We start from the raw sequence: 46,857 nt of genomic DNA, 5'->3' as shown, positions 1-46,857 counted from the left end.
GCGCCGTGATGGCCGGGGCGGCCACGGCGGCCGGTTCGCTCGTGGCAGGGCCTTCCGGCACGTCGCTGGCGGGCGCCGTCAACTGGGGCGTTTCGCTCGACGCCAGCTCCGTCGGGGGCGGCGGGGGCGGCGGCCGGGGCTTGGGCACGGGCCGCAGTTCAGGCGGCGGTGGCGGCACCACCGGCAGCGGTTTGGGCGGCTCGGCGATCAAGGCCATGCTGACCACCTGCGCATGATTCTGTCCCAGCGGCACCATGCTGGCACGCGAGGTGAGCCATTCCAACGCCACGTAATGCAGTACGCCGATGACCGCAACAAAGATGACGGTACGGCGGCGCGGTGACGAAAAGAAGGAAGCAGGCATCATGAGGCGTAGTGTAACGCTTCCGCCCCGCTTCCCGCTTCTTGCCCGTGCTCAACTCTTAATGTTTTATGTAAGAAAATGTTGGCGGCATTGCGTCAGTTGCAAGCCGATATCTGCTACGCTAAGCCTATCCATCTACCAGGAGATTTCGCATGGCAAACCCGCAAATGCCCCAAATTCCGGGCGCAGCAGTTGTGACCGATACGCTCGACTTCGTCAAAAACCTGTGGGGCAGCATGAGCGTGCCCGGCATGGGCGTGCCTGGCATCACGGCGCCCACCATGTCGGTGGAAGAGCTGGACAAGAAAATCAACGACCTGAAAGCCGTCGAAGCGTGGCTGAACCTCAACACCAGCATGCTGCGCGGCAGTATCCAGGCGCTGGAAGTGCAGCGCGGCACCATCGCCACATTGAAATCGATGGGTGCGTCACTGGCGGCGGCCATCACGCAACCGGGTGCCAGCGAGAAAACCGTGTTTGAATCCGTGCCCTACGCTTCCGCGTTTTTCCAGCAAGCCGCACCTGCGGCGCCTGAACCGAAACCGGCTCCTGCGCCAGCACCTGCGCCCGTACCGGAACCGGCTGCGGCTGCGCCCGGCGATGCCGGCAGCCAGGCGGCAGCCCAGCTCGCCAATCCAAGTGCTTGGTGGAATTTGTTACAAGATCAGTTCAAGCAAGCCGTCTCGACGGCGATGTCGCCTGACGCCGCCAGCGCGGCAGCGGCCAGCTTTGGCAGCGTGAGCAAAGCCAAGCCAGCGGCCAGCAAGCCGGCCAAACCTGCCGAGGCAGGCACGGCAGCCAAGGCCAAGGCCCCGCTGCGCAAGGCGCCGGCAAAGCGCGCGGCACCCAAGGCGAAAGCGCCAGGCAAAGCCTGATGCTGCAAGCCGGCAATATGATCAGGCGATACGATGAATGCGGATCGCCTCGATCATGTTGTCGGCCTGGCGTTTTACGTCACCGATCGTGATCAGGCCTTCGTCGGCCAGCGCCTTGGCGTGCTCGTACGAAGACTGGAATGTTTCCAGCGTGTCTCCCTTGGCGGCGACCGGGCGTACCCAGGCAATACTGCCGACTTTCATTTTTTTGTACACTTCATTGACCACATCACGCATAGTTTCTTCCTTATTGTTGTAAAGCAACTCAAGCACGGGCGAACCCACGCTGGCCCCTAGTTTATCATCCGGCACGCTCACGCACGGCTTTTCCGCCTTTTTCCGGCGCCGGCGGCGTTTTTTCCGGCGCTGCGACGGCTTCTTCCGGCCCGGGCGGCGGTGTCAGCTGCACCAGTTGCTCCATCAATTGCGCGAAGCGCTGCTGCCCTGGTGCAATTTTGTCTACATATAACAACACTTCCATGGCCTCGGCCGCCAGGTCGGCCTGAAACCCACGCTGCTCCAGGCACGACACGATGATTTGCGCGGAATTGAACAGGATACGCAGGTTGTTCGGCAGCTTTTCGCGCGCCGTGCGCATCCAGGCGACCGCCTCGTTGAGCTTGTCCGTCTTCCACAGCAGCACGCCCTTGTTCATCAAGTCCGACGCTTCCTTGCGCGCAGCGATGATCAGGCTCGTGCCCTCGTCGCCCATCTTCGCCTTGTCGAAAATCTTTTGCACCTCGTCCTGCACCACCTGGTTGTCGTGGTTGTTCTTCACCACGTAGCACAGCAGGCCGGCCGGCGCATCCTTGACGCCGACGGCGAACAGCAAGGTGGCCAGCTCCATGCAAATGCTTTTCTCGGGCCGCGCCGGGTCTTCCAGCAGCATGGCTTCGAGCTCGTCGCCGCACTTGCGCGCGCGCCGGTAATCGCCCGTTTCGTGATGCACCATGCCTTCCGTGATCTTCGCGCGCAGCCCGATCTGCTCGGGCGAGAATTCGCGCTGCGCCAGCAGCAGCCATTGCAGCGCCTCCTTGGCATCCTTCTTCAAGCCGCACACGCGCGCCAGTCCCAGGTAGGCGTCCGGCGTTTTCATGACGGAAAACTCGCCGATGGAAATACACTTGCGAAAAGCCTTTTCCGCCATGCTGACATTGCCCACTTTCAGGGCCGCCAGTCCCAGGTTGCGCTGGCGCGGCACGGAATTGGGCGACAGGCGCGCCGCCTTTTCCAGCACGCCGCACGCTTCCTCGTGCTGGCCCATCAACTGGTAGGCGACGGCCATCTGGTCGTAGGCGTCGATGTAATACTTGTTTTCGACGATCACGCCCTGGAAGATCTGCCGCGCCGCCTCGTGCTCGCCGTTGTTCATGCGGATCTTGCCCAGGCCCGCCTTGGCCCAGCTGTAATCGCGCTCGGCCAGCACTTTTTCGTACACGGCGCGGGCCTTTTCCGGTTCACCGCTTTTCAGCAGCAAACTGGCCTTCATGCGCAGCAATTCCAGCTCGTGCAGCTTGTTGACTTCGATCTGCGCGTCGCACAGCTTGGCCGCGCGCAGATAATCCTTTTCCATGCAGGCCTGGTCGATTTCGCGGAATACCTGCTTCTTGTGCCACACGCGGTTCAGGCGCGTCAGCAGCACGCCTTCCGTGATCGGCTTGATCAGGTAGGCGTCGGGCTGGTGCTCGGCCGCGCCCATCACGGATTCCACGCTTTTCTCGGCCGACACCATCAGCCACACACTCGACGGCGCCGTCAGGTTGCGCACGCGCGTCTCTTCCAGCACTTGCTGGCCGTTCTTGCCTTCGCCCAGGTTGTAATCGCACAGCACCACGTCGTAGCGCGTCTTGGCCAGCAGCTTCATGGCTTCGCCGCCGCTGGCCGCCTGGTCGATATGGCGCGCGCCCAGGTTGCGCAAGGATTCGCGCAGCAGGATGCGGATGCCGATGAAGTCGTCGACCAGCAGATAATGTTTGTCGGCCCAGTCGGTGCTGCCCGCTTCGGCGGCGGTGGCGTGGCTGTCTGTCGTCATGGCATCCTCGTTCAGGGCAGGCGCAGGATGAAGCAACCGCCGCCCAGGGCGCCGCCATTTTCCAGGGCGATGCTGCCGCTGCTGCCCCGGTGCTTGTGCATCTTTGCCACTTCGCTGGAAAAATACAGGCCCAGTCCCGTGCTGTTGGTGGAAAAATTCACGCCCGCCGTCATGCCATCCATGGCCGCGCTGCCCGCGTCGAGCAAGGCCTGCGTATAGCCGTCGCCATTGTCTTCCACGCGCAGCTCGAGCATGCCGTCGTGCTCCCGCACGGACAGGCGGATCGTGTCTTTCGTGTAGCGAATGGCGTTGTTGATCGCATGCGCGAGCACGCCGATGACCAGGTCTTCATCGAGGGTCCAGATCAGCTCCGGCGCACAAGCCGTCTCCAGATGGATGCCTTTCGAGGCCAGCAGGATCTTTTCCTGGTCCACCACCTGGTCGACCACCTGGCTCACCAGTTGCGGCTGCACGTCGAACGGGTAGCCGGGCTTGCCCACTTCCTTGTACAGGGCCAGCAGCTGGATCAGGTTATCGTTGAGGCGCTTGGTCTGGTACAGCATCTGCGCCATCTGCAGGTAGGCTGGGTCGGCCTGCGGCGCGGCTTTCGCCTGCTCGGCCGCCAGCAAGGATTCCAGCGTGCCGCTGACCACGCTGATCGAGTTTTTCATGTCGTGCACGGTCGACGCCAGGAACAGGAAAAGCTCGGGCGAGCTGTGTTGATCTTCCACCGGACATCTCCTTGGGGCCGCAGCTTGATTATTGCCAAGGATAAATTATACCGCCAGCCTGCGGGCGCCTGCCAGCCGCGCGCAAAGTCCCTGACGTGATGCAACAATGCCGCCCCCGCTTGCGCAGGGGCGGCATCAGCTTAACAAGCAGGCAAGATCAGCGGCGCGCACCCGCCAGGCGTTTCACCACGACGATCATGCGGTCGATTTCCTCATACGTGTTGTAGAAGGCGAACGATGGCCGCACGGTCGCTTCCACGCCGAAGCGGCGCAAAATCGGCTGGGCGCAATGGTGGCCCGAGCGCACGGCGATGCCCTCGTCGTTCAGGGCGCGCCCCACTTCCGCCGGCTCGTAACCGGCCAGCACGAATGAGGCCACGCTCGCCTTTTCAATCGCCGTGCCGATCAGGCGCACGCCGGGAATCGCCTGCAAGTGGTGCGTCGCGTATTCCAGCAGCGCGTGCTCGTAGGCGGCGATGTTTTCCAGGCCGATGCGCTGCACGTAATCGATGGCCGCGCCCAGGCCCACGGCATCGGCGATATTGCCCGTGCCCGCCTCGAAACGGTTCGGCACGCCCTGGTAGACGGTGCGCTCGAACGTCACGTCGGCGATCATGTTGCCGCCGCCCTGCCATGGCGGCAATTGCTCGAGCAAGTCCGCCTTGCCATACACGGCGCCGATGCCCGTCGGGCCGAACACTTTATGGCCCGAGAAGACATAAAAATCGGCGCCCAGCGCCTGCACGTCCACGCGCAGGTGCGACACGGCTTGCGCCCCATCGACCAGCACGCGCACCCCGGCCGCATGCGCCAGCGCGATGATCTGCGCCACGGGCGTCACGGTGCCCAGCGCATTCGACACCTGCGTCACGGACACCAGTTTCGTACGACCGTTGAGCAGCTTGCGGAATTCGTCGAGGTTGATCTGCCCGCTGTCATCGACGGGAATCACGCGCAAGGTCGCGCCCTTTTCCGCCGCCAGCTGCTGCCATGGCACGATGTTGGCGTGGTGTTCCAACTGCGAGACGATGATCTCGTCGCCGCTGCCGATGTACTTGCGGCCAAACGTATTGGCGACCAGGTTGATGCCTTCCGTGGCGCCACGCACGAAAATGATTTCATTGGCCGAGGCGGCGCCAAGGAACTGCGCCACCTTGGCGCGTGCCGCTTCATACGCGTCGCTGGCGCGCGCCGCCAATGCGTGTGCGGCGCGGTGAATGTTCGAGTTCTCGTGCGCATAAAAATACGACACGCGGTCGATCACCGACTGCGGCTTGTGCGTGGTGGCCGCATTGTCGAACCAGGCCAGCGGCTTGCCGTTGACCCTTTCCGCCAGCACGGGAAAATCGCGCCGCACGGCATGCACGTCGAATGGCGCCGGCGTTTGTCCTTGCTGACGCGCAGGCAGCTCGGTCTGGAAATAGAACGCGGGCTGGCCACTGGATGGCGATACGGGCAGCTGGCGCGCGGGCGAGCGCTGCGGCGTGGCAAACAGCCCCCGCAGATCGTCGGGCGCCGCCTGCCCCAGCCCCTGCTGCGCCAGGCCATCGAGTTTGTGGCTTGATGCGGGATAGCCATGCGCGCCGCCGACAAAATAGTAGGGCGACGGCGCATCGAGGCTTGACGCCCGCGGCGTGGGAATCGATGCCGGCGACGGCGCAATCGGTGCTTCCAGCGGCGCCGTCACGGGCGGCACCTGCGCCGTCGCCACGCCGGGAGCGATGGCGGCGAACGAAGGGCCGGGCTGCGGCGGCGGGCGGTTCGCATAGCGGGGCGCCGCATCGAGCACGCTGCCGGAACCACCGAGGCTGGGCGACTTGTCCAACGCAGGGGCCAACCCAGGCAGGCGCGCGAAAAACTCGCCCGCCAGGCGGTTCAGGGTCGCTTCGTCAGGCAGAAACGGGACAGCAGGCAAGCCCGCCGCGCCATCACTTGTAGGTGTCTGGGTAGTCATGGTATTTACCGATCTCCACGTCTTCCAGTACGGCCAGCGCATCGTCGGTCAGCACGGCCAGCGAGCAATACAGCGAAATCAGATAGGACGAAATCGCGTGGCGGTTGATGCCCATGAAACGCACGGACAGGCCCGGGCTTTGCTCGCCCGCCAGGCCAGGCTGGAACAGGCCGATCACGCCCTGGCGCTGTTCGCCCGCGCGCAGCAAGATGATCTTCGTCTTGCCGTCTTCGATCGGCAGTTTGTCCGATGGCACCAGCGGCACGCCGCGCCACGTGAGGAACTGGGAACCGAACAGGCTGACGGTCGGCGGCGGCACGCCGCGGCGCGTGCATTCGCGGCCAAAAGCGGCAATGGCCAGCGGGTGCGCGAGGAAGAAGCCCGGTTCCTTCCACACTTTCGTCAGCAGTTCGTCAAGGTCGTCCGGCGTGGGCGCGCCCGTCAGGGTGAAGATGCGCTGGTCGTCATGCACGCTGGCCAGCAGGCCGTAGTCGGGATTGTTGATCAATTCACTTTCCTGGCGCTCCTTGATCGTCTCGATGGTCAGGCGCAGCTGCTCCTTGATCTGGTCGTGCGGGCTGCTGTACAGGTCCGACACGCGCGTGTGCACGTCGAGCACCGTGCTGACGGCATTGAGAAAATATTCGCGCGGCTGGTCGTCGTAGTCGACGAAGGTTTGCGGCAGTTCCGACTCGTCGCGCTGCGAGCAGGCGACGCGCACGTCCTTCGGATTTTTTACGCGATTGAGGCGGTAGATACCCGCTTCCACGGGCAGCCATTGCAGCAGGTGCACGAGCCAGCGCGGCGTGATCGTGGATAACTGGGGGACGCTCTTGCTTGCATTGGCCAGCTGGCGCGCGGCGTTATCGCCCAGCGCAAACTGGTTCTCTGTTGCTTCTGCCATGACTACTCCTGATGAGAAAAGTGAATATGCTTATCTGAAAAACAAATAAAGTATCAAGCGTCTCCCCTGATCTCTCAACATGCTATCGCCATCAACGCGGCGTTATCATCGACCTAATCCACCAGCTCCGGTTCGCAGCGGGCCATCAATCCCGCCAGGCCGACGCCCAGCGCGATGGCCAGCTTTTCCACCGTCAGCAGCGACGGCGTGGCGGCGCCCCTTTCGATTTCGCCGATGAACGAGCGGTTCAAGTCGGCCGCTTCGGCCAGGCGCTCCTGCGACCAGCCACGCCCTTCGCGCAACTGGCGCACGGCCAGTCCAAACTGTTTGATCAACATGCTGTCCTCATGGGTGATGGGCAAAAGCGGGTTGGGATGACGCTGGCGACTCCGGTGCTTCCTGCTGGTTATGCGCTTGCGTGACATGGCTGCCGGGCGCCACGCTGCGGGTCAGCCAGACATTGCCGCCGATGACGGAGCCCTGGCCGATGGTCACCCGTCCCAGGATCGTCGCGCCCGCGTAAATGACCACGTCGTCCTGCACGATGGGGTGGCGCGCCAGTCCCTTTTTCAGCACGCCATCAAAGCCGGCGGGAAAGCGCTTGGCGCCCAGCGTGACGGCTTGATAGATGCGCACGCGTTCGCCGATGATGGCCGTCTCGCCGATCACCACGCCCGTGCCATGGTCGATGAAAAAGCTGCTGCCGATGATGGCGCCCGGGTGGATGTCGATGCCCGTCTGCGAATGGGCCACTTCGGCGATGATGCGCGCCACCAGCGGCGCACCGAGTGCATACAAGGTGTGCGCCAGGCGGTAATGGATGATGGCCAGGATGCCCGGATAGCACAACAGCACCTCATCGACGCTGTGCGCGGCCGGGTCGCCATGGAAGGCGGCCGCCACGTCCGTGTCGAGCTGGCCGCGGATGCGCGGCAGCGCGCGGGCGAAGCGCTGCACGATGGCCAGCGCCTGCTGTTCGATGGAGACCGTCTGCTGCAAGCCGTGCTGGCGCGCGTGGTAACTGAGTTCGCGCCGCACCTGCTCGTGCAAGCCCGTGAGGGTCGTGTCGAGCGTGTGGCCGACAAAGAAATCCTCGCTCTCCTGCTGCAGGTCGAGGGGACCCAAGCGCATGGGAAACAGGGCCGCGCACAGGGCTTTGATGATGTCGTGCAAATGCTGGCGCGACGGGAATTCGCGCGCGCCGCACTCCTGGTTGCTGGCCAAACCTTCGCGCCACTGCTCGCGCACGGCGCGCAATTCATCGACGATCTGGTGCAGTTCCCATTGCGGCTGCGCGGCAAGGGAGGCCGGGGGAAGGGCTCGCTGGTTCATGGTGGTTCCGGAAAGAGGTTTAATCTTGCAGCCAGGGCAGCGCATGCCAGCGCCAGCCACCGCTGTGGCCACGCTGCTGCTGTTCGTCGAGGTCGCCCTCGAAACCTTGCGCGATATTGAAGACGTGCGTGAAACCGGCCTTGGCGGCCGCTTCGGCAGCCGCGGCCGAGCGCTTGCCGCTGCGGCACAGCAGCACCACGACGGCCTCCTTGCCGCCCGCCTTTGCTTCCAGTTCGCGCGTAAAGCGGGGATTGCGGTTCATGGACGTGCCGGTCGCCCACGCCACGTGCAGCGAGGCCGGCACGTAGCCGACAAAGGTGCGTTCCTCGTTGGTGCGCACGTCGACCAGCACGGCCTTGCCGGCCTGCACCAGCTGCCACGCATCCTGCGCGCTGACGATGCCCGCATACGGCAAGCCCTGCGCCTGCGCCTGGGTACGCGCGAGATTGAGCACTTCGTCAAAAGCCGCCTCGCCGTGGGCGGCGCGGGGATCGAAAATCAGTTCTGCAGCAGCCATCTTTCCACCTCTTTATTCCGTCGTCAAAAACCAGCACGAGTCCACTGTAGCGAACTTATGTTGTTCGGAAAACAAATTAAAAAGAGTTTGGAAAGCTGAAAAACATATATAGGGACTACGCGCGGAGCGTCCGCATATGGGGTCAGACCCTCATGTGCGTTGGCGCCAAGCTTTGCGTCAGCTGTGTTGGGGGTCTGACCCCAGCCCTCGCCTGCTCTGCGCCAACGCTCAACCAGCGCGGCGGCGTTCGCGCAGCAGGAAGCGCGCAGGATCAAGCGCAGCGGCCAATTGACTCTCCAGTGGCAGCGGTTCCCCCTCCAGCTGGCACGCCAGCAGCTCGGCCGCCAGCGGCGCCCAGATCAGGCCGCGCGAGGCGTAACCGAGCAAGCCAAACAGGCCGGGCCAGCGCGGCACGTCGCGCAGGCGCTCGCAGCGGCCCGGTATGCCCGGGTCGGGCAAGGCGCCCGCCAGCGGCAGGCGGTCCGGCGCCATGCAGCGAAAGCCCGTGCGACCGGCCAGTGGCGCGGCGAACGGAGCGACACCCAGGATGTCGGCGATCTTCGCGATATTGTCTTCCTGGCTCGATGGGCGCAATTTGGTGTCCGTATCCGCATCGTAGCTGGCGCCCACGCAGACGACGCCCTGGTGCGCCGGCGTCATGTAGGCTTCGCGGCAGACGACGAACGGCAACGACGGCAAGCTGCCTTCGGCCAGGTGCGTGACCTGGCCGCGCACGGCGTCGAGCGGCAGGCCGGCCGCCTGTTCAAAATCGATGGCCCCCGTGCCAGCCGCCAGGATGACGTTGGGCGCGGCCGCGATCAGGGCGCCGTCCGCATCGCGCACCAGCCATTCCTGGTCGCCGCGCTCCAGGCGCAAGGCGCTGCTGGAAAAGCGCCGCGTGAGCAAGGCGCCGCAGGCGTCCAGCATGGCCGCGCAGACGGAAGACGGGCGCGCCCAGCCGCCCTGCTCGAACCACCAGGCGCCATCGGGCGCCGGCGCGCCCAGCATGGCGGTCGCCTCGGGCGCTTCCAGCCAGCGGGCGAATTCACGCGGATACAAGCCACTGGCGGCGATCTGCCGCTGCACCTGCGCATGCGCGCCGTCGCGCGCCAGGTGCAGCACGCCGCTTTGCGCACCCTCGATGGCCGCGCCGATGCCGCCCAGGTCTTTCCAGCGGCGCAACGAGTACAGATAGGCGGCGCGCGTCAGGCGCGTGGCGATGTTGTCGTCCTTCGACAGCAACGGCATGAAGATGCCCGCCAGGTTGCCCGACGCTTCGCTGGCCGGCTGCGCGTGGCGCTCGATCAGGGTCACCTTCCAGCCGCGCGCGGCCAGCCGTTCGCAGGCGGCCGCACCGGCCACGCCAGCGCCGATGACGATGGCGCGCCGCTCGGGTACGACGGCAGCCACGGATTCTCCGGAGCGCGCATAAAACACGGCGCGCAAACGGCTCTCGTCAAAAACAAAACCGTTCTTTTGCAGCGCCGTGCGCTGCGCCTCGTCCAGGTGCACGGCCTGCAGGCGCGCGCCATCGACCATCAGGCGCGCCAGCACTGGCGTGGCTGCCGGCACCCAGGCCAGATGCACTTCATCGACGCGCGCCGACAATTGCGCCAGGCAGGCATCGGGTTCGCCGATCAGCACGTCGAGCGTGACGAGGCCATCGTGCGAGACGATGCGGTGCAGGCCCGGCACGCAAGGCGGCCACTGTGCGCGCCACTGCTCGGGCAAGTGGCGCGCGTCGACGGGACGCGGCGCCAGCGCGATGTAGTGCAGACGGCGGCCGCCATGCGCCGCGCAAGCGGCGCGCAAGCGGGCACCGTCAAAATCCGTATCGAGCAGGACCAGCGCGCGGCGCATCAATGCCCCGCGCGACAAAAACAGGCGGGCGCGTGGTCGTTGACCATGCCGATGCCCTGCATGTAGGCGTAGATGATGGTCGAGCCGACGAACTTGAAACCCAGCTTGAGCAAGTCTTTCGACAGTTGGTCCGACAGGGCCGTCTTGGCGGGAAATGCGCCCGGCTGCCAGCTGTTGACGATGGGCTGGCCATCGACATACGCCCACAGGAAGCTGTCCAGGGTCTGCCCTTGCGCGCGCAGGCGCAAATAGGCTTGCGCGTTCGTGATGGCGGCCGCCACCTTCAGGCGGTTGCGCACGATGCCGGGGTCGGCCAGCAGCTGCGCCACCTTGTCCGGGCCATACGCGGCGATCTTTTCCGCGTCCCAGTTGTCGAAGGCGGCGAGGTAGGTGTCGCGCTTGTTGAGGATGGTTTCCCAGCTCAGGCCAGCCTGCGCGCCTTCCAGGTTCAGCATCTCGAACAGCCGGCGCTCGTCGTGGCAGGGCACGCCCCATTCCGTGTCGTGATAGTCGAGGTAGCGGGGATTGGCCGGGTTGGCCCAGGAGCAGCGGGTAATATTCATGGTCGTGTTCTTCATGTGCAGGCAAGTGCCAGTATAGTTTATCGGCCGCGCAGGATGCGTCCCAGTTCCTGCAAGCCGTGCGCCATCTCGTCCGGGGGAATCGCCGCAAAGCCCAGCAGAAGCCCGGACGGCGTGGCGCACTCGGGCCCCGCCGCCGGGTCGGCATAGTGGCCCAGCGGACGCAATTCGATACCGCGTGCCAAGGCCGCGCGCGATACCGTTTCTTCATCATGGCCGGCGCGAAAATACGCGCATAGTTCCAGGCCGCTGTCGGCCGGGCCGCACGCGAGCTGATCGTCGAGTTCGCGCGCAAGGCCACGCACCAGCAAGTCGCGCCGCTCGGCATTGCTGTCGCGCGTGCGGCGGATATGCCGGCCAAAGTGGCCCTCCGCGATGAAGTCCGCCAGCGCCATCTGCGGCACGATGGCCGTGTGCCGGTCCATCACGGCCTTGGCTTGCACCAGCGCGTCGGCCAGCGCGGGCGGCGCCACCATGTAGCCCAGGCGCAGGCCGGGAAACAGCACCTTCGACAGGGTGCCCACATACACCACGCAGCCGGCCCGGTCCAGGCTTTGCAGCGAGGCCAGCGGCGCGCCCGTGTAGCGGTATTCGCTGTCGTAATCGTCTTCCACCAGCCACGCTTTATTGTGTGCGGCCCAGGCCAGCAGGGCCAGACGGCGCGGTAAACTCATGCTCACTCCCAACGGCATCTGGTGCGACGGCGTCACGTAGGCCAGCTTCGCCTGCGGACAATGTGCCACGCCATACGCCACGTCCAGCCCCTGCGCATCAACGGGCACGGGAAAGACGCGCGCGCCGGCCGCGCGCAGCGGGCCGCTGGCGCCCCGGTAGCCGGGCGACTCCATCCAGGCAGAGTCGCCCGGCGCCAGCAGAATGGTCGACAGCAAAAACAGCGCCTGCTGCGAACCGGAAGTGATGACGATCTGCTGCGGCGTGCACTGGACGCCGCGCGACGCTTTCAGATACACGCACAGCAGCTCGCGCAGCGGCAGGTAGCCGGCCGGGTCGCTGTAGCCGAAATGGTGGTCGGGCCGGCGCCAGCGCCGCGCTTCCAGGCGATTCCACACGTCGAACGGAAAATGGTCGATGCGCGGCATGCCGACGCGGAAGGCGCGCAACGGACCACGGTGGAACGCCACCTGGCGCATGGCCGCCACCACGCCCTGCCCGCGCGCCGACAGGGGCCGCAGCAGGCCGGACGCCGTTGCAGGGGCAGAGGCAGACACCGGCAGCGGGACGTCGCGACTGACAAAAGTGCCGCGCCCCACGGCGCCATCGAGATAGCCTTCGGCCGTCAGCAGCGCATACGCATTGAGCACCGTCTGGCGCGACACGGCCAGCAGGCGGCAAAAGTCGCGCGTGGGCGGCAGCTGCATGCCGGGACTCATGCGGCCATCGAGAATGGCGGCCTTGATGGCCGCATACAACTGGCGAAACAGCGGCTCGCCGGCGCCGCGCTGCAGCGGCAAGGCGGCGATGAGCTGGTGCAGATGGGACGCTGACATGGTGGCCTTCTTGAATTGGTAGCTTCAAGATAGCACTTATTGGCTGTTTTAAATAGCCAAGACTGGCGCTAAGATGGCGCATCCCCCCTACTCTTGCGGAGCACCCATGCATCAATTTTTCGCCACCGTGGCCTGGCAGCGCGACGGCCAGGATTTCGCCGGCCAGCGCTACAGCCGCGGCCATGCATGGCAGTTCGACGGCGGCCTAACGGTAGCCGCCTCGTCGTCGCCCCTGTCCGTGCCGCTGCCCATGTCGGTGGCGGCAAATATCGATCCGGAAGAAGCGCTGGTGGCCGCCACGTCGAGCTGCCACATGCTGTTCTTCCTGTCGCTGGCAGCGCAGCGCGGCTATGTCATCGACGACTACCGCGACGAAGCCACCGGCGACCTGGGGAAAAATGCGGCAGGCCGCCTGGCCATGACGCGCATCGTGCTGCGCCCGCGCATCGCGTTTGCGGGAACGCCGCCCTCGCCCGAGGCGCTGGCGGCCCTGCACCACGACGCGCATGAACGCTGCTACATCGCCAATTCGCTGACGGCCGACGTGGTCGTGGAAGGAGCCAATTAAATGTACACGCCAGCCAGCTTTCGCGAAGAGCGCCTCGACGTGCTGCATGGCTTGATCGACGCGCATCCGCTGGGCGCGCTGGTGCGCCAGAGCGTCGATGGCCTGTGCGCCGACCATCTGCCGTTCGAGATCGCCGCACCCACGCCTGACGCCCCATTCGGCATCCTGCGCGCCCATGTGGCGCGCGCCAACCCGCTGTGGCGTACAGCCGGCGGGAACGATGAATGCATGGTGATTTTCCAGGGGCCGCACGCCTACATCACGCCCGCCTGGTATGCGGAAAAGCAGCGCAGCGGCAAGGAAGTCCCCACCTTCAACTACGCGGTCGTACATGCCCACGGCCCCCTGCGCGCCATCGACGATGCGGCATGGCTGCTGGGATTGGTGGAGCGGCTGACGGCGCGCCATGAAGCGGGGCTGGCCACGCCATGGCGGGTGAGCGATGCACCGGCCGGCTATATCGAAAAACTCTTGAAAGCCATCGTCGGCATCGAAATCCCCCTCACGCGCCTCACGGGCAAATGGAAGCTGGGGCAGAACCGCACGCAGGAAGATCAGGCCACGATGGCGCGCGAACTGGCGCACGACAGCCAGCCCGGCGCGGCGCAGGCCCTGGGCGCGCTGATCGCCGCCAACGTCACGCCAGCCAGCTGACGGCCACCGAAAACGTCAAAAACGACAGCGCCGTCGAGACTAAAATAATGCGGGCGATGCGCGCCGTGTTCGCCCCGAAGCGTTCCGACAGCAGCGAGACGTTGCTGGCGCTGGGCAGGCACGCCACCAGCACCATGCAAGTCAGCGCGAACGGATCGAGCGGCGCGCCCAGCGCGATGGCCGCGTGGCCGATGCCCCACACCAGCAGCGGATGCAGCAGCAGTTTTTTCAGCGCCACGGGCACATACTCTCCCAGCGGCGCCGGATCGCTCGTGCTCATTTGCGAGCGGGCCAGCACGGCGCCGATGGTAAACAGGGCAACCGGCGAGGCGGCGTCGGCCAGCAGGCCCACCGTCTGCATCAATGGCTTGGGCAAGGCCAGTGCCAGCCACGATGACATGGCCCCCAGCACGATCGCCCACGGCATCGGGTTGCCGGCCATGCCCTTCAGGGCGTTGACGACGGCGGCACGGCTGCCGTGCGCGCCGCCGCTGCCGATGCGCGACAGGGCGATGCACAGCGAACTGGTAATGAGCATATCGACGACGATGGTGACGATGACGGGGCCCGAGGAGCGGGGACCGAGCAAGGTCAATAGCAGGGGCACGCCCATGAAGCCCGTGTTCGGGAAGGCCGCCACCAGCGCGCCGAAGGCGGCGTTGTTCCAGTCGATGCGGTGGCTCAGTGTCATGGCCATGGTGACGCCCACCATGATCAGCGCGCACAGCAGGTAGACGCCGAACACGCTGGCGTCGAGCAGCTGCGCGATGGGCGTGGCGGCGCCGAAGCGGTACAGCATGCACGGCAGCGCGAAGTACAGGACAAAACTGTTCAAGCCGCCGATGGCGGCCAGCGGCAGCAGCTTGCACCGCACGGACAGGTAGCCGCACAGCACCAGGGCGAAGAAGGGAAAGGTGATGGCGAGGATGGTCAGCATGGAGCGCCATTGTAGCGCGCTGCACCGGCTGGCCGCCTGGCGCAAAAAAAGGCCGCTCGCGCGGCCCAAGGAGGTTTCGGGGATAACGCCGCTGGCCGGCTAGGGCTTGAGCTGGGCGCGGATCTCGCCGGCCGGGTAGGCGGCGCTGTGCACGTTCACGTACAGGTTGCCGGCCTGGTAGCTCGCATACTGGGGCGGCGTGAGCATGGCGCCGGCCGGCACGGCAAACATGCCTTCGGCCGTTTTCACGAGCGGCACGATGACGGGGCCATTGGCGCCGGCCGGCGCTTCATGGATGTGCGCGACGGTCGCCACCATGCCCGTGTAGCGCACGCCGCCGCTGACGCTGCGGTCGTGGGCGACGCGAAGATTGCTGCTGCCGCTGGCCGTGCTGGTATTGGCCGGCACTTCCTGCGCGCCCGTCAAGGTGACGTCATGGCCGCCCGGCTGATGCGGTCCATGGGAACAGGCGCCCAGCAGGGCCGCCAGCGCCAGCACGCTGGCGGCCCTGCGTACGTGTTGTTGCAGTGTGCTCATCGCAATACTCCTTCAACGGACATCGGATCACGGATGGCGCCCTGCCCCGCCAGCAGTGCTGAACCGGGGTTTGCGCCGCACTTGCGTTGCATAGTGCGACAGTAAGGCCATGCCGCCGTGTCCGCATTGCTTTTCGCCAAACTTGCTGCGCGCCTGCCAGCGCGTCCTCAGGCCAAATGCCCTTCCGCCACCCAGCCACGGTTGGCGGCCGGCGCCTTCGGCTTGGGCGCGATGCCGCTGCTTTTTTCCGCGTCGAGGATGATGCTGCGCATGCTGTCGCTGGCGGCCGGCCCTGGCGCGAACGCGTAGTACTCGTCATTGATGGGCAAGCCCGTCGTGGCGTCGACCAGCACCGGGTCGGCGGCCAGGCCCGTGTCGCGGCTGGCGATGACGAGGCTGGCGCCTTCCGGGGCGAAGTTTTCATTACCCCAGGCAATAAACGCCAGCAAGACGGGCTTGAAGGCGCGCCCGGACTTGGTCAGCACATAGTCGTAGCGGGGCGGCTTGGCGCAATACAGCCGGCGCGTCATCAAGCCCCCTTCCACCAGGTCGGCCAGGCGGCGCGTCAGGATGGTGGGGGCGATTTTGAGGCTTTTTTCAAATTCGTCGAAGCGCGTCTTGCCATAAAACGCTTCGCGCAGGATGAGGATGCTCCACCATTCGCCCACCTTGCCCAGGCTGCGCGCAATCGGGCAAGGCAAATTATTAAAGTTGGTATGTTTCATGGCCATCTCCTCACATTGATTCAACACAACAATCGAAAAAAAATTTCAGTTGCAACACGGAAACTTAGTTACTATCATTTTGAAAGTGAGGTGCGTGCCCCTGTGGCGGGCTGAAAATACGCGAAAACTCACACTTTCCTTGTTCAAGTACAATCGTGGCTAGTTCTGTTCCCCCAATCCCGGTGCGAAAAACGGTGCCAGCCACGCCTTGCGGCGCTGCTGCCCACGCCCGTTTTTCACTCGATGCGTTCACGATGACCCCTTTGAAGCTTGCCGTACTGCCTGCCCTGCTCGCCCTGTCCCTTTGCCAGACCACCACCGCCGGTACCGTGTCTTCCGCGTCGTTCCAGGCCACCTTTGTCGTTCACGAAACGTGCACCATCGTCTCGCAGCGCAACAGCGCCCAGGTGCGCTGCCAGCACAACACGCCCTATCTGCTGCTCCAGCAGACAACGCCATCGGGCGCTGGCCTCGTCACCGTCACGTTCTAAAAATAAATCGTTGCCGTCACCGTGTCCTTGTAGTCGCCGGGGCGCGGCGACACCTGCGCCGGCACGCGGCCGTAAATGGTCAGCGGCACGCTGGCGCCCGTCCCCGTGCCCGTCACCATGCTGGTCCCAGCCGTGCCATCGCCCCAGGGCGCACCATCGAGCGTGGCCGACAGCAGGTAGCTGACCTTGTCCGTGGTGACGGTGTTCTTCATTTGCCGGTTGGCCACATTGAGCGCCACGCTGCCGCCGTTCAGGGCGATCTGGTAGGCGTTGTTGTTCACGCAGCGCACCGACAAGGTGCTGGTGCTGCGCAGGTTGCCCGTCAGGATGGAGGCGTTCGCGAACGCCATCGGCGTGGCCGTGATGGTGCAATCGTTGACGGCCGTGGCATTCACCGTGAAACCGAAGCTGCCGCTGGTGGCCGAGCAACCCTGCAGGTTGATCAGGCCATACGTGGTGTACGTGTAGGTGCCCACGCCGGCAAAGCTCGACGTATACACGGTATTGGCGTTGGCGACCGTGGGCACGGCGGCCAGGGCCGTGCCGGCAGGGATCTTCGCGTACACGGTAAACGTGGTGGAATACGTGCCGGGCGGCGCCAGCAAGCCGGCCGACAGGATCATGCCGAAGGTCGACGGCGCGCCCGCCACGCCGGCGCCGCCCCAGATCTTCGCCGTCGCATACGAGTTGTCCACATAGATGTTGTACTCCATGCGGTTGCTGCCGTTGCCCAGCTTGCGCGGCAGGGCCGAGGTGGAATTCGTGCCCAGCCCCAGCGAGATGCACACTTGCGCATTCGGCGTGAGCAACTGTCCCAGGTTCAGCGACGAAAACAGGCAGCTGAAGGTCCCCGTTGCCTGCGCCACATAATCGGTACCGGAAATCGGGCTGACGGAGCCGAAATCGATATTCGTCATGCTGACCGTGCAGGTATCGACCGCCTGCGCCGCGCTGCCCCAGGCGCAGCCCAGCAGCAGGGTCAGCCATAGCAACAGGCGGCGCATCAGTGGCCCGCCCCGGCGCTGGCGGCAACGCCAGCGCAGCGCAGCGGCCCGATCACGGGCAAGCCGCCAGCCGCCGGACGCACATAGGCAAAACGCACGGTGCACGCGCTGTCACCCTCGCCAACTTGCAACTGATTCTGTTCGAGCAGGTCGTCGACGAAAACGATGCCGTCAAATCCCACGACCGTCTGCTTGCCGCTTTGCAGGTGCAACACGGGCAAGCCCGTGGCCAGCGGCTTGCCCTGCGCATCCTGCACGATGACGGTGGCCGCGCTGTAGCGCTCGATGGGAAAATCCGCCAGCACGCCCGCCAGGTGCTGCGGCACGACATTGACATTGCTCACGGGTACCCGCGCATCAACGTCGAGCTCGTCGGTAGCGATGCTGATCTGGTTATTGCCATAGGGGTTCAAATTCGGCACCAGCAAATAGCCTCCCCTGCCCGTCACGCCGATCTGGCGGTTTTCATGCAGCACAGGAATATTGCCCACGCCGCCAGTCGACACCAGCGCAAAACCATTGCCCACCTGGCGCGCCGCCTCGACATGGCCATCCATCAGCACCAGCGCGCCAGCCGCGCCCAGCGACGAGGCATTGCCCATGCTGCTGCTTTGCGTGCGCGCGCTCACGCGGCCATCATTGCCCAGATATTCCACCTGCGCCTGGCGGTAGGCATTGCCGCCCGCCGTGCCAGCCTGCAAGTTCCAGCCGAAGCCGCCGCCAAAGTCCGCCGCGCGCTGGGCACTGACGCTGCGGCCGCTCTCGCCGTTTTGCCGGCTGCTGTTCACGCTGAGGGACAGATTGTTGTCAAAGGCCATGCTCAGGCCAAAGTAAAAGCCCCGCTTCTCGCGTTGCCGCAAGTCCTGGAACAGGCTGGCGTTGAAGAACAGGCCGTGCAACAGGGTGGCGGAATAGCCCACGGTGGCCAGCTTCGATGGCGGCGCGCCAGGCGTGCGATAGCTGATATAGCTGCTGCTGATGCTGCTTCCTGCAGGTAATGGCAGGCTGACGGTAAAGCGGTCCGCCGCGCGCACCACGGGACTGCCGTCGCGCGAAGCCAGGTCGCCAAAGCCGGCGCTGGCGCGCACGCTTTGCGCATCGACGCTGAAGCGCGGCCCCATGTACTGGTAGCCGGCGCCGAACTGGACGCCACGGCTGCGGCCGGCGCTGGCCGACAGCGAACCGCTGAGCACGCCCGCCTGGCCCAGCCGCAGCAGCGCGCCCGCCCCCACCTGATACAGGCCGGCGGCCAGCTCCGCATGGCCTTCGAGGGTGAAGCTGTCGCTGACGCCATGGCGGACGGAAGCGCTGGCAACGAGCTGCCGTTCATAGCCGAACAGGCGGCGGCCATAGTCGCGCCGCAAGGCGCCCGCCTCGACCGAGTAATCGCTCAAGCCGCCGGCCAGCATGCGCGTATCGACGTACAGGGGCAGCACGGTCGTCACGCTGCGCCCCAGCGCATCGCGCGTGATCAGGGTGGCTTGCCCGGCGCCATTGATGCCGGCCACCTGGTTCAGCACAAACGGACCGCTGGGCACGCTGGCAGCATATTGCTGCACCCCATTGACATACAGGCTCAGCGACGAAGGCACGAGCGCCGTGCCATCGACGGAGGCGACGGGAAAGGTCAGCAGGTCGGGGCGCAGCTGGAAATTCTTGCGCCACTGCACGCCACCGACGCGCACGGCGCGGCTCCAGCTGAGCGACGAGGAAATCAGGTCGCCCACCTGCCACGTTTGCAAGGTCTCGGGGTCGGCGTGGCTCCAGAAGGTGTCAAAGCGCATGTATTTGCGCTGATCCGCCCCCAGGTTCACCGTGCCGGTATTGCTGAAGACGCCGCTGTCATTGAAATAGCGCACGTCGTTGAAGATGGCGGCGCGGCGCGTCCGGCCCAGTTCCGCATACGCTTCGTAATTGAGGACGGCGCCGGGCGTGACCCGCGATGGCGGCGTCTGCGCCGCCGTGCGCGCGCTGATGCGGTACGGCGCGCGCAAGTCGTCCGCCACCTGCAGCGACACGCTCTGGCGCGCCGCGTCATATTCATAGCTGAGTCCGGGAATCGCATCGAGCGCCACCTCGGCCTGACCGGGTGCGACCAGGCGCGCCGGGTCCAGCCCCAGCTGCTGCAGGTTCGCCACACTGCTGCGCAAGCCTTTGCCCACCTGGGTAAAGCGCAAGATCAGCCCGGTTGATTCAGCATTCACAGTGACCTCCAGATACAGTTCATTCGGCGCCGCCGGATCGCTGGGCAAGCTGGCGGGGCCCGGATCGGCGCCCGTCACGGCCACCGCGGCATCGGCCCTGGCCAGCGGCGCCATGCCCAGCAACAGCAACGCTGCCAGTACGCGCTTCATGGTGTGGCCGCTTGCGCCCGAGGCGCGCGGCAAGCCGGCCCGTCATGGCAGCCATGTTCAAGGTGTCGAATTCTTGGCAATGAGTGCCTTGGCATTCACATTGACCGCAATACTCAACGGTCCATCCAGTTCGGCCTCCCTGGCTACGGGCAGGCGCCAGACGCGCATGCGGGCTGCCAGGACATAACCAAACAGCCCCTTGCTGATGACAAACTCCTTGCCCGCCTGGTTCGTGAACGTCATCGCCCCGAGCTGCGCATGGAAATTGCCGCTGTTTTTGACGCGCAACATCCACTCGCCCTGTTCCCGGAACACCTGCCAGTCGAGCACTTCCTTGCCCGGCGCCCCGGCCGGCAGCACGAACACGGGCACCGAATAGCGCAGGCGGATATCGACGCCGCTGCGGCCCGCCTCATCCTCGCGGCTGACTTCATCGATGAGCACGCGATACGTCTTTTCCTGCGCGACGGGGCCAGCCTGGGCACGCACGAGACGGATGGTCTGCCGGCTGTTGGCGGCGATCTCGACGATCGGCGGACTGGCCACCAGTTCCTGCGTTGGCGCCAGCGTTTCCTCGCCATCGCGCTGGTCCCAGACGAACACCCGCACCTGGCCGTAGATGGGCTGGTCGCCGAGGTTTTGCAGGCTGATGCCGGCCGCATTCTGCGCCGCGCGCAAGTTGAGCGTCACCGGCGAAATCTGCAGACTGGCGCCGTGCGCACCCGTGGCGCAGCAAGCCAGCAGCGCCAGCACGCCTTGCATCAGGGAAGCAGCACCGGCCTTCACGCAGCGCCCGGCTTAAAAGTAAACGGTGGCCGTGATGGTCGACTTGTAGGTATCGGGCGCCGGTGTCGCCTGCGGCGGAATATTGCCGTACACGGTGATTGGCTGCGATGAGCCGTTGCCGGTGCCGCCGACGGTATTCGTGCCCTGGGTATCGCCCCACAAGGTGCTGCCGGCCGTCTGGTACAGATTGAACTGCACCGTCCCTAGGTTGCCGCCGGTACCGCTCAGGTAGCGCGTGGTGCCCGATGAGCCGGTGCCCGAGCCAGCCGTCAGGCCCACGTTATACAGCGTGGTATTGGTGCAGGTGACGTTCACGGTCGTATTGACGTTAACGGCAGTAGCCAGTACACCCTGACTTTGGCCAAAGTCGAGATTGGCCGCCGCGATGGTGCAATTGGCGATGATTTTCAGGGTGACGTCGAAGGTGGTGTTGGCGCTGCCATTCAGATACACGGCGGCGTCGGCGCCACGCGGCAGGAGCGCCGTGGCGGCAATAGCCACGCTGGCGGCAACGATAAGGCGGGGGAAAATAACTCGCAACATGATACCTCCTGATGATGGAACATCATTAATGAGCCCGCCAATATGGAGGGCATCGAGGATAGTCACGGTATTGCCGGCGTTTTCTTGGGCACGCAAACCAGGACGACAAATTACGTGTGCCGAGAGTCAGGAACCCGGGGACTCCGGCACTTTTTGCAGCATTGGCAAAACAGATTTTTTGGCAAGCGACATTGCTTAAAATCAATGCATGAGTGAATTATTGGCGATCTGGGAAATCCGCGCTTCTTCTCGCGGAGAAACATCTTTTGAAATACGAGAAAAGCAGAAAAAAAAGAAAAAGCGAGGCATAATAAGCCACAACTTGCTATTTGGTTAAGTCATCCATGCCATGCCATTGACCAGCGAAACCATCAAAAAGAACATCTTGATCGTGGACGACTCCGCGTTCGAGCAGCGCATGCTGATGGAGCTGCTCAGCGAGCAGCCCTATCGTTTCAGCATTGCCTTCAATGGCTACCAGGGTTATCAGCTGGCACTGGCCACGCATCCGGACCTGATCCTGCTCGACGTGCGCATGCCCGAGATGGATGGCTACACGGCCTGCCGTTTGCTCAAGGCCAATCCCGAAACGGAAGAGATTCCCGTGATCTTTCTCAGCGGCGCCGATGCCGCCAAGGAGCGCATCATGGGCTTGCAGGTAGGCGGCGTCGATTACATTTCCAAACCCTTCCTGCCGGAAGAACTGGCCGCGCGCATCCATATCCACCTGGGTTTGATGCGTAAAAGCAACAGTACCTTGCCGGCAACGACGCCCGTCAGCGACAAGCTGCAGCATCCCGACCAGGTGTTCGTCAATGCGGTCAAACAGTTGATTCTCGACAACCTGGGCAGCCTGCCGAACCTGTCCGAAATCGCCCGCAGCGTGGGTACCTACCGCGAAAAGCTGACCCTGATGTTCCGCGAGCAGACGGGCATGACGGTGTTTGCCTTCATCCGCGAAGCGCGCATTGCCCGCGGCGTGGAATTGCTGCAGCAGACGGATATCGACGTGCAGGATATCGCCCTGCTGATCGGCTTTCACAACGCGGGCAACTTCGCCACCGCCTTTCGCGAACGCATGGGCGTTCCCCCCAGCGCCTACCGCCAGCGCCTGCAGGAGCAGACGGGCCAGCGGCAGGCGGCGGGCGGCTAGAACTTGTAGTTCAGCTTGAGCGCCGCGACGCGTCCGCGCGGATCGGCCTGGGTAAAGTCAAAGCCGGTGGAGGCATAGTCCCAGGGCGCGCGCTTGTTGGCCAGGTTTTGCACGATGAAGGTGACGTTCGCCTGTGGCGTCAACTGCCAGCTGCTGGTCACGTCAAACGTGCTGAAGGCGGCCACCGATTCATCGAGGTGCTGCTGCTGCGCGTAGCTGCCCACGTAGTTCCATGTGAGCGTGGACGACCATTTCCCCTGTTCCCAGGTGGCCGAGCTGACGCCGCGCCATTTCGGGATGGAGCCAAAATAATTGGTGCCGGCGCCATCGGTGAGCGGCGCGCCATCGGACAGCGGTTCGGCAAAGCGCAGCACGCGGCTCAACTGGCCAGCCAGGGTCAGCTTGCCCCAGTCCTTGTCGACGAAGCGCTGGCGCAGGTCGATATCGATGCCCGACACTTCGCGCTGGCCCTGGTTGCGGAACTGGCGGTACAGGGTCGTGATGCGCCCATCGGCACCGCGCGTGATCTGTTGCGGCGCCGTGCCTTCATTCTCGAGAATGGTGGTGGCGCTGGCCGTGCCGATCACGCCATCCTGCTTGATACGGTAGTAATCAAGGCCGATGCTCGAACTGCTGGTGGGCGACACCACCACGCCCAGGTTCAGGTTTTTCGAACGCTCGGGGCGCAGGGCCGGATTGGCGATGGTCATCACCGTCACGCCGCGCGACTGCGTCGGCGTCAGCGGATCGCGGGCATCGATCACGCCGGTATAGCTGACGGCCGTGCTGTCGGTGATTTCCGGCAGCGACGGCGCGCGGAAGGCGCGCGACACGGTGCCGCGCAGCAGCAGCCATGGCGCCGCCTGGTAGCGCGCGCTGGCTTTCGGTGAAAACGCATTGCCAAAGTCGCTGTAATGGTCGGCGCGGCCCGCCACGTTGACGGACAGGTCTTTCACGACGGGCACATTGAATTCGGCGAACAGGGCCGATACATTGCGCGAGCCGTTGATGATATTGAGTGCGGGGCGCAGTTCCGTGCCCGACAGCACGGCCGTCGAGGTTTGCGAATCCATCTTTTCGCGGCGCCACTGGGCACCGGCGGCAAAGCCCAGCGGGCCAGCCGGCAAGTCCCAGATATCCTTGGCCGCCGAGAAATCGAGCGTGTCGAGCGTCGATTCGGCCGGGCGCAGGGTCGACAGGCGCAGGCGGTTGCGCACCGCTTCGCTGTTTTGCGACTGGTCAAAGAAATTGTAGCTGCCCTCGGCCAGCACTTTCTGGAATTCGTAGCGGTTGACGAAGTTCTGCACCGTTTCCTCCAGCTTGCTGCTGGAATGGGCCACGGCCGTATCCCAGTCCCAGCCCGCCCAGGTGCCCTTGGCGCCGGCCAGTGCGCGGTAGAAGGTGACGCGGTCCTGCTTCAGGCGCGGTCCCAGGTCGAACAGGGTGGCCGTGAATGGCAAGGGCGTCGTGCCCGGATTGTTCGGATGGCCCACGGGCAGCACCACGGGAATGGTATCGAGCAGCTTGGTGCTGTTGTTCCACACGCGCGTGGCGTTGTTCACGCTCAAAGGCGCGCTGAAGGTCTGGTCGGCGCGCGAATAACTGTGCAGCAGGTCGACATAGGCTTCCGTGTCCGCGTTCAGTTTCACGGTGCCGCGCAGCGACGAGTGGATGCGCTGGATGCCCGGGATCAGCGTCTTATACGGCGCCGGATTGTAGGCCAGCACCTGGCCGCTGCGATCGGGATTGATGTCGTTGTATGGCACTAGCTGCAGCGGGCCGCGCACGCCGCCCAGGGTTTGCGTGGGATCGTTGCCGGCGTAATTCGTCACGTTCCAGCCCAGGCTGCCGCGCTGCTGCTGGCGGTAATCGGCGTCGCGCAGCCATGCCACGTCGCTTTGCTGCAGCTTGTCGCGCTGCTGCGCGTCGACCGAGAAGACCACGCTGTAGCCATCTTCCTCGAGCTTGCCGAAACCCGTTTGCAGCGCCGCGCTCTTTTCGTGCTGGCCCGTGCCTTGCGTCGAGCCGCCCCATTGCGCCGTGATGTCCGTGCCCGTGAATTCCTTGTACAGGATGATGTTGACCACGCCGGCGACGGCGTCGGAGCCATACACGGACGAGGCGCCATCCTTGAGCACCTCGATGCGCTGCACGGCCGCCATCGGCAGGCTGTTCAGGTCAACGAAGGTCTGCTGCAAATCCTGCGCCGTGGCGTAGCTGGCCACGCGGCGGCCATTCACGAGGATCAGGGTGTTTTGCTGGCCGATGCCGCGCAGCGACAGGCCCGAGGTGCCGGCCGAGAAACTGCCCGTGTATTGTTCGTTGTAGCTGTTGCCGCTGTTGGCGGAGATGGCGCGCAGCACGTCCGACACGCTGGTCTTGCCGCTGGCTTTCAATTCCTTGGCCGTGATGACCTGCACGGCACTGGCGCCCTCCTTTTCGCTGACGCGGATATTCGATCCGGTGACGTTCACGCGCAGCATGTCGTCCTCGGCATGGGCGATGGTGGAAACGGCGGGAAAGGCGGCGGCGATGGCAAGACTGATGGCGAGTGGTTTGAACATGGTTTCCTCTTATTGGGATTGCAGCCTTTTTCCGATAAAAAAGGCCGAGCAGGGGCACGCGGACCGGGTGGGCCAGCGGGCAAACGACAACGAAATGGATGGAATGACTTAGGGGATGCGTGGACGGGCACGCACCGGCATCCACTGCGCCATGCATTGCATGGTCAGCTGGTGCGGGGCGGCGTAAAAACAGGCGGAAAGGGTAAAACGCAACATAAAAGACACCGGTAAGCGGGGAAAGGCCACTATATCCCGGTGTCTTTATCGCGTGAACGAATTAAAAATTGATTGTATATACGATTTGAATCTAAGGACTTGGTATAAGGCAAGATCAGGCGTCAGCCGTCGCCGCAGGCGCTTGCGCCGCGCGGCGCGCCTGCACGCCCCACCAGCACCAGGAAATCACGGCGTTGACCCAGTAGGCCGCGTACAGCACGGCCGTCAGGTGCAGGCCGCGGCTGTAGTACAGCGGCACGGCCACGGTATTGACCAGCAGCCAGAAGGCCCAGGTTTCGATGCGCCGGTTCATCAGCAGGAATTGGGCGATGATGCTAAATACCAACACCGCCGAATCGATGAAAGGCGCGTAGGCATTTGTGAAGCGGTGCAGCAGCAGGCCGTAGATCGCCACGGAGGCGATGCCGGCCGGCACCACCCAGGCCAGGCTGCGCCAGCCCGTGCGCGTGATCGGCAAGGGCTTGCCGCCGGCGCCGCGCCGCCATTGCAGCCAGCCGATAACGCAAGTGACGATGAAAAACAATTGCAGCATCACGTCGGCATACAGGTTGACCTGGAAAAACAGCACGGCAAACAGCACGCAGCCGACCATGCCGATCCACCAGGAATGAATATTATTGCGGCCAGCCAGGATGATGGAGGCAGTCATCAGCACATTGGCGGCGATCTCGAGCGGGGCAGTCAAGCGGTCTTCCTTTGCGGGGCAGTGGTGGCACCGCGCCACTATAGCCGATTACACTGCACGGTGTTCACCACGCCGGAGGCGACACGAGGGGAGAAAGCGGCAAAAACCGCGCAAACATCGAGGAAAGGCGAATCAGGCAGGCTTTCAGCAGCCACAGCCCTTGACTTCCGTGGCCAATCTGGCAAATTGAATATCAAGTTGAAACTCCAGGGAAGCTCCCATATGCGTGTGCGCCATCTCCTGTTTGCGGCAGTGCTCGGCGTATCTGCCCTGCCCGCCACAGCCTGCCGCATGACGATGGCGCTGGAACAATGGCCGCCGTATGTCTACCGCGATGCCCAGGGCCGCCATACGGGCCTGGACCTGGAGCTGCTGAACGCCATTTTCAAGGAAGCCCGCTGCACCCTGGTCACCTTGCCGGAACTGCCCACGGCGCGGCGCCAGCTGCTGTTCCAGAAAGGGGGACTGGACCTGATGCCCGCCGCGTCCGAGACGCCGGAACGCCAGTCCTATGCGCGCTTTTCCCTTTCGTATCGCGACGAAGCCGTGGGCCTCTTCAGCAAATCCGGCGCACCCGGCGGCCACCAGCAGATCGCCAGCTTCGCGCAGCTCGCGCGCGGCAAGTCGACCTTGCTGGCGCCCAAGGTGGGCTGGTATGGCGCCCAGTACGCGGCGGCCCGGCCGGCGCTGGAAAAGGCCGGCCGCCTGAATGCGTTCGGCAGCTTCCAGCAAGGCGTGCGCATGCTCGACGCGGGCCGCGCCGACCTGCTGCTGGGCGACGTGCTGGCCGTGCGCCATGAAGCACGCCTGCAGGGCGTCGCCTTGAACGCCCTGCCCTTCCTGGTCTTGCGCGCCCCCGTGCACCTGATGCTCAATGCGCGCACGACCAGCACCGCCGACCTGGCGCGCCTGAACGCCGCCATCACGCACCTGGAACAGCGCGGCGTGCTGGCGGCGATACGCAGCCGCTACGAAGCGCCGTAGCGGCGATCAACCCTTGGATGCCGCCTCGAGGATTTCCAGCTTGGTTTCGCGGCCATTCTTTTGCACACCCTGCGCCTTGTCGTAGCTTTCGATCAGGGCGCGGTATGGCGGCACGATATGGTCGGTCATGATGGCGGCGAATTCCATCGCGTCGGCGCGGTTCCAGGTGCTCATCACTTCAGCCAGCACGGCGTACGTGTCGATCGGCACGGCGCCCGCCTGCGTCACGCGCGCCATGGTGATGTCGGTGGCCATCTTCGACCAGTTGCCCGAGGCGTCGATGATGGCAAACACCTTGTAGCCGGCCGCCAGCGCGCTGATGGTGGGAAAAGCCATGCACACGCTGGTGAGCGTGCCGGCGATCAGCAGGGTCTTGCGGCCCGTCTTTTCGATGGCTTCGACCCAGGCCGGGTTGTCCCAGGCGTTGATCTGGCCCGTGCGCGGGATGTAGACGGCTTCCGGGTTGAAATGGTGGATTTCCGGGATCAAGGGGCCGTTCGGGCCGTCGGGCACGGAAGCGGTGGTAAACGTCGGCATGTTGGCCAGGCGCGACAGCTTGGCCAGCGCCGTGACGTGGCCGCGCAGCACGTGCTGCTCGATGTCGCGCACCAGCTGGAACAAGCCGCTCTGGTGGTCGATCAGCAGCATGACGGCATCGTCGGGATCGATCATCGGTGGCAAACCTTGGAAGTTGGCGGGGGTGCTCATGGTGGTCTCCTGAAAAACCGTGCCGCGGGATGCGGCACAGGTACTACACAAATTCACTGCACAAATTACGTCGCGATGCGGGCGAAGCGGCCGCTGTTGAAATCCTCGAACGCCTGCGCGATTTCCGCCTCGGTGTTCATGACGAAGGGGCCGTGGCCGACGATGGGTTCCTCGATCGGCTCACCGCTTAGCAGCAGTACCACGGCGTCGTTGTTCGCCTCGACGGTGATGCTGTCGCCATCGCGCTCGAACAGCGCCATCTGCGCTTCGCGCACCACGCTCTCGCCGTTGACCAGCACCGTGCCGTGCAGGACGATCAGCGCCGTGCTCCAGCCGCGGGTCACGGGCAGTTCCGTCAGCTTGCCCTGGGCCAGGCGCACGTCCCACACCTGCATCGGCGAGAACGTGCGGGCCGGGCCATGCTGGCCAGCGAAATCGCCGGCGATCACGCGCACGGAACCTGCATCGTCCGGCAGCGCCAGCGTGGGTATCGTGTCGCTGGTGATGGCCTGGTAGCCGGGCGCCGTCATCTTGTTTTTCGCCGGCAGGTTCACCCACAGCTGCACCATTTCCAGGGTGCCGCCCGACTGCGTGAAGGCAGGCGAGTGAAACTCTTCATGCAGGATGCCGGCGCCGGCCGTCATCCACTGCACGTCGCCGGGGCCGATCACGCCACCCTGCCCCGTCGAATCGCGGTGCGCCACTTCGCCCTTGTAGACGATGGTCACCGTTTCAAAGCCGCGGTGCGGGTGCGAACCGACGCCGGGCGGACGGGTGCCGGGCGCAAATTCGGTGGGGCCGGCATAGTCGAGCAGCAGGAAGGGGCTCAACTGCTTGCCATGGCCGTTATACGAAAACATCGAGCGCACGGGGAAACCGTCGCCGACCCAGTGCTGGCGAGGTGCGCTGTAGATACCTGTGACTTTGTTCATCTCGATCTCCTGTTGGGGTTTGCATTACGATGAAGACAGAATAGACCTGCAACGATGAAGGCGGTAGACGGTAAAATCAGCCATCAGCGTTCCAAAAATAGAACGATCAAGGAGGCGGCATGCAGGACCTGAATGACTTGTATTACTTTGTGCAGGTGGTCGACCATGGCGGCTTCGCGCCGGCCGGGCGCGCGCTGGGCATGCCGAAATCCAAACTGAGCCGGCGCATCGCCCTGCTCGAAGAGCGTCTGGGCGCGCGCCTGCTGCAGCGCACGACGCGGCATTTTTCCGTCACCGACGTGGGGCAGACGTTTTACGAGCATTGCAAGGCCATGCTGGTGGAAGCGGAGGCGGCGCAGGAAGCGATCGAACTGACGCGGGCCGCGCCGCGCGGCACGGTGCGCCTGTCCTGCCCCATCGCCCTGCTGCACTCGCTGGTCGCGCCCATGCTGGCCGGTTTCATGCGCGCGCATCCGCAAGTGACCCTGCTGCTGGAAGCGAGCAACCGCCGCGTCGACCTGGTGGCCGAAGGCATCGACGTGGCCATCCGCGTGCGCCCACCGCCGCTGCCCGACAGCGACCTGGTGCTGCGCGTGCTGGCCGAACGGGGCCAGTGCATGGTGGGCAGCCCGCTGCTGTTCGCCGGCGCGCCCATGCCGAAGGCGCCGGCCGACCTGGCCGACTGGCCCAGCCTGGCCCTGGGCACGCCGCAACAGCACTACCAGTGGGATTTATACGGCCCCGATGGCGCGCGCGCCCAGCTGCGCCACGTGCCGCGCTTCGTCACGGGCGACATGCTGACCCTGCGCGACGCGGCCGTGGCCGGCGTGGGCGTGGTGCAGCTGCCGACCATGATGATCACGGAACAGGTGGCCGATGGCAGCCTGCTGCCGCTGATGGAGCAATGGCGGCCGCAGCGCGAAATCATTCACGCCGTCTTTCCGTCGCGGCGCGGCCTGCTGCCGGCCGTGCGCACGCTGCTCGACTACCTGGCGCACAGCTTCGCCGCGCTGCCGGAAGAATGAAGGTTTTCAGGTACGATGGTGCTCTTTCAACAGGCGTGAAAACAGCATGCGTTTATTGATACTGTCGGACCTGCACCATGAGTTATGGCGCGACGAAGCGCCGCAGGGCGACCTCGCGCTCAGTTGCCCCGACGCCGTCATCCTGGCCGGCGACATCGACACAGGCGCGCGCGCCGTCGCCTGGGCGGCCACCGCATTCGCGGGCCTGCCGGTGCTGTACGTGCACGGCAACCACGAAGGCTATGGCCACCACCTCGACAAGGTGCGCCAGGAGCTGCGCGCGGCCTGCGCCGCCACGGACAACGTGCATTTTCTCGACGCCGGGTCTCACCTCATCACCGACCAGGCAGGCCACACCGTGCGCTTCCTGGGCGCCACCCTGTGGACGGATTTCCGCCTGCTGGGCGACGACACGCGCCAGGCGGCCATGCGCGATGCGGAAGCCGTCATGAACGACTACAAGCGCATCCGCCTGGCCAACATGGGTTTTCGCAAGCTGCGCGCGGCCGATACGGCCATGTTCCACGCGCAGCAAAAAGCCTGGCTGGCGCGCGAACTGGCGCAGCCCTTCGACGGCAGCACCGTCGTCATCAGCCACATGGCGCCGTCGCTGCTGTCGGTCGACGATGCCTACGGCAGCGAAGGGTGTTCGCCCGCCTACGCCTCGCGCCTGGACGAGCTGGCCGCGCAGGCGGACCTGTGGGTGCATGGCCACCTCCACGCCTCGCGCGACTATCGGATCGGCCAGTGCCGCGTGGTCAGCAACCCGTGCGGCTACAAGACGCGCAGCGGCGCGCCGCAAAATCCCGCGTTCGATCCGAACTTCATCGTCGAACTAGGCCCACGCTAATCATCCGGTTTCAAACGGCCCGCCAGCCATTGCTGCAGGCGGTGCTTGCCGGCCCGGCGCGCCACGCGTGGCGACGCCTCCGACTGGTGCGCGCCGGCGCCGCTGCGCAGCCTGGCGGCGGCCACCAGCGGATTGCGCGGCTTGGACGTGGCTTTCACTTTGATTTTCATGCTGTTTCCTTTCAACCCGGTCGCGCAAAACAAAAAACCCCGGCAAGTTTCCTCACCGGGGTTTGAAGGACACCGGCTCGGGATCGGCAATGCTGCCGATGGCCCCGAGCGTCATGCGCGGGGCTAGTGGTACGTCAACTTGCTGCCAGCCTGCTCGAACATGGGTTTCCTTTCTTTTGTGTGGTTGATCTGTACTGCGGAAGCTGATTTTGCGCTGTATGCTGCAGTGCGTCAACCGCTTTTCATGGCGCATGCGCCAACGTTGTTATTTTGTCGCAGCCGCCTTTTCCTTGGCGATGCGCGCTTCGAGCTTGGCTTCATTTTTGGCCGCGTAGCTGCTGCATGCCTGCGCATCGATGAAGGGGTTCGGCGTGACGCCTTCCAGCAATTGCGTCAGCTTGCGGTCGCCGCCCGAGTGATCGGGGTGGGCCGAGATCAGGATGTCGCACGGCAGCCGGGCGAAGTCCTGCATCACGCGGCGGAAGGCCGGCGTCAGGTCTGCATGGCGTTCATCGCCCAGGTAGTGAAAATCGTCGGCCGCCACCGGCGTGAGGCTGGCGCCGAACACCACGTTCAGGCATTCCTTGCGCTGCGCATCCTCGCACGAGACCCAGGTCCAGCTGGTGCTGCCCGGCGTATGGCCAGGCGTGTAGCGCGCCGTGACGGTCACGTCGCCCAGTTGCAGGGTTTCGCCATCGGCGATTTCGCGCACGTTTTCCACGGCCGGCATGGGGTCGATTTCGCCCGCTTGCGGGTCCATGGCGAGCACCGATCCCGCGCGCAGCGCCTGCGCGCCCAGCGGGCTGGCGATCACTTGCGCGCCGCTGTCGCGGGCCAGGGCGGCGATGCCGCCCGAATGGTCGAAATGCGCTTCCGTACTCAGGATGAACTTGATGTCTTCCAGGCGAAAGCCCAGCTCGAGGATATGCTCCTTGATGGCGGCCACCGATTGCGGCAACGCGCCATCGATCAGGATCAAGCCTTCGCGCGTGTCGATCAGCACCACGCTCAAGCCGCCCACGCCCACGTAATACGTGTCGCCGTGGATGCGCGCCGGCTGCTGCGGGCGGTTCCACTGCGCCGCATACGGCGAAGCGATCGGCTGCGTCAAGGGATCGACGGCGGGCGTGGCGGCATGCGCGGCAAACGGCAGCGCCATGGCGGCCAGCGCGATACTGAGCAGAGACTTGGGAAAGTAGAAAGGCGGCATGCGGCTCCAGGAAGATAGGCGGTATGAATCAATGCCACAGGGTAACGTCGCCCTCGCGCGCGGTCAAGCGGACGGGCGCGGCGACTTGCGCTACGATAGAGGCCCATTCACTGCTCCCCTATTGCCATGCGTTTGCTGATCCTGTCCGACCTGCACCTGGAAGTCTGGGGTGACGACACGCCCGCCATCGACCTTGCCGCCTGCCGGCCCGACGTGGTGATCCTGGCCGGCGACATCGACACGGGCAGCAATGCCATCGCCTGGGCCGCGCGCACCTTCGGCGCCCTGCCCGTGCTGTACGTACACGGCAACCACGAGGGCTATGGCCATCAGCTGGAACACATGCAGGACGCCGTGCGCGACGCCTGCGCCAGCGCCAATGTGCACGGCGCCAACATCCGCTTGCTCGACGGCGACGCCATGGTACTGAACGGCGTGCGTTTTCTCGGCGTCACGCTGTGGACGGATTTTTTGCTGTTCGGTGCGGAGCGCCGGGAAGAAGCCTTCAGCGCGGCGCAAACCTACATGCCCGACTACAAGCGCATCAGCACGGGCGGCGACACGCCGCGTCTCTTGTGCGCGGCCGACACGGCGCAGCTGCACGCGCGGCACCGCGCCTGGCTGGAGCAACAGCTGGCGCAACCATTCGATGGCAAGACGGTCGTCATCACGCACATGGCGCCATCGATGCAGTCGGTGGAAGAGCAATATGCGACCAATCTCGGCTCGCCCGCCTTCGCCTCGCAGCTGGACGCGCTGGTGGCGCAAGCCGACCTGTGGGTGCATGGCCACATGCACGCTTCGCTCGACTACCGCGTCCAGGACTGCCGCGTGGTGTGCAACCCCTGCGGCTACAAGCGCCCCGATGGCACGCCCGAGAACGAACGTTTTGACACGGGCTTTATCGTCGACCTGGCCAGCGCGGGCTAGTTTTCCCGATAGCGCAGCTGCACCACGCCGCTGGGCAACTGGCGCGTGTTGTGCAGGCGCCAGTCGCTGCGCGGCAAGCCGTCCTCGAACAGGCGCACGCCCTTGCCCAGCACCACGGGCAGCACGGACAAGGTCAGGCTGTCGATGACGCCCTCGCGCAAGCCGGCGCGGATGACGGCGCCGCCATCAAGATACACGTGGCGGCACCCCTCCTCTGCCAGCCCCTCCAGCACTGCCCGCACGCTGCCTGCGCGACGCTGCTCGCCATGGCGCGGCGCGAAGTCGCGGTGGCTGAGGACCACCACGCGCTTGCCCGCATACGGCCACGGCTCAAAACCCAGCACGGCGTCATACGTGGTGCGGCCGATCAGCAAGGTATCGACCTGCTGCATCAAGGCCGTGTAGCCGGTGGCGTCGGGCGAGTCGGGCGCCAGTTCGGCCAGCCAGGACAGGTCGCCGTTTTCTCCCGCGATGCAGCCATCGAGGCTGATACCGAGAAAAACGCTGACGAAAGTTTTTTGCATGGGTGCTCCTTGATTTAATTCTACAGTGTAGAATTATGCCCATGAAAACTCCAAAACTTCAAGTCGTGGCATCTCCCGTGCGCCGCGCCGGGCGTCCGCGCCGCGCCGCGTCCGCACTGGACAACGCCAGCATCCTGCAAGCGGCCCTGGCCCTGCTGGAAGAAAAAGGCGAAGCGTTCTCCATGCGCGCGCTGGCGCACAGCCTGGGCGTCGATGCCATGGCCCTGTATCACTACTACGCGGGAAAAGAGGAATTGTTGCTGGCCTTGATGGCGCAGCGTTTTGCCGCGCTCGATCCGCGCCAGCCGCCATTTACGCAACGCCAGGGGCCGCAGTGGCGCCTGCTCGCGCTGTGCGCGCTGTACCTGGAACTGGTCAGCGCCACGCCGTATTTCGTGCGCCTGATGGCGCGCGGGCTGGTGGAACAAGCCGACGTGGCCGAGCGGTTCACGGCGCTGTTCGAGCTGGCCGTGGAAGACCTCTGCCGGGACAAGAAAACCCGCCTGCGCGGGCGCGATGCGCTCGTCGATTTCCTGCACGGCTATGCGCTGGCGGGCAGGCCGGCCAGCGAGACGCAATGGCACGCCTCGGTCAGTCTGATCCTGGCAGGCATGGTCGTCACACACAATGCCGTGTGACGACCAGCGGCCGGACGCCCTACCCTGGCATCAGGCCAGCAGCTTGAGCAGCGCCTGGGCGGCCGCTTCCGACGACGCGGGATTCTGGCCCGTGACCAGCAAGCCATCGCTGACGGCGTACGGCTGCCAGTCGCCCAGCTTCGAGTAGACGCCGCCGTTTTGCTTGAGCATGTCCTCGACCAGGAAAGGCACGATGGCGCTCAAGCCGACGGCGTCTTCCTCGGTATTCGTAAAGCCCGTCACCTGCTTGCCGCGCACCAGCGGCGTGCCATCAAGCGCTTTCACGTGGCGCAGCACGCCGGGGGCGTGGCAGACGGCGGCGACGGGCTTGCCGGCGGCGATCATCTGTTCGATCAGCGCGATCGAATGCGCGTCTTCGGCCAGATCCCACAGCGGACCGTGGCCGCCCGGATAGAACACGGCGTCAAAGTCGGCCTCCTTCACGTCGGCCAGCTTGCCCGTGTTGGCCAGCACGGCTTGCGCATCGGCGTCCTGCTTGAAGCGGCGCGTAGCGTCCGTTTGCGAATCGGGCTCGTCGCTTTTCGGGTCCAGCGGCGGCTGGCCGCCGTTGGGCGAGACCACCGTCAGCCTGGCGCCCGCTTCCTGCAAGGCATAGTAGGGAGCGGCGAATTCTTCCAGCCAGAAGCCGGTTTTCTTGCCGGTGTTACCGAGTTGATCGTGCGAGGTCAGTACCATCAGGATGTTCATGTTCTTTCCTTTTCAGTGAGCTTGCGAGGGTAGGATTACAGTGCTGCTTCGAGGATACGGCGGCTGCGCGCGAGATCGATATCGCGGTGTTCGCCGAGGGAGGTCATGCCATGTGCTTCCAGTTGCGTCAGTACCGCTTCCACCGCTTCCTGGCCCAGCTGATAGGCCGACAAACGGGTCGGGATGCCCAGGCCTTCAAAGAAGGCGCGCGTGCGGGCGATGGCGGCGTCGATGCGCTCGTCGTCGCTGCCGCTGGTGATGTTCCACACACGTTCGCCAAATTGCAGCAATTTGCCGCGTTTCTGTTCGCGCTGTACGTCCAGCAGGGCAGGCAGCACCAGGGCCAGGGTGCGCGCATGGTCGATGTCGTACAGGGCCGTCAGTTCGTGGCCGATCATGTGGGTGGCCCAGTCCTGCGGCACGCCGGCGCCGATCAGGCCATTCAGGGCCAGGGTGGCCGTCCACATCAGATTGGCGCGGGTATCGTAATCGTCGGGCGAGGCGACGGCCTGCGGCGCGATCTCGACCAGGGTTTGCAGCAAGCCTTCGGCAAAGCGGTCCTGCACCTTCGCCTGCACGGGATAGGTCAGATACTGTTCCGTCGTGTGGACAAAGGCGTCGACCAGGCCATTGGCCACCTGCGTAGCCGGCAAGGTAAAGGTTTTACTGGGGTCGAGCACGGAAAACTGCGGGTACAGCAGCGGATTGCGAAAACTCAGCTTGTCATGCGTGGCCTTTTTCGTCACCACGCCGCCGCTGTTCATTTCCGATCCCGTGGCCGGCAAAGTCAGCACCGTGCCGAATGGCAGGGCGCGCTGCACATTGGCGCCACCGCGCTCGGCGATTTCCCACGGCTCGCCATCGTACAGGGCGGCGGCAGCGACGAACTTGGTGCCGTCGATCACGGAGCCGCCGCCGACGGCCAGCAGGAAGTCCAGCTTTTCGCTGCGCACCTGCGCCACGGCGCGCATCAGGGTTTCGTAGCTGGGATTGGGTTCGATGCCGCCAAACTCCTGCACGCTGCGCTGGCCCAGCGCAAGCGCAGCTCGCACTTCGGCCAGGGTGCCCGTCTTTTCCGCGCTGGCGCCGCCGTACAAAATCAGCACGCGCGCGTTGTGCGGCACCAGCGTGGACAATTTGGCGACCGTGTCGGCGCCGAACACAATCTTCGTCGGGTTATGGAATTCAAAATTCTTCATGCTGCTGCTCCTTTATTATTAGACTGGTCGTCTAGAGTGCGGTTCAAAAAACGCGGACGTGATGCGTCCGCTTGTTGGTTGTTTATCGGTCCCTGTCCGGCGGCAGCTGCAACATTGCCAGGGTCGCCCGCCAGGCCGTTTGCAAGGCGCTGGCGTCGCGCCGCAGCTTGGTCAGCATCGCCGCGCCCAGCCACAGCTGGTACAAGGTGGCGGCCATCTGCGCCGGGTCGGCTACCGATGGCAGGGTATCGTCCACCCTGCCCCGCGCGATGGCCAGGGCCAGCCTGGCGATGATGCGGTGGGTGCCGTCGAGCAGCGCCACGCGCATCGGCTCCGACATGTCCGCCACTTCACTGCTCAGCTTGACCACCAGGCAGCGGCAATCGCAACCGCTGCCATCGAGGCTTGCACTGGTCCAGCTGGCCCAATACGCCATCAGCGCCTGCGCCGCGCTCTGGCCGGGCTGGCCCAGCACGAGCTCCATTTCGTCCAGGTAGCCGGTGACGTAATCTTCCAGCATCGCTTCGCCAAACAATTCCTTGGACTTGAAGTAATGGTAGAACGAACCCTTGGGCACGTCGGCGGCAGACAATATCTCATTCAGTCCCACGCCGGCAAAGCCCTTGCGCGTGATGATGGCCTTGCCCTGGTCGATAATGTGCTGGCGCACGTCGGTGTATTCAGCTTTCATGCGATGATTGTAGCACAATTAGACCAGTCGTCTACCAATAAGGAGCACAATGTGAAGCGAGGCTGGTCGATTGAATATTGCATGTACCCGCTGGAGGCACGCCTCGTCAGGCCGGGCTTGCAGTGTAGACATGCAGCACATCCTCATCGATGTGTATCACCTGCGCCGGTATTCCTTCAAACACAGGCGCAAGCAGCATGGGACGCAGATCACCACTTACCACTGCCGCATCGAGAAATACCAGCAGGTCGGTGGCGCTGGCCTGTACCACACGGCCTTGGAAGATGGCACGCTTGCCTGCATGAGCCACCAGCTTGTGCGCCACGTAATACGCGGGCGCCGTCAATTGCGCACGCAAAGCAGCAATCGAATCATATGCGGCCAGCGGACCACCGCGCAGGACCAGCGCCAGCATGCTGAAAAAAAGCGCATCGGCGCATGGTCCCGGCGCGACGTCCTGCTTTACCAGCGCCGCGAAACTATACTCGTTCCTCATGTGACTTTGCCCTGCTCAAGGATGTGCTGGCGGACGTCGGTGTATTCAGCTTTCATGAGGCAAAGCATAGCACGACTAGACCAGTCGTCTAGAATGCATTATCGGCCTGTTTTTCAACGAGCAATAGTAGCGGGACCAAGCGATCAGGTGAACTTCTTGAAATCCGGCTTGCGCTTTTCAAAGAAGGCCGTAAACGCTTCCTTCGCCTCGGCGCCGCCCAGCATGGCGCTGAACAGTTTATTTTCGTCGGCGATGGCCGCCTTCATCGGTTCCATGCGGCTTTGCTTCATCAATCGCTTGGTGGCGCGGATCGAGGCGGCCGGCAGGGCCACCAGCTTGGCGGCCTGGCCTTGCGCAAAGGTCATCAATTCGTACAAGGGCACGACTTTCGAGACCAGGCCCATTTCCAGCGCTTCGCTGGCCGGGAACGCTTCGCCCAGCATCAGCTTTTCCGCCGCGCGCGGGTAGCCGGCCAGTTGCGTGAGCAGCAGGCTGGAGCCGAATTCCGGGCACAGGCCCAGCTGCGTGAACGGCATCGAAAAGCTGGCGTTATCGGCCGCGTAGACGAGGTCGCAGTGCATCAGCAAGGTGGTGCCGATGCCGATGGCGGGACCGGAAACGGCCGCCACCACGGGCTTGCTGCTGCCGTACAGGGCGCGCATGAACTGGAACACGGGACGGTCATGGTCGAGCGAACCATCTTTCGGGCGCGCCGTCTTCATGAAGTCATCGAGGTCGTTACCGGCAGTAAAAATCTCGCGCTTGCCGCAGATCAGGATGGCGCGTACTTCATCGTCCGTCTCGGCCGCCACCAGCGCATCGGCCAGGGTCTGGTACATGGCGCCCGTGATCGCATTCTTGCGTTCCAGGCGGTTGAATTCCAGGGTCAGAATGCCCTCGCTCTTGCTGCACAAAATATCCATGTCGTCTCCAAAAAGATAAAGGGCGCCGAGGTATCCCCAGCGCCCAAGTTTTGACTAATCTTAGCTGACCACTTACGTCACGACGCCCGGCAGATCAAACGCGCTCGAAGATTCCTGCCGCGCCCATGCCGGCACCCACGCACATGGTGACCATGCCGTACTTCTGCTTGGTGCGCTGCAGTGCGTGGATCACGGTGGCGGCGCGGATGGCGCCGGTCGCGCCCAGCGGATGGCCCAGGGCGATCGCGCCGCCCATCGGGTTGACCTTCGATGGATCCAGGCCCAGGTCGCCGATGACGGCCAAGGCTTGCGCAGCAAACGCTTCGTTCAGCTCGATCCAGTCCAGCTGGTCTTGCGTGATGCCGGCGGCGGCGCACGCTGCCGGAATGGCGAATTTAGGACCGATGCCCATGATTTCCGGCGGCACGCCGCGCACGGCGAACGAGGAGAATTTCGCCAGCGGGGTCAGGTTGTGCTCGCGCAGGATTTTTTCGCTGACGATCAAGAGCGCACCGGCGCCGTCGGACATCTGCGAGCTGTTGGCGGCCGTGACGGAACCCTTGGCGGCGAAGACAGGCTTCAGCTTGGCCAGCGATTCCATCGACGAATCGGCGCGCGCGCCTTCGTCCGTGTCGACGGTGCGGCGCGTTACATCCACCTGGCCGGTGGCCAGGTTAGGCGTGCGCGTGATGATTTCCACGGGCGTCGTTTCCGCCTTGAAGAAACCGGCTTGCTGCGCGGCGATGGCGCGGCGGTGCGATTCAACGGAGAACGCGTCCTGCTGTTCGCGCGACACTTTCCATTGCTGCGCCACTTTTTCGGCCGTCAGGCCCATGCCGTAAGCCATGCCGATGTTTTCGTCGCTGAACATGTCCAGGTTCATCGATGGGTGGTGGCCCATCATCGGTACCATCGACATCGATTCGATGCCGCCGGCGATCATGACGTCGGCTTCGCCCACGCGGATGCGGTCGGCGGCCATGGCGATGGCCGTGATGCCCGAAGCGCAGTAACGGTTGACGGTGACGCCGCCCACGGTTTTCGGCAAGCCGGCCAGCAGCACCGAGTTACGCGCGATATTGAAGCCCTGCTCCGCTTCCGGGAACGAGCAGCCGATGATGGCGTCGGTGATCAATGCAGGGTCCAGGCCAGGCGCTTGCGCCAGGGCCGATTGCAGCACGCGCACCAGCAGGTCGTCCGGGCGGGTGTTTCTGAACATGCCGCGCGGCGCCTTGCCGATCGGGGTGCGGGTTGCAGAGACGATGTACGCGTCTTGAAGTTGTTTGCTCATTTTATGCTTTCAAAGATGTTGAACGAGGTTCGTGTTCTGTCGAATGTCCGGGATGCTGGCCTATCGCTTCTGCGACAAATACCAGTCCACCGTCACCTGTGCCGCCAGCGTGCCTTCGGAATCGAAAATATCGACTTCCACGGGAAACGCCACCTTGCCGTCCTGCGCCAGCTGCGCCTTCAAGGCAGCCAGGTCGCCCGGTACCCGGCCTTCGGCGCGCGTCGCGCCCCGGGCCACCTTCTGGTACTGGATGCGCGACTCCTTGGCCACCGGACGCAAGCCCAGTATCAGCTCGGCGAAGCCGCCAGCCATGGCCGCGCCGGAAGCCGTTTCGGCCAGGGTAAACAAGGCGCCCGCATGCTGCGTGCCCAGGTGATTATTCAGTTTTGGATCTTCCGGCATCGACACCTTCGAGGTGCCGGCGCCGATGTCGTCGATGCTGATCCCCAGCAGCCGCACGAAGGGCAAGGTGTCCATCATCTGTTGTTTGATACGGTCATACACCATGCTTGGCCTCACGCGCAGCAATACTTTAAAAATAATGGACAGGATCGTCATCGACGTCAGGCTTAGTTGCGTACCGGCTTACCGGTTTGCATCATGCCCATGATCCGTTCCTGGGTTTTCGGATGGTTCAACAGCTCCAGGAATGCCTTGCGTTCCATATCCAGCAGCCACTGTTCGCTGACGAAGCTGCCCTGGTCCACGTCGCCGCCCGATACGATCTCGGCGATCATCTCGCCCAGCTTGAAATCGTGCGCCGAAATGAAGCCGCCGTCGCGCATGTTGACCAGCTGCGCCTTGATGGTGCCCCAGCCGTAACGGCCCGTCACCTGGATCAGCGACGGCAGTTGCGGACGGAAGCCCGCATCAAACATGGCGCGCGCTTCGACCTTGGCCACGTGCAGCAGCTCGTAGGCGTTGAACACGATCACGTCGTCTTCCTTCAGGTAGCCCATTTTTTTCGCTTCCAGCGCCGATTTCGACACGTTGGCGGTGGCCGCATTGGTGAAGCCCGTTTTCAGGAATTGCAGGATGTCGTTACCCTTGGCTTCCTTGTAGGCGCGCTGCGCCGCTTCCTTCAAGCCGCCGCCGGCAGGAATCAGGCCGACGCCCACTTCCACCAGGCCGATGTAGGACTCGATCGAGGCCACGCGCTTCGATGCATGCAGCGCCAGTTCGCAACCGCCGCCCAGTGCCAGACCAGCGACCGCGGCGATCACCGGCACGTTCGCGTATTTCAGCGACATGAAGGTGTTCTGCAGTTCGGCGATGATCGGATCGACGGCTTTCACGCCGCCTTGCATGAACGCCGGCAGGGCCGATTGCAGGTCGGCGCCGGCCGAGAACGCGCCGCCTTCGGCTGCGTCCGCGTGCCAGATCACCAGGCCTTTGAAGTTTTTCTCCGCTTCGGCCAGCGCCAGTTTCAGGCCGTTAATGACGCCTTCACCGATCACGTGCATCTTGGTCTTGAACGAGATGATCAGGACGTCGTCGCCCGTATGCCAGACGCGCACGGATTCGTCTTCGAAGACGGTGGTGCCGGCGGTCTTGCCGTCGATGGCGCCGCTGCCCAGGACTGGCGCGCGGAATGGCTGGCGGTCATACACGGACAGAGTAGAACGTGGCACGAAGCTGTTCGACACGGCGGAGTACGAACCTTCCGGCGTGTGCACGCCGCCTTTTTCAGCGACCGGACCTTCGAAGACCCAGGCTGGCAGCGGCGCGTTGCACAGCGCGTGGCCGGCGTCGATGTCTTCCTTGACCCAGTTGGCCACTTGCAGCCAGTTCGATGCCTGCCACGTTTCAAACGGGCCGACGTTCCAGCCGAAGCCCCAGCGCATGGCGAAGTCGATGTCGCGCGCATTGTCGGCCACGGTATCCAGATGGATGGCGATGTAGTGGAAAGCGTCGCGGAAGATCGCCCACAGGAACTGGCCTTGCGGATTCGTCGATTCGCGCAGCGCCTTCATCTTCTTGACCGGATCCTTTTCTTTCAGGATGCGGGCGATGATGTCGGCAGCCTTGGCGCCGCCGGCCACGTATTCACCGGTGGCGAAATCGAGGCGTTGAATTTCCTTGCCAACCTTCTTGTAGAAGCCCGCGCCACTCTTCTGGCCCAGCGCGCCTTTTTCCACCAGCTTGGCCAGCACTTCCGGCGTCTTGTAGACGGCGGCGAACGGATCGTTCGGCAGGTAGTCCTGCATGGTCTTGATTACATGGCCCATGGTGTCCAGGCCGACCACGTCCGCCGTGCGGAAGGTGCCCGACTTGGCGCGACCCAGCTTGGCGCCCGTCAAATCATCGACGACGTCCACGGACAGGCCGAATTTCTCGGCTTCGTGCACGATGGCCAGGATGCCGAACACGCCCACGCGGTTGGCGATGAAGTTCGGCGTATCCTTGGCGCGGACCACGCCCTTGCCCAGGGTGGTGGTCAAAAAGCCTTCCAGCTGGTCGGCGATTTCCGGGCGGGTAGACTCGGTCGGGATGATCTCGACCAGGTGCATATAGCGCGGCGGGTTGAAGAAGTGCACGCCGCAGTAGCGCGATTTCAGGTCGGCGTCGAAGCCTTCGGCCAGCTTGGTGATCGACAGGCCCGAGGTGTTCGAGGCGAAGATCGCGTTCGGGCCGATGTGCGGAGCGACCTTCTGGTACAGGTCGTGTTTCCAGTCCATGCGCTCGGCGATGGCTTCGATGATCAGGTCGCAACCGGCCAGCAGGTCCAGATTGTCTTCGTAGTTGGCGACCTGGATCAGCGCGGCATCATCCTTGTTGCCCAGCGGGGCAGGCGACAGCTTTTTCAGGTTCTCGATGGCGCGCAGCACGATGCCATTCTTTGGGCCTTCCTTCGCAGGCAGGTCGAACAGCACGACCGGCACTTTCGCGTTGATGCAATGGGCGGCGATCTGCGCGCCCATCACGCCGGCGCCGAGGACGGCTACTTTTTTAACGATGAAATTGGTCATATTTTCCTCAAGTCTTAGAACAGGTCTGCGTCGAGTGCCATCAGGTTGGCCGAACCGGAACGCGCCTGACGGATCAGGGTTGCCGTCTCAGGCTGCAAGCGGGCGAAGTAGAAACGTGCGGTAGCCAGTTTGGCGGTGTAGAAGGTGTCGCCGCTGGATTCTTTTTCGAGGGCGATCTTGGCCATCTGCGCGAACAGGTAGCTGTAGATCATGTGGCCGACGACGCGCAGGTAAGGCACGCATGCCGCGCCCACTTCGTCAGGGTTCTGGAAGGCCTTCATGCCGATTTCCATGGTCAGCTTGGTGACTTTGTCGCCCAGGTCGCCCAGTGGCGTGACGAATTCGCTCATCGCTTCATCGGTGCCATTGTCTTCGACGAAAGCCTTGATCTTTTCGCCGAACTTGCGCAGCTTGGCGCCGTTGTCACCGAGGATCTTGCGGCCCAGCAGATCGAGCGACTGGATCGTGTTCGTGCCTTCGTAGATCATGTTGATGCGCGCGTCACGCACATACTGCTCCATGCCCCATTCCGAGATGTAGCCGTGGCCGCCGAACACTTGCATCGCGTCCGAAGTGGCGATCCAGGCGTTGTCGGTGATGAAGGCCTTGATGACGGGCGTCAGCAGCGCCACTTCGTCGGCCGCTTCCTTGCGCACGTCGGCGTCAGGGTGGTGCAGTTCACGGTCGATCTGCAGCGCCACGTAGGAAGTGAAAGCGCGCGCGCCTTCGGCGTAGGCTTTGCCCGTCAACAGCATGCGGCGCACGTCAGGGTGCACGATGATGCGGTCGGCCGGCAGTTCCGGGTTCTTGATGCCGGACAGCGAGCGCATTTGCGTGCGGTCCTTGGCGTAGATCAGCGCGTTCTGGTAAGCGATTTCCGTCAGGCCCAGCGACTGCATGCCCACGCCCAGGCGGGCCGCGTTCATGAAGACGAACATGGCGTTGAGGCCCTTGTTTGGCTGGCCGATGATCCAGCCTTTCGCGCCGTCCAGGTTCATCTGGCAGGTCGAGTTGCCGTGGATGCCCATTTTTTCTTCGATGGCGCCGCAGGTGATCGGATTGCGTTCGCCGACCGTGCCATCCGCATTCGGCAGGAATTTTGGCACCAGGAACAGCGAGATGCCTTTCGAGCCTTCCGGCGCGTCCGGCACGCGGGCCAGTACCAGGTGCAGGATGTTTTCCGCCATGTCGTGCTCGCCGGCCGAGATGAAGATCTTGTTGCCGGTGATGGTCCAGGAACCGTCCGCCTCAGGCAGCGCTTTCGAGCGCAGCAGGCCCAGGTCGGTGCCGCAGTGCGGCTCGGTCAGGCACATGGTGCCCGTCCATTCGCCCGACACCAGCTTCGGCAGATAGACTTCCTTCTGGTGGTCGGTGCCGTGTTCCTTCAGGCACTCGTAGGCGCCGTGCGACAGGCCAGGGTACATGGACCAGGCCTGGTTCGACGAGTTCAGCATTTCATAGAACGAATTGTTCAGCACGACAGGCAAGCCCTGGCCGCCGTATTCCGGATCGCAAGCCAAGGCCGCCCAGCCGCCTTCGACGTACTGCTTGTAGGCTTCCTTGAAACCTTTAGGCGTGGTCACGCTTTTCGTGACGGGGTCGTGGTGGCAGCCTTCGCGGTCGCCGGAATGGTTCAGCGGGAACAATACTTCGGAGGTGAATTTGCCGCCCTCTTCCAGCACCTGGTTGATGATGTCGGCGTCGACGTCGGCGTACGACGGCATTTGCTTCAGTTCTTCTTCCACTTGCAGGAACTCATGCAGGACGAATTGCATATCCCGGATTGGCGCGACGTATTGACCCATAATTTTCTCCTGAAGGCGATTAGCTAAAGTGTTGTACTTGTAAGTGCGTGTGCGTTGTTGCGGATACTGCCTGACGGCTTATTTGCTTGTGACGGAATTCTGGTACGACGCCAGCAGGCGGATAAAGCCCGCTTGCGCCCGTTCGATGCTGCCCGGCACGCGCAGGAAGCGCGCGTCGTGATGCAGGGCCAGGATCAGGCCATACATCTCGTACACCAGCTGCTGGGCGTCCGTGTCCGCTTTCAGGTCGCCGGTGGCGATCGATTGCTCGACACTGCGCAGCAACGCGCCCTGCCAGGCCCGCACCATGGCCACGAGGGACTCGCGGATGGGACCGGGACGGTCGTCATACTCGACGGCGCCACTGATATAAATGCAGCCGGAAGCGATTTCCACGCTGACCCGTTTGACCCAGCGCGCAAACATCGATTGCAGACGCTGGATGCCGCGTGGTTCTTTCATGCTGGGGAAAAAGACTTCTTGCTCGAAACGATAGTGGTAAAGCTTCAGCACTTCCATCTGCAAGTCTTCGCGCGAGCCAAAGTGGGCAAACACGCCCGACTTGCTCATGTTCATTTTGTCCGCAAGCAGACCGATGGTCAGGCCTTCCAGGCCGTCGCGGCTGGACAGGTCCAGCGCCACGTCGAGGATGGCGGCACGGGTCAGTTCGCCCTTGCGCATGAATTTGACTGAAGTATTCAAGATTACCGTTCTAAAAGTGATGTTGCCGATTGGGCGGACTGAAGCGAGGGTAAAAAAAGCACGCTCCGAAAAAATCCGAACGCTCGTACTATTATCCACTACCACGTAAAAGTCAAACGGGAACTTTAGAGCCGGTGTTCTATTGGTGCAGCGCAGCATTTTTGGGCCGCGTGTTTATAGCGATTTCAGGCAGGCAAAAGCGGCATGCGCCCCTGCCGCCTGGGTAGCAGCGCGCCTCAGTCGAGGCCGCCTGCCTTGCTCAGTTGACGGCGGTCGCGCTTGGTCGGCCGCCCCTTGATGGTGGTGCCCGGCTCGCGGAACAGCTTGCGCTCCTCGGCCAGTTGCTCGCGGCGGGCGATGCTGGCGGGCGTTTCGCCATACAGCAGACGCGCCACGGGCGCCGCGCCGCGCTTGTCGGACAGGCCCAGCACGGCCACTTCCCACGTCTCCGCGCCATTGTCGATGGCCAGCTCGTCGCCCACGCGCAGGCTGCGCGCCGGTTTGACGCGCTCGCCCCCCACTTTGACCTTGCCCGTGTCGACGGCTTCGCTGGCCAGCGAGCGCGTCTTGAAGAAGCGCGCCGCCCACAGCCATTTGTCCAGCCTTACCGTTGTCATCTCGTTCATGCGTACTTGCCTACTGAAAAAATGCGCATCACCAGCCGGTACACGAGGAACGCGGCTTCGTAGCCGATGCGCCGGAAGCGGCCGATGTGCTTGAAATCATCCTGGTGAATGACGATGCCGTCCGCCACACCCTGCTCGATATGCTGGCGCAAGCTTTGCGCGAAGGCCACGTCCTTGATGACCACGTTCGCTTCCTGGTTCAGGAACAGGCTCAGCGCGTCAATATTGCTGGAACCGACCGTCGCCCAGTCATCGTCGACGACGGCCACCTTGGCGTGCAGCTGCGTCTTGCGATATTCGACAATTTTCACGCCGGCGGCCAGCAGTTTCGGGTAAAACGAGTGCGCCACGGCGTCTTGCATGCGGAACTCGCCCACGCCGATCAACAGCACCACGTCGACGCCCCGCTGGGCCGCCTGGGCCAGCGCGTGGCGCAGCTTGTGTCCGGGCGCGAAATACGGGTTGGCCAGCATCACGCTTTTACGCGCCTGGCCCAGCGCCTGCAGGTAGGCGCGCTGGATGGTGCGGCGGTTGCGCAGGTTGTCGCGCACGACAAAGCCGGCCACGACGGGGTTCTTCGCCAGCTCCTTGCTGACGACGCGCATCTTGCGGTACAGCTTGATACGCCGCACCAAATTCATCTTGCCCAAGCGCGCCCACTGCGCCTGCGCCTCTTCATGGATAGCGTCGACCAGCGGCCCCTTCACCTGCACGGCGAAATCCCAGCGCGGCGCTTCCAGGCTGATGTTGTGATCGTAGTCGCAAAACATGTCATCGTTAATATTGATGCCACCCACCAGGGCAATTTCCCCATCGGCCACGCAAATCTTGCGATGCGTGCGCGTGATGCCGCGCTTGAACCAAGGGTTGAAGATGCGGTGGTGCACGCCAGCCGCTTCCAGCTGCGCATGCATGGCGTTGACCCGGCGGTTGCCCGTGCCGAACCAGTCCGTGATCATGCACACCAGCACGCCGCGTGCGGCCGCGCGTTTGAGCGCATCGAGCACCAGGGTGCCCGTGGCGTCGTCGGCAAAGATATACGTTTCGAAATAGACTTCCGCGCGCGCGCCGTCGATGGCGGCTATCAGCGCGGGAAAGTAATCGGTGCCGCAATACAGCAGCTTGATGTCGTTGTGGGCGATGAAATTGACTGTACGCATGCCGGCAGTCTACGCGAGTTTCAAAGCGGCAACGATCGGCGCGTGGTCCGACAATTTTGCCCACAGGGTGCCATGCATCACTTGCGCGCCTTCCACGTGGAAACCTCGCACATAGATGCGGTCCAGGCGGAACCACGGCAAAGCGGCGGGAAAGGTGCGCGCCGGCACGGGGATCGGCGTTTTCGTCTGGCGCCGCGCCAGGGTGCGCACCAGGTCGCCCAGAGCCGAGTTCGACGCGCGCTGGTCGAATACCTCGACCACGCCGAGCGCATTGCGCAGCTTGTCGCTGAGCGTGTTGCGCCAGTCGTTGAAGTCGCCGGCGATGATGACCGGTTCGCCATTCGGCGCCGATTCCATGACGGCGTCGATCAGCGCCTGCGTCTGGCGTCCCCGTCCCGATTCGAACAAGCCCAGGTGGAC

The 46,857-nt window shown here is 64.0% G+C and carries 48 protein-coding genes and 1 pseudogene (1 of these 49 only partly in view); 10 read left to right on the top strand and 39 right to left on the bottom strand.

What is annotated here, in order from left to right:
• Positions 1–367, bottom strand: a pseudogene (locus KO539_RS15650) (hypothetical protein); the annotation flags it as partial.
• A 149-nt stretch (positions 368–516) separates the two neighbouring features.
• Here KO539_RS15650 and KO539_RS15645 point away from each other — a divergent pair.
• Entirely contained in the window at positions 517–1,239 is a 723-nt protein-coding gene (locus KO539_RS15645; RefSeq protein ID WP_219310459.1) for a PhaM family polyhydroxyalkanoate granule multifunctional regulatory protein, read from the top strand.
• Positions 1,240–1,260: 21 nt separating this feature from the next.
• Here the strand turns inward: KO539_RS15645 and KO539_RS15640 are convergent, their stop codons facing one another.
• The 11 genes from KO539_RS15640 to KO539_RS15590 all read right to left on the bottom strand — a co-directional run bounded on the left by KO539_RS15640 (position 1,261) and on the right by KO539_RS15590 (position 12,658).
• Complete coding sequence (locus KO539_RS15640) at positions 1,261–1,557, bottom strand: hypothetical protein (RefSeq protein ID WP_225242919.1); 297 nt, start codon at positions 1,555–1,557, stop codon at positions 1,261–1,263.
• Positions 1,541–3,271: a response regulator gene (locus tag KO539_RS15635; RefSeq protein WP_219310458.1), complete on the bottom strand. Its 1,731-nt coding sequence runs from the start codon at positions 3,269–3,271 to the stop codon at positions 1,541–1,543. The genes KO539_RS15640 and KO539_RS15635 overlap by 17 nt, the downstream gene beginning before the upstream one ends.
• 11 nt (positions 3,272–3,282) lie before the next feature.
• Entirely contained in the window at positions 3,283–4,002 is a 720-nt protein-coding gene (locus KO539_RS15630; protein ID WP_219310457.1) for a sensor histidine kinase KdpD, read from the bottom strand.
• Positions 4,003–4,159: 157 nt separating this feature from the next.
• Entirely contained in the window at positions 4,160–5,956 is a 1,797-nt protein-coding gene (locus KO539_RS15625; RefSeq protein WP_219310456.1) for a family 2A encapsulin nanocompartment cargo protein cysteine desulfurase, read from the bottom strand.
• Positions 5,931–6,860 (bottom strand): family 2A encapsulin nanocompartment shell protein, encoded by a 930-nt coding sequence (locus KO539_RS15620; protein ID WP_034784363.1) that lies wholly within the window; start codon positions 6,858–6,860, stop codon positions 5,931–5,933. The genes KO539_RS15625 and KO539_RS15620 overlap by 26 nt, the downstream gene beginning before the upstream one ends.
• A 113-nt stretch (positions 6,861–6,973) precedes the next feature.
• Positions 6,974–7,198, bottom strand: coding sequence for a helix-turn-helix domain-containing protein (locus KO539_RS15615; protein WP_051959649.1), 225 nt, complete (start codon positions 7,196–7,198; stop codon positions 6,974–6,976).
• A gap of 7 nt (positions 7,199–7,205) precedes the next feature.
• Positions 7,206–8,192 (bottom strand): serine O-acetyltransferase EpsC, encoded by a 987-nt coding sequence (epsC, locus tag KO539_RS15610; protein ID WP_219310455.1) that lies wholly within the window; start codon positions 8,190–8,192, stop codon positions 7,206–7,208.
• A gap of 19 nt (positions 8,193–8,211) precedes the next feature.
• On the bottom strand, positions 8,212–8,709 hold the full coding sequence (locus KO539_RS15605) for a rhodanese-like domain-containing protein (protein WP_219310454.1): 498 nt from the start codon (positions 8,707–8,709) through the stop codon (positions 8,212–8,214).
• 228 nt (positions 8,710–8,937) lie between these two features.
• Positions 8,938–10,569 (bottom strand): FAD-dependent 5-carboxymethylaminomethyl-2-thiouridine(34) oxidoreductase MnmC, encoded by a 1,632-nt coding sequence (mnmC, locus tag KO539_RS15600; RefSeq protein ID WP_219310453.1) that lies wholly within the window; start codon positions 10,567–10,569, stop codon positions 8,938–8,940.
• Positions 10,569–11,132 carry a DNA-3-methyladenine glycosylase I gene (locus KO539_RS15595; protein WP_219310452.1) on the bottom strand — a complete coding sequence of 188 codons (564 nt, stop codon included), beginning with the start codon at positions 11,130–11,132 and terminating at the stop codon, positions 10,569–10,571. The genes mnmC and KO539_RS15595 overlap by 1 nt, the downstream gene beginning before the upstream one ends.
• A gap of 38 nt (positions 11,133–11,170) precedes the next feature.
• Complete coding sequence (locus KO539_RS15590) at positions 11,171–12,658, bottom strand: PLP-dependent aminotransferase family protein (protein ID WP_219310451.1); 1,488 nt, start codon at positions 12,656–12,658, stop codon at positions 11,171–11,173.
• Positions 12,659–12,764: 106 nt separating this feature from the next.
• On the opposite strand from KO539_RS15590, the gene KO539_RS15585 reads away from it, so the two are divergent.
• Both KO539_RS15585 and KO539_RS15580 read left to right on the top strand, forming a co-directional pair.
• Positions 12,765–13,226 (top strand): OsmC family protein, encoded by a 462-nt coding sequence (locus KO539_RS15585; RefSeq protein WP_219310450.1) that lies wholly within the window; start codon positions 12,765–12,767, stop codon positions 13,224–13,226.
• Positions 13,227–13,880: an FMN-binding negative transcriptional regulator gene (locus KO539_RS15580; protein WP_219310449.1), complete on the top strand. Its 654-nt coding sequence runs from the start codon at positions 13,227–13,229 to the stop codon at positions 13,878–13,880.
• Here the strand turns inward: KO539_RS15580 and KO539_RS15575 are convergent.
• The 3 genes from KO539_RS15575 to KO539_RS15565 form a co-directional block, all read right to left on the bottom strand.
• Positions 13,864–14,817 carry an AEC family transporter gene (locus KO539_RS15575; protein WP_219310448.1) on the bottom strand — a complete coding sequence of 318 codons (954 nt, stop codon included), beginning with the start codon at positions 14,815–14,817 and terminating at the stop codon, positions 13,864–13,866. The genes KO539_RS15580 and KO539_RS15575 overlap by 17 nt on opposite strands.
• Before the next feature lie 99 nt (positions 14,818–14,916).
• Entirely contained in the window at positions 14,917–15,354 is a 438-nt protein-coding gene (locus KO539_RS15570) for a CHRD domain-containing protein (RefSeq protein ID WP_219310447.1), read from the bottom strand.
• Positions 15,355–15,521: 167 nt separating this feature from the next.
• Positions 15,522–16,079 (bottom strand): helix-turn-helix domain-containing protein, encoded by a 558-nt coding sequence (locus tag KO539_RS15565; RefSeq protein WP_034753667.1) that lies wholly within the window; start codon positions 16,077–16,079, stop codon positions 15,522–15,524.
• Between the two features lie 254 nt (positions 16,080–16,333).
• Here KO539_RS15565 and KO539_RS15560 point away from each other — a divergent pair, with 254 nt between their 5' ends.
• Positions 16,334–16,570 (top strand): hypothetical protein, encoded by a 237-nt coding sequence (locus tag KO539_RS15560; protein ID WP_099401350.1) that lies wholly within the window; start codon positions 16,334–16,336, stop codon positions 16,568–16,570.
• Here the strand turns inward: KO539_RS15560 and KO539_RS15555 are convergent.
• From KO539_RS15555 to KO539_RS15540, 4 genes are read right to left on the bottom strand one after another with little or no spacing between them, the layout of a single operon-like run.
• Positions 16,567–17,574: a spore coat U domain-containing protein gene (locus KO539_RS15555; RefSeq protein WP_219310446.1), complete on the bottom strand. Its 1,008-nt coding sequence runs from the start codon at positions 17,572–17,574 to the stop codon at positions 16,567–16,569. The genes KO539_RS15560 and KO539_RS15555 overlap by 4 nt on opposite strands.
• Positions 17,574–19,928, bottom strand: coding sequence for a fimbria/pilus outer membrane usher protein (locus KO539_RS15550; protein ID WP_219310445.1), 2,355 nt, complete (start codon positions 19,926–19,928; stop codon positions 17,574–17,576). Before KO539_RS15550 ends, KO539_RS15555 begins: the two co-directional genes overlap by 1 nt.
• Before the next feature lie 57 nt (positions 19,929–19,985).
• Entirely contained in the window at positions 19,986–20,714 is a 729-nt protein-coding gene (locus tag KO539_RS15545) for a molecular chaperone (RefSeq protein WP_278317623.1), read from the bottom strand.
• A gap of 12 nt (positions 20,715–20,726) precedes the next feature.
• Positions 20,727–21,257 carry a spore coat U domain-containing protein gene (locus KO539_RS15540; protein ID WP_219310444.1) on the bottom strand — a complete coding sequence of 177 codons (531 nt, stop codon included), beginning with the start codon at positions 21,255–21,257 and terminating at the stop codon, positions 20,727–20,729.
• Positions 21,258–21,606: 349 nt separating this feature from the next.
• Here KO539_RS15540 and KO539_RS15535 point away from each other — a divergent pair, with 349 nt between their 5' ends.
• Positions 21,607–22,410, top strand: a complete 804-nt coding sequence (locus tag KO539_RS15535) for a response regulator (protein WP_035824223.1) — start codon at positions 21,607–21,609, stop codon at positions 22,408–22,410.
• Here KO539_RS15535 and KO539_RS15530 read toward each other — a convergent pair.
• Both KO539_RS15530 and pnuC read right to left on the bottom strand, forming a co-directional pair.
• On the bottom strand, positions 22,407–24,974 hold the full coding sequence (locus KO539_RS15530; RefSeq protein ID WP_219310443.1) for a TonB-dependent receptor: 2,568 nt from the start codon (positions 24,972–24,974) through the stop codon (positions 22,407–22,409). The genes KO539_RS15535 and KO539_RS15530 overlap by 4 nt on opposite strands.
• A 331-nt stretch (positions 24,975–25,305) precedes the next feature.
• The gene (pnuC, locus tag KO539_RS15525) at positions 25,306–25,896 is read right to left on the bottom strand and encodes a nicotinamide riboside transporter PnuC (protein ID WP_219310442.1); all 591 of its coding nucleotides are present in this window, start codon (positions 25,894–25,896) and stop codon (positions 25,306–25,308) included.
• Between the two features lie 222 nt (positions 25,897–26,118).
• Between pnuC and KO539_RS15520 the strand changes: the two genes are divergently transcribed.
• Entirely contained in the window at positions 26,119–26,880 is a 762-nt protein-coding gene (locus KO539_RS15520) for an ABC transporter substrate-binding protein (RefSeq protein ID WP_219310441.1), read from the top strand.
• A gap of 6 nt (positions 26,881–26,886) precedes the next feature.
• Here KO539_RS15520 and KO539_RS15515 read toward each other — a convergent pair whose 3' ends face one another.
• Both KO539_RS15515 and KO539_RS15510 read right to left on the bottom strand, forming a co-directional pair.
• On the bottom strand, positions 26,887–27,588 hold the full coding sequence (locus KO539_RS15515) for an isochorismatase family protein (protein ID WP_198521362.1): 702 nt from the start codon (positions 27,586–27,588) through the stop codon (positions 26,887–26,889).
• A gap of 65 nt (positions 27,589–27,653) precedes the next feature.
• Complete coding sequence (locus tag KO539_RS15510) at positions 27,654–28,520, bottom strand: pirin family protein (RefSeq protein ID WP_219310440.1); 867 nt, start codon at positions 28,518–28,520, stop codon at positions 27,654–27,656.
• Between the two features lie 119 nt (positions 28,521–28,639).
• On the opposite strand from KO539_RS15510, the gene KO539_RS15505 reads away from it, so the two are divergent.
• A complete protein-coding gene (locus tag KO539_RS15505; RefSeq protein ID WP_219310439.1) occupies positions 28,640–29,545 on the top strand; it encodes a LysR family transcriptional regulator in 906 nt (301 codons plus the stop codon).
• A gap of 46 nt (positions 29,546–29,591) precedes the next feature.
• Positions 29,592–30,395: a metallophosphoesterase family protein gene (locus KO539_RS15500; RefSeq protein WP_219310438.1), complete on the top strand. Its 804-nt coding sequence runs from the start codon at positions 29,592–29,594 to the stop codon at positions 30,393–30,395.
• Here the strand turns inward: KO539_RS15500 and KO539_RS15495 are convergent.
• Together KO539_RS15495 and bla are read right to left on the bottom strand one after the other, a co-directional pair.
• Positions 30,392–30,565, bottom strand: a complete 174-nt coding sequence (locus KO539_RS15495) for a hypothetical protein (RefSeq protein WP_219310437.1) — start codon at positions 30,563–30,565, stop codon at positions 30,392–30,394. The two genes, KO539_RS15500 and KO539_RS15495, sit on opposite strands and share 4 nt — an antisense overlap.
• A gap of 265 nt (positions 30,566–30,830) precedes the next feature.
• Positions 30,831–31,775, bottom strand: a complete 945-nt coding sequence (gene bla, locus KO539_RS15490) for a subclass B3 metallo-beta-lactamase (RefSeq protein ID WP_219310436.1) — start codon at positions 31,773–31,775, stop codon at positions 30,831–30,833.
• 126 nt (positions 31,776–31,901) lie between these two features.
• On the opposite strand from bla, the gene KO539_RS15485 reads away from it, so the two are divergent.
• Positions 31,902–32,705: a metallophosphoesterase family protein gene (locus KO539_RS15485; RefSeq protein ID WP_219310435.1), complete on the top strand. Its 804-nt coding sequence runs from the start codon at positions 31,902–31,904 to the stop codon at positions 32,703–32,705.
• Here the strand turns inward: KO539_RS15485 and KO539_RS15480 are convergent.
• Positions 32,702–33,229, bottom strand: coding sequence for a dihydrofolate reductase family protein (locus KO539_RS15480; protein WP_219310434.1), 528 nt, complete (start codon positions 33,227–33,229; stop codon positions 32,702–32,704). The genes KO539_RS15485 and KO539_RS15480 overlap by 4 nt on opposite strands.
• A gap of 41 nt (positions 33,230–33,270) precedes the next feature.
• Between KO539_RS15480 and KO539_RS15475 the strand changes: the two genes are divergently transcribed.
• The gene (locus KO539_RS15475; protein WP_219310433.1) at positions 33,271–33,867 is read left to right on the top strand and encodes a TetR/AcrR family transcriptional regulator; all 597 of its coding nucleotides are present in this window, start codon (positions 33,271–33,273) and stop codon (positions 33,865–33,867) included.
• Between the two features lie 30 nt (positions 33,868–33,897).
• Here the strand turns inward: KO539_RS15475 and KO539_RS15470 are convergent, their stop codons facing one another.
• The 13 genes from KO539_RS15470 to KO539_RS15410 all read right to left on the bottom strand — a co-directional run.
• Positions 33,898–34,575 (bottom strand): type 1 glutamine amidotransferase domain-containing protein, encoded by a 678-nt coding sequence (locus KO539_RS15470; RefSeq protein WP_219310432.1) that lies wholly within the window; start codon positions 34,573–34,575, stop codon positions 33,898–33,900.
• Between the two features lie 35 nt (positions 34,576–34,610).
• Entirely contained in the window at positions 34,611–35,774 is a 1,164-nt protein-coding gene (locus KO539_RS15465) for an iron-containing alcohol dehydrogenase (protein WP_219310431.1), read from the bottom strand.
• An 82-nt stretch (positions 35,775–35,856) separates the two neighbouring features.
• Positions 35,857–36,465 carry a TetR/AcrR family transcriptional regulator gene (locus tag KO539_RS15460; protein ID WP_219310430.1) on the bottom strand — a complete coding sequence of 203 codons (609 nt, stop codon included), beginning with the start codon at positions 36,463–36,465 and terminating at the stop codon, positions 35,857–35,859.
• Between the two features lie 106 nt (positions 36,466–36,571).
• A complete protein-coding gene (locus KO539_RS15455; RefSeq protein ID WP_219310429.1) occupies positions 36,572–36,880 on the bottom strand; it encodes a hypothetical protein in 309 nt (102 codons plus the stop codon).
• Between the two features lie 224 nt (positions 36,881–37,104).
• Positions 37,105–37,884: an enoyl-CoA hydratase gene (locus KO539_RS15450; RefSeq protein ID WP_219310428.1), complete on the bottom strand. Its 780-nt coding sequence runs from the start codon at positions 37,882–37,884 to the stop codon at positions 37,105–37,107.
• 94 nt (positions 37,885–37,978) lie between these two features.
• Entirely contained in the window at positions 37,979–39,175 is a 1,197-nt protein-coding gene (locus KO539_RS15445) for an acetyl-CoA C-acyltransferase (RefSeq protein WP_035824191.1), read from the bottom strand.
• 60 nt (positions 39,176–39,235) lie between these two features.
• Positions 39,236–39,733, bottom strand: coding sequence for a PaaI family thioesterase (locus KO539_RS15440; RefSeq protein ID WP_235211783.1), 498 nt, complete (start codon positions 39,731–39,733; stop codon positions 39,236–39,238).
• A gap of 11 nt (positions 39,734–39,744) precedes the next feature.
• The gene (locus KO539_RS15435) at positions 39,745–42,144 is read right to left on the bottom strand and encodes a 3-hydroxyacyl-CoA dehydrogenase/enoyl-CoA hydratase family protein (RefSeq protein ID WP_219310427.1); all 2,400 of its coding nucleotides are present in this window, start codon (positions 42,142–42,144) and stop codon (positions 39,745–39,747) included.
• 14 nt (positions 42,145–42,158) lie between these two features.
• Entirely contained in the window at positions 42,159–43,949 is a 1,791-nt protein-coding gene (locus KO539_RS15430; protein WP_035824186.1) for an acyl-CoA dehydrogenase C-terminal domain-containing protein, read from the bottom strand.
• 78 nt (positions 43,950–44,027) lie between these two features.
• A complete protein-coding gene (locus KO539_RS15425; RefSeq protein ID WP_035824184.1) occupies positions 44,028–44,630 on the bottom strand; it encodes a TetR/AcrR family transcriptional regulator in 603 nt (200 codons plus the stop codon).
• 257 nt (positions 44,631–44,887) lie between these two features.
• Positions 44,888–45,277: an RNA-binding S4 domain-containing protein gene (locus KO539_RS15420; RefSeq protein WP_096233566.1), complete on the bottom strand. Its 390-nt coding sequence runs from the start codon at positions 45,275–45,277 to the stop codon at positions 44,888–44,890.
• Entirely contained in the window at positions 45,274–46,437 is a 1,164-nt protein-coding gene (gene clsB, locus KO539_RS15415) for a cardiolipin synthase ClsB (RefSeq protein WP_219310426.1), read from the bottom strand. The genes KO539_RS15420 and clsB overlap by 4 nt, the downstream gene beginning before the upstream one ends.
• 9 nt (positions 46,438–46,446) lie before the next feature.
• A protein-coding gene (locus KO539_RS15410) for an endonuclease/exonuclease/phosphatase family protein (protein ID WP_077398987.1) crosses the window boundary here: on the bottom strand, positions 46,447–46,857 show its 3' portion. The gene runs 411 nt beyond the window's last position; 411 of the gene's 822 nt are visible here — the last part of the coding sequence; its start codon lies beyond the right edge, outside the window — the gene reads right to left on this strand; it ends in the stop codon at positions 46,447–46,449.

It is taken from the genome of Janthinobacterium sp. NKUCC06_STL, assembly GCF_019345455.1.
In the GTDB taxonomy this organism is placed as follows: Bacteria; Pseudomonadota; Gammaproteobacteria; order Burkholderiales; family Burkholderiaceae_D; genus Janthinobacterium; species Janthinobacterium rivuli.
The sequence above is the reverse complement of the archived record's forward strand: the minus strand, read 5'-3'. Positions and strand labels throughout refer to the sequence as shown.

Bases quoted from the DNA above. Each gene is read 5' to 3' on its own strand.
- KO539_RS15645 (WP_219310459.1), top strand. From the start codon at position 517: ATGGCAAACCCGCAAATGCCCCAAATTCCGGGCGCAGCAGTTGTGACC.
- KO539_RS15635 (WP_219310458.1), bottom strand. From the start codon at position 3,271: ATGACGACAGACAGCCACGCCACCGCCGCCGAAGCGGGCAGCACCGAC.
- KO539_RS15625 (WP_219310456.1), bottom strand. From the start codon at position 5,956: ATGACTACCCAGACACCTACAAGTGATGGCGCGGCGGGCTTGCCTGCT.
- KO539_RS15620 (WP_034784363.1), bottom strand. From the start codon at position 6,860: ATGGCAGAAGCAACAGAGAACCAGTTTGCGCTGGGCGATAACGCCGCG.
- KO539_RS15615 (WP_051959649.1), bottom strand. From the start codon at position 7,198: ATGTTGATCAAACAGTTTGGACTGGCCGTGCGCCAGTTGCGCGAAGGG.
- epsC (WP_219310455.1), bottom strand. From the start codon at position 8,192: ATGAACCAGCGAGCCCTTCCCCCGGCCTCCCTTGCCGCGCAGCCGCAA.
- KO539_RS15605 (WP_219310454.1), bottom strand. From the start codon at position 8,709: ATGGCTGCTGCAGAACTGATTTTCGATCCCCGCGCCGCCCACGGCGAG.
- mnmC (WP_219310453.1), bottom strand. From the start codon at position 10,569: ATGCGCCGCGCGCTGGTCCTGCTCGATACGGATTTTGACGGTGCCCGC.
- KO539_RS15595 (WP_219310452.1), bottom strand. From the start codon at position 11,132: ATGAATATTACCCGCTGCTCCTGGGCCAACCCGGCCAATCCCCGCTAC.
- KO539_RS15590 (WP_219310451.1), bottom strand. From the start codon at position 12,658: ATGTCAGCGTCCCATCTGCACCAGCTCATCGCCGCCTTGCCGCTGCAG.
- KO539_RS15585 (WP_219310450.1), top strand. From the start codon at position 12,765: ATGCATCAATTTTTCGCCACCGTGGCCTGGCAGCGCGACGGCCAGGAT.
- KO539_RS15580 (WP_219310449.1), top strand. From the start codon at position 13,227: ATGTACACGCCAGCCAGCTTTCGCGAAGAGCGCCTCGACGTGCTGCAT.
- KO539_RS15575 (WP_219310448.1), bottom strand. From the start codon at position 14,817: ATGCTGACCATCCTCGCCATCACCTTTCCCTTCTTCGCCCTGGTGCTG.
- KO539_RS15570 (WP_219310447.1), bottom strand. From the start codon at position 15,354: ATGAGCACACTGCAACAACACGTACGCAGGGCCGCCAGCGTGCTGGCG.
- KO539_RS15565 (WP_034753667.1), bottom strand. From the start codon at position 16,079: ATGAAACATACCAACTTTAATAATTTGCCTTGCCCGATTGCGCGCAGC.
- KO539_RS15560 (WP_099401350.1), top strand. From the start codon at position 16,334: ATGACCCCTTTGAAGCTTGCCGTACTGCCTGCCCTGCTCGCCCTGTCC.
- KO539_RS15555 (WP_219310446.1), bottom strand. From the start codon at position 17,574: ATGCGCCGCCTGTTGCTATGGCTGACCCTGCTGCTGGGCTGCGCCTGG.
- KO539_RS15550 (WP_219310445.1), bottom strand. From the start codon at position 19,928: ATGAAGCGCGTACTGGCAGCGTTGCTGTTGCTGGGCATGGCGCCGCTG.
- KO539_RS15540 (WP_219310444.1), bottom strand. From the start codon at position 21,257: ATGTTGCGAGTTATTTTCCCCCGCCTTATCGTTGCCGCCAGCGTGGCT.
- KO539_RS15535 (WP_035824223.1), top strand. From the start codon at position 21,607: ATGCCATTGACCAGCGAAACCATCAAAAAGAACATCTTGATCGTGGAC.
- KO539_RS15530 (WP_219310443.1), bottom strand. From the start codon at position 24,974: ATGTTCAAACCACTCGCCATCAGTCTTGCCATCGCCGCCGCCTTTCCC.
- KO539_RS15520 (WP_219310441.1), top strand. From the start codon at position 26,119: ATGCGTGTGCGCCATCTCCTGTTTGCGGCAGTGCTCGGCGTATCTGCC.
- KO539_RS15515 (WP_198521362.1), bottom strand. From the start codon at position 27,588: ATGAGCACCCCCGCCAACTTCCAAGGTTTGCCACCGATGATCGATCCC.
- KO539_RS15510 (WP_219310440.1), bottom strand. From the start codon at position 28,520: ATGAACAAAGTCACAGGTATCTACAGCGCACCTCGCCAGCACTGGGTC.
- KO539_RS15505 (WP_219310439.1), top strand. From the start codon at position 28,640: ATGCAGGACCTGAATGACTTGTATTACTTTGTGCAGGTGGTCGACCAT.
- KO539_RS15500 (WP_219310438.1), top strand. From the start codon at position 29,592: ATGCGTTTATTGATACTGTCGGACCTGCACCATGAGTTATGGCGCGAC.
- KO539_RS15495 (WP_219310437.1), bottom strand. From the start codon at position 30,565: ATGAAAATCAAAGTGAAAGCCACGTCCAAGCCGCGCAATCCGCTGGTG.
- bla (WP_219310436.1), bottom strand. From the start codon at position 31,775: ATGCCGCCTTTCTACTTTCCCAAGTCTCTGCTCAGTATCGCGCTGGCC.
- KO539_RS15485 (WP_219310435.1), top strand. From the start codon at position 31,902: ATGCGTTTGCTGATCCTGTCCGACCTGCACCTGGAAGTCTGGGGTGAC.
- KO539_RS15480 (WP_219310434.1), bottom strand. From the start codon at position 33,229: ATGCAAAAAACTTTCGTCAGCGTTTTTCTCGGTATCAGCCTCGATGGC.
- KO539_RS15475 (WP_219310433.1), top strand. From the start codon at position 33,271: ATGAAAACTCCAAAACTTCAAGTCGTGGCATCTCCCGTGCGCCGCGCC.
- KO539_RS15470 (WP_219310432.1), bottom strand. From the start codon at position 34,575: ATGAACATCCTGATGGTACTGACCTCGCACGATCAACTCGGTAACACC.
- KO539_RS15465 (WP_219310431.1), bottom strand. From the start codon at position 35,774: ATGAAGAATTTTGAATTCCATAACCCGACGAAGATTGTGTTCGGCGCC.
- KO539_RS15460 (WP_219310430.1), bottom strand. From the start codon at position 36,465: ATGAAAGCTGAATACACCGACGTGCGCCAGCACATTATCGACCAGGGC.
- KO539_RS15455 (WP_219310429.1), bottom strand. From the start codon at position 36,880: ATGCTGGCGCTGGTCCTGCGCGGTGGTCCGCTGGCCGCATATGATTCG.
- KO539_RS15450 (WP_219310428.1), bottom strand. From the start codon at position 37,884: ATGGATATTTTGTGCAGCAAGAGCGAGGGCATTCTGACCCTGGAATTC.
- KO539_RS15445 (WP_035824191.1), bottom strand. From the start codon at position 39,175: ATGAGCAAACAACTTCAAGACGCGTACATCGTCTCTGCAACCCGCACC.
- KO539_RS15440 (WP_235211783.1), bottom strand. From the start codon at position 39,733: ATGACGATCCTGTCCATTATTTTTAAAGTATTGCTGCGCGTGAGGCCA.
- KO539_RS15435 (WP_219310427.1), bottom strand. From the start codon at position 42,144: ATGACCAATTTCATCGTTAAAAAAGTAGCCGTCCTCGGCGCCGGCGTG.
- KO539_RS15430 (WP_035824186.1), bottom strand. From the start codon at position 43,949: ATGGGTCAATACGTCGCGCCAATCCGGGATATGCAATTCGTCCTGCAT.
- KO539_RS15425 (WP_035824184.1), bottom strand. From the start codon at position 44,630: ATGCGCAAGGGCGAACTGACCCGTGCCGCCATCCTCGACGTGGCGCTG.
- KO539_RS15420 (WP_096233566.1), bottom strand. From the start codon at position 45,277: ATGAACGAGATGACAACGGTAAGGCTGGACAAATGGCTGTGGGCGGCG.
- clsB (WP_219310426.1), bottom strand. From the start codon at position 46,437: ATGCGTACAGTCAATTTCATCGCCCACAACGACATCAAGCTGCTGTAT.